At 75.4% G+C, this 55857-nt stretch carries 51 protein-coding genes and 1 pseudogene; 38 read left to right on the forward strand and 14 right to left on the reverse strand.

Annotated features, from left to right (window positions below; all coding sequences use genetic code 11):
• Positions 1 to 312: pseudogene (locus ACPYN7_RS15550) on the reverse strand (DNA polymerase III subunit gamma/tau); the annotation flags it as partial.
• A 475-nt stretch (positions 313 to 787) separates the two neighbouring features.
• Here ACPYN7_RS15550 and ACPYN7_RS15555 point away from each other — a divergent pair.
• Together ACPYN7_RS15555 and ACPYN7_RS15560 are read left to right on the forward strand one after the other, a co-directional pair.
• Positions 788 to 1534 (forward strand): ABC transporter ATP-binding protein, encoded by a 747-nt coding sequence (locus tag ACPYN7_RS15555; protein ID WP_058874641.1) that lies wholly within the window; start codon positions 788 to 790, stop codon positions 1532 to 1534.
• On the forward strand, positions 1531 to 2811 hold the full coding sequence (locus ACPYN7_RS15560) for an ABC transporter permease (RefSeq protein WP_058874640.1): 1281 nt from the start codon (positions 1531 to 1533) through the stop codon (positions 2809 to 2811). Before ACPYN7_RS15555 ends, ACPYN7_RS15560 begins: the two co-directional genes overlap by 4 nt.
• A gap of 24 nt (positions 2812 to 2835) precedes the next feature.
• Here ACPYN7_RS15560 and ACPYN7_RS15565 read toward each other — a convergent pair whose 3' ends face one another.
• Both ACPYN7_RS15565 and ACPYN7_RS15570 read right to left on the reverse strand, forming a co-directional pair.
• On the reverse strand, positions 2836 to 3141 hold the full coding sequence (locus tag ACPYN7_RS15565) for a DUF4193 domain-containing protein (RefSeq protein ID WP_058874639.1): 306 nt from the start codon (positions 3139 to 3141) through the stop codon (positions 2836 to 2838).
• Between the two features lie 131 nt (positions 3142 to 3272).
• A complete protein-coding gene (locus ACPYN7_RS15570) occupies positions 3273 to 3764 on the reverse strand; it encodes a DUF3515 family protein (protein ID WP_424348246.1) in 492 nt (163 codons plus the stop codon).
• Between the two features lie 64 nt (positions 3765 to 3828).
• Between ACPYN7_RS15570 and thiL the strand changes: the two genes are divergently transcribed.
• The 5 genes from thiL to ACPYN7_RS15595 all read left to right on the forward strand — a co-directional run bounded on the left by thiL (position 3829) and on the right by ACPYN7_RS15595 (position 10289).
• Positions 3829 to 4935 carry a thiamine-phosphate kinase gene (thiL, locus tag ACPYN7_RS15575; protein WP_424348247.1) on the forward strand — a complete coding sequence of 369 codons (1107 nt, stop codon included), beginning with the start codon at positions 3829 to 3831 and terminating at the stop codon, positions 4933 to 4935.
• A complete protein-coding gene (locus tag ACPYN7_RS15580) occupies positions 4925 to 5884 on the forward strand; it encodes a DAK2 domain-containing protein (protein ID WP_424348248.1) in 960 nt (319 codons plus the stop codon). The genes thiL and ACPYN7_RS15580 overlap by 11 nt, the downstream gene beginning before the upstream one ends.
• 12 nt (positions 5885 to 5896) lie before the next feature.
• Positions 5897 to 8194 (forward strand): ATP-dependent DNA helicase RecG, encoded by a 2298-nt coding sequence (locus tag ACPYN7_RS15585; protein ID WP_424348249.1) that lies wholly within the window; start codon positions 5897 to 5899, stop codon positions 8192 to 8194.
• A gap of 79 nt (positions 8195 to 8273) precedes the next feature.
• Complete coding sequence (gene rsmD, locus ACPYN7_RS15590) at positions 8274 to 8873, forward strand: 16S rRNA (guanine(966)-N(2))-methyltransferase RsmD (RefSeq protein ID WP_424348250.1); 600 nt, start codon at positions 8274 to 8276, stop codon at positions 8871 to 8873.
• 90 nt (positions 8874 to 8963) lie between these two features.
• Positions 8964 to 10289, forward strand: coding sequence for a UDP-glucose dehydrogenase family protein (locus ACPYN7_RS15595; protein WP_058874633.1), 1326 nt, complete (start codon positions 8964 to 8966; stop codon positions 10287 to 10289).
• A 28-nt stretch (positions 10290 to 10317) separates the two neighbouring features.
• Here the strand turns inward: ACPYN7_RS15595 and ACPYN7_RS15600 are convergent, their stop codons facing one another.
• Together ACPYN7_RS15600 and ACPYN7_RS15605 are read right to left on the reverse strand one after the other, a co-directional pair.
• Complete coding sequence (locus ACPYN7_RS15600; protein ID WP_424348251.1) at positions 10318 to 11544, reverse strand: aminotransferase class I/II-fold pyridoxal phosphate-dependent enzyme; 1227 nt, start codon at positions 11542 to 11544, stop codon at positions 10318 to 10320.
• A 10-nt stretch (positions 11545 to 11554) separates the two neighbouring features.
• Positions 11555 to 12907, reverse strand: a complete 1353-nt coding sequence (locus ACPYN7_RS15605) for a wax ester/triacylglycerol synthase domain-containing protein (RefSeq protein ID WP_424348252.1) — start codon at positions 12905 to 12907, stop codon at positions 11555 to 11557.
• Between the two features lie 83 nt (positions 12908 to 12990).
• Between ACPYN7_RS15605 and coaD the strand changes: the two genes are divergently transcribed.
• From coaD to mutM, 5 genes are all read left to right on the forward strand, one after another.
• On the forward strand, positions 12991 to 13458 hold the full coding sequence (gene coaD, locus ACPYN7_RS15610) for a pantetheine-phosphate adenylyltransferase (protein ID WP_058874630.1): 468 nt from the start codon (positions 12991 to 12993) through the stop codon (positions 13456 to 13458).
• A gap of 170 nt (positions 13459 to 13628) precedes the next feature.
• Positions 13629 to 14141, forward strand: a complete 513-nt coding sequence (locus ACPYN7_RS15615) for a YceD family protein (protein ID WP_331457121.1) — start codon at positions 13629 to 13631, stop codon at positions 14139 to 14141.
• Between the two features lie 2 nt (positions 14142 to 14143).
• On the forward strand, positions 14144 to 14347 hold the full coding sequence (gene rpmF, locus ACPYN7_RS15620; RefSeq protein ID WP_058874629.1) for a 50S ribosomal protein L32: 204 nt from the start codon (positions 14144 to 14146) through the stop codon (positions 14345 to 14347).
• A gap of 5 nt (positions 14348 to 14352) precedes the next feature.
• On the forward strand, positions 14353 to 15051 hold the full coding sequence (rnc, locus tag ACPYN7_RS15625; protein ID WP_058874628.1) for a ribonuclease III: 699 nt from the start codon (positions 14353 to 14355) through the stop codon (positions 15049 to 15051).
• A gap of 20 nt (positions 15052 to 15071) precedes the next feature.
• Complete coding sequence (gene mutM / locus ACPYN7_RS15630; protein WP_424348253.1) at positions 15072 to 16013, forward strand: bifunctional DNA-formamidopyrimidine glycosylase/DNA-(apurinic or apyrimidinic site) lyase; 942 nt, start codon at positions 15072 to 15074, stop codon at positions 16011 to 16013.
• A 22-nt stretch (positions 16014 to 16035) separates the two neighbouring features.
• On the opposite strand, the gene ACPYN7_RS15635 is transcribed toward mutM, so the two are convergent.
• The 3 genes from ACPYN7_RS15635 to ACPYN7_RS15645 all read right to left on the reverse strand — a co-directional run bounded on the left by ACPYN7_RS15635 (position 16036) and on the right by ACPYN7_RS15645 (position 21063).
• Complete coding sequence (locus ACPYN7_RS15635; protein ID WP_424348254.1) at positions 16036 to 17217, reverse strand: NAD-dependent epimerase/dehydratase family protein; 1182 nt, start codon at positions 17215 to 17217, stop codon at positions 16036 to 16038.
• On the reverse strand, positions 17214 to 19901 hold the full coding sequence (locus tag ACPYN7_RS15640) for an alpha/beta fold hydrolase (RefSeq protein WP_424348269.1): 2688 nt from the start codon (positions 19899 to 19901) through the stop codon (positions 17214 to 17216). The genes ACPYN7_RS15635 and ACPYN7_RS15640 overlap by 4 nt, the downstream gene beginning before the upstream one ends.
• Before the next feature lie 136 nt (positions 19902 to 20037).
• Complete coding sequence (locus ACPYN7_RS15645) at positions 20038 to 21063, reverse strand: 3-oxoacyl-ACP synthase III (protein WP_058874625.1); 1026 nt, start codon at positions 21061 to 21063, stop codon at positions 20038 to 20040.
• A 329-nt stretch (positions 21064 to 21392) separates the two neighbouring features.
• On the opposite strand from ACPYN7_RS15645, the gene smc reads away from it, so the two are divergent.
• On the forward strand, positions 21393 to 25088 hold the full coding sequence (gene smc, locus ACPYN7_RS15650; RefSeq protein ID WP_424348255.1) for a chromosome segregation protein SMC: 3696 nt from the start codon (positions 21393 to 21395) through the stop codon (positions 25086 to 25088).
• Positions 25089 to 25121: 33 nt separating this feature from the next.
• Here smc and ACPYN7_RS15655 read toward each other — a convergent pair whose 3' ends face one another.
• Positions 25122 to 26357, reverse strand: coding sequence for an MFS transporter (locus ACPYN7_RS15655; protein WP_058874623.1), 1236 nt, complete (start codon positions 26355 to 26357; stop codon positions 25122 to 25124).
• A gap of 82 nt (positions 26358 to 26439) precedes the next feature.
• Between ACPYN7_RS15655 and ftsY the strand changes: the two genes are divergently transcribed.
• The 25 genes from ftsY (at position 26440) to ACPYN7_RS15780 (ending at position 50381) form a co-directional block, all read left to right on the forward strand.
• Complete coding sequence (gene ftsY, locus ACPYN7_RS15660; protein ID WP_058874622.1) at positions 26440 to 27585, forward strand: signal recognition particle-docking protein FtsY; 1146 nt, start codon at positions 26440 to 26442, stop codon at positions 27583 to 27585.
• A gap of 209 nt (positions 27586 to 27794) precedes the next feature.
• Entirely contained in the window at positions 27795 to 29108 is a 1314-nt protein-coding gene (locus ACPYN7_RS15665) for an ammonium transporter (protein ID WP_231738406.1), read from the forward strand.
• Positions 29109 to 29159: 51 nt separating this feature from the next.
• Complete coding sequence (locus tag ACPYN7_RS15670) at positions 29160 to 29498, forward strand: P-II family nitrogen regulator (RefSeq protein ID WP_058874620.1); 339 nt, start codon at positions 29160 to 29162, stop codon at positions 29496 to 29498.
• A 198-nt stretch (positions 29499 to 29696) separates the two neighbouring features.
• Complete coding sequence (ffh, locus tag ACPYN7_RS15675; protein WP_058874619.1) at positions 29697 to 31280, forward strand: signal recognition particle protein; 1584 nt, start codon at positions 29697 to 29699, stop codon at positions 31278 to 31280.
• A 7-nt stretch (positions 31281 to 31287) separates the two neighbouring features.
• The gene (locus ACPYN7_RS15680; RefSeq protein ID WP_058874618.1) at positions 31288 to 31773 is read left to right on the forward strand and encodes an NUDIX domain-containing protein; all 486 of its coding nucleotides are present in this window, start codon (positions 31288 to 31290) and stop codon (positions 31771 to 31773) included.
• Positions 31774 to 31843: 70 nt separating this feature from the next.
• On the forward strand, positions 31844 to 33151 hold the full coding sequence (locus ACPYN7_RS15685; RefSeq protein ID WP_058874617.1) for a hypothetical protein: 1308 nt from the start codon (positions 31844 to 31846) through the stop codon (positions 33149 to 33151).
• A gap of 67 nt (positions 33152 to 33218) precedes the next feature.
• Positions 33219 to 34730, forward strand: a complete 1512-nt coding sequence (locus ACPYN7_RS15690; protein WP_424348256.1) for a sensor histidine kinase — start codon at positions 33219 to 33221, stop codon at positions 34728 to 34730.
• Positions 34727 to 35407 (forward strand): response regulator, encoded by a 681-nt coding sequence (locus tag ACPYN7_RS15695; RefSeq protein ID WP_058874615.1) that lies wholly within the window; start codon positions 34727 to 34729, stop codon positions 35405 to 35407. The genes ACPYN7_RS15690 and ACPYN7_RS15695 overlap by 4 nt, the downstream gene beginning before the upstream one ends.
• Positions 35408 to 35571: 164 nt before the next feature.
• Positions 35572 to 36513: an ABC transporter ATP-binding protein gene (locus tag ACPYN7_RS15700; protein ID WP_424348257.1), complete on the forward strand. Its 942-nt coding sequence runs from the start codon at positions 35572 to 35574 to the stop codon at positions 36511 to 36513.
• Positions 36510 to 37691, forward strand: coding sequence for an ABC transporter permease (locus ACPYN7_RS15705; protein ID WP_424348258.1), 1182 nt, complete (start codon positions 36510 to 36512; stop codon positions 37689 to 37691). Before ACPYN7_RS15700 ends, ACPYN7_RS15705 begins: the two co-directional genes overlap by 4 nt.
• 180 nt (positions 37692 to 37871) lie before the next feature.
• Positions 37872 to 38306, forward strand: coding sequence for a 30S ribosomal protein S16 (gene rpsP, locus ACPYN7_RS15710; protein ID WP_058874613.1), 435 nt, complete (start codon positions 37872 to 37874; stop codon positions 38304 to 38306).
• 2 nt (positions 38307 to 38308) lie between these two features.
• Positions 38309 to 38551 carry an RNA-binding protein gene (locus ACPYN7_RS15715; protein WP_017833757.1) on the forward strand — a complete coding sequence of 81 codons (243 nt, stop codon included), beginning with the start codon at positions 38309 to 38311 and terminating at the stop codon, positions 38549 to 38551.
• 151 nt (positions 38552 to 38702) lie between these two features.
• Positions 38703 to 39326, forward strand: coding sequence for a ribosome maturation factor RimM (rimM, locus tag ACPYN7_RS15720; RefSeq protein WP_424348259.1), 624 nt, complete (start codon positions 38703 to 38705; stop codon positions 39324 to 39326).
• A complete protein-coding gene (trmD, locus tag ACPYN7_RS15725) occupies positions 39326 to 40174 on the forward strand; it encodes a tRNA (guanosine(37)-N1)-methyltransferase TrmD (protein WP_058874611.1) in 849 nt (282 codons plus the stop codon). Before rimM ends, trmD begins: the two co-directional genes overlap by 1 nt.
• A 199-nt stretch (positions 40175 to 40373) precedes the next feature.
• Positions 40374 to 40778, forward strand: coding sequence for a 50S ribosomal protein L19 (gene rplS / locus ACPYN7_RS15730; RefSeq protein ID WP_058874610.1), 405 nt, complete (start codon positions 40374 to 40376; stop codon positions 40776 to 40778).
• A gap of 14 nt (positions 40779 to 40792) precedes the next feature.
• Complete coding sequence (lepB, locus tag ACPYN7_RS15735) at positions 40793 to 41473, forward strand: signal peptidase I (RefSeq protein WP_424348260.1); 681 nt, start codon at positions 40793 to 40795, stop codon at positions 41471 to 41473.
• Between the two features lie 62 nt (positions 41474 to 41535).
• Positions 41536 to 42441 (forward strand): signal peptidase I, encoded by a 906-nt coding sequence (gene lepB / locus ACPYN7_RS15740; RefSeq protein WP_424348261.1) that lies wholly within the window; start codon positions 41536 to 41538, stop codon positions 42439 to 42441.
• Positions 42431 to 43306, forward strand: a complete 876-nt coding sequence (locus tag ACPYN7_RS15745; protein WP_424348262.1) for a ribonuclease HII — start codon at positions 42431 to 42433, stop codon at positions 43304 to 43306. The genes lepB (ACPYN7_RS15740) and ACPYN7_RS15745 overlap by 11 nt, the downstream gene beginning before the upstream one ends.
• Positions 43303 to 43641 (forward strand): DUF2469 domain-containing protein, encoded by a 339-nt coding sequence (locus ACPYN7_RS15750; protein WP_424348263.1) that lies wholly within the window; start codon positions 43303 to 43305, stop codon positions 43639 to 43641. Before ACPYN7_RS15745 ends, ACPYN7_RS15750 begins: the two co-directional genes overlap by 4 nt.
• 209 nt (positions 43642 to 43850) lie before the next feature.
• Positions 43851 to 44219 (forward strand): YraN family protein, encoded by a 369-nt coding sequence (locus ACPYN7_RS15755; RefSeq protein WP_082697132.1) that lies wholly within the window; start codon positions 43851 to 43853, stop codon positions 44217 to 44219.
• Between the two features lie 89 nt (positions 44220 to 44308).
• Entirely contained in the window at positions 44309 to 45595 is a 1287-nt protein-coding gene (locus tag ACPYN7_RS15760) for a hypothetical protein (protein WP_424348264.1), read from the forward strand.
• Between the two features lie 165 nt (positions 45596 to 45760).
• Positions 45761 to 47341 carry a YifB family Mg chelatase-like AAA ATPase gene (locus ACPYN7_RS15765; protein WP_424348265.1) on the forward strand — a complete coding sequence of 527 codons (1581 nt, stop codon included), beginning with the start codon at positions 45761 to 45763 and terminating at the stop codon, positions 47339 to 47341.
• A 42-nt stretch (positions 47342 to 47383) separates the two neighbouring features.
• Entirely contained in the window at positions 47384 to 48595 is a 1212-nt protein-coding gene (dprA, locus tag ACPYN7_RS15770; protein ID WP_424348266.1) for a DNA-processing protein DprA, read from the forward strand.
• Positions 48596 to 48604: 9 nt separating this feature from the next.
• Positions 48605 to 49555, forward strand: a complete 951-nt coding sequence (locus ACPYN7_RS15775; RefSeq protein WP_424348267.1) for a tyrosine recombinase XerC — start codon at positions 48605 to 48607, stop codon at positions 49553 to 49555.
• Positions 49556 to 49877: 322 nt separating this feature from the next.
• The gene (locus ACPYN7_RS15780; protein ID WP_058874602.1) at positions 49878 to 50381 is read left to right on the forward strand and encodes a DUF3145 domain-containing protein; all 504 of its coding nucleotides are present in this window, start codon (positions 49878 to 49880) and stop codon (positions 50379 to 50381) included.
• Between the two features lie 115 nt (positions 50382 to 50496).
• On the opposite strand, the gene ACPYN7_RS15785 is transcribed toward ACPYN7_RS15780, so the two are convergent.
• From ACPYN7_RS15785 to ACPYN7_RS15805, 5 genes are all read right to left on the reverse strand, one after another.
• On the reverse strand, positions 50497 to 51756 hold the full coding sequence (locus tag ACPYN7_RS15785; protein WP_368825829.1) for a beta-ketoacyl synthase: 1260 nt from the start codon (positions 51754 to 51756) through the stop codon (positions 50497 to 50499).
• Between the two features lie 110 nt (positions 51757 to 51866).
• Positions 51867 to 52112, reverse strand: a complete 246-nt coding sequence (locus ACPYN7_RS15790; RefSeq protein WP_017833742.1) for an acyl carrier protein — start codon at positions 52110 to 52112, stop codon at positions 51867 to 51869.
• Between the two features lie 209 nt (positions 52113 to 52321).
• Positions 52322 to 53389, reverse strand: a complete 1068-nt coding sequence (locus ACPYN7_RS15795) for a beta-ketoacyl-ACP synthase III (protein WP_058874151.1) — start codon at positions 53387 to 53389, stop codon at positions 52322 to 52324.
• Positions 53390 to 53500: 111 nt separating this feature from the next.
• Positions 53501 to 54415 (reverse strand): ACP S-malonyltransferase, encoded by a 915-nt coding sequence (locus tag ACPYN7_RS15800; protein WP_424348268.1) that lies wholly within the window; start codon positions 54413 to 54415, stop codon positions 53501 to 53503.
• A 78-nt stretch (positions 54416 to 54493) separates the two neighbouring features.
• Entirely contained in the window at positions 54494 to 55768 is a 1275-nt protein-coding gene (locus ACPYN7_RS15805; RefSeq protein WP_058874153.1) for a PucR family transcriptional regulator, read from the reverse strand.
• Positions 55769 to 55857: the final 89 nt, after the last annotated feature.

A 55857-nucleotide genomic window follows, 5' to 3' on the forward strand; every position in this document is an offset into this window, starting at 1 on the left:
CGGTGCGGCCGGCGCCGCGGGCTCGGCGGCGGCCGGTGCCGGGGCCTCCGCCGCTGCGGGCGGGCCCGCCTCGGCGACGGCCGGGACGTCCGCGACCGCGGGGGCCGGGACGTCGACCGGTGCGACAGGCGCCGCGGGCGGCAGCTCCACCACGGCCGCGGCGACCTCGGAGGATGTGGCCGCGCCCGGCGGGGCACCGCCGGGCGGGGCGTCGCCCGGTGCGGCGACGGCTGCGGGTGCGCCCAGGAACAGGCCCCCCGCCAGCACGGTCGCCGAGGCACCGGCGACAGCCAGTCTTCTCGTCGTAGTCATGTCGATGTGTCTCCTGTATCCCGTCGTCGGCCCGGGCCCACCCCAGGACCGCCAGCGCACGGCACGATCCCAGCGGCCTCGTTCCCGCGCCCCCGCGCGGACGGCCCCCGTCACGTCGTGCCGCTCGTCGTTCGGCCCGGACGGACCGTTCGCCCGTCCCGCGGAGCCGGAACCCCTGCCGAAGAACTGCTGTGCTGTTAACTATCGTCCAGATCTCCGCATTAGCAAGGGCGAACGGATTCGTGACGGGAGGAGTCCGGGCCGCCGCACGGGAGCGCCGGCCCCGGGCGACCCGCCGCGCCCGGGGCACCGGGGCGTCCTCGCCGGCGGCCCGGAGCCGCACCGGCACCGGACTGCACTAGTGGGGACACGGCTCGGCTCGCCCCCGCCATTAACCTGTGCACATGATGGGGGGCGGGACGTGGTCCCACGGCGGCCGTCCGGGGGGACGGACGCTCCGACAGGGGGGGATCCGATGACGTCCGCGGTGCTCGAGGCCGAGAGCCTGGTCAAGATCTACGGCCGGGGGGACACCCGGTTCGCCGCGCTGCGCGGCGTGGACCTGCGGATCCGGCACGGGGAGTCCGTGGCCGTCGTCGGGAAGTCCGGCTCGGGCAAGTCGACCCTGATGCATCTGCTCGCGCTGCTCGACGCCCCGACCCACGGCACGGTGTCCTTCGACGGCAGGCCGGCGGCGTCGATGACGGCCCGCGAGCTCAACGCGACGCGCAACGCCGCGTTCGGCTTCGTGTTCCAGCAGTTCTACCTCACGGCGGACCAGACGGTCCTGGAGAACGTGGTGCTGCCGCTGCGGATCGCGGGGGTCCGCCCGGGCCTGCGCCGGCGCCGCGCCCTGGAGGTTCTGGAGCGCCTGGACGTGGCGGAGAAGGCCGCCTGCCGCGCCGCCGACCTGTCCGGCGGGCAGAAGCAGCGCGTGGCGCTCGCCCGCGCCCTGGTCAACGAGCCCTCCGTGATCTTCGCCGACGAGCCCACCGGCAACCTCGACTCGGCCACCGGCGCGGTGGTCCAGGACCTCCTGTTCGACCTCCACCGGGAGCAGGGCATCACCCTCGTCGTCGTCACCCACGACGACGACCTCGCGCGGCGCTGCGGCCGTCAGGTGCACCTGCACGACGGTCTCGTCGTGGCCGCCGCCCCGGCAGCCCCGGCCGCCGCGGCGGGCGCCGAGGTCGTCCTCGGAGCGGCGGGGGGCGCCCGGTGAGGTGGCCCGACCTGCTCGGCTCCGCGGTCTCCAACACCCGCCGCGCGCGGATCCGCACGGCCCTGACCGTGCTCGCCGTCTTCATCGGCGCGTTCGCCCTGACCCTCACCTCGGGCATGGGCACCGGGGTGAACCGGTACATCGACGACACCGTGGCCGCGTTCGGCGACGCCGACGCCCTCTACGTGCAGAAGTCGCAGCCGCTGATCGAGCTGTCCTCGACCTCCGGCCCCCGCGAGTACGACCCGGACACCACGCGGATCCGGACGGGGTTCGGCGTCTCCTTCGAGGGACTGACCGCCGAGGACATCGCGGTCATCGAGGGCATCGACGGGGTGCGCTCCGTGAAGCCGATGTACTCCGTGGCGCCCACCTACCTGGAGGCCGCCGACGGGAGCCGGTTCCAGCTCTCCCCGGGGATCCCGGTCGACGCCGTGGGCCTGCAGATGGTGGCCGGCGGGGCCCCCGCCACGGGCCGGGACGAGATCGCGGTCCCGGACAGCTGGGTCGCCGACCTGGGCTTCGCCTCCGCCCGGGACGCCGTGGGCGGGCGCGTCGACGTGGTCATGACGAACATGGCGGAGCAGGACAAGGCGTTCCCGGCCACGATCTCGGGCGTCACCCAGGCCAGCCTCGTCGGGACGTCCCTGAACCCCATCCCGTCGGACTCCTTCAACGAACGGCTCTACGACTACCAGGTCAGCGGCGTCCCGGAGGAGGTGCCGGAGAGCTTCGCGATGGCCACGGTCACGGTCGAGGACATGTCGCGGGCCCCCGGGATCCAGGCGCGGCTGGAGGACCACGACATGCTCGGGCTCACCGTGGAGGACCAGCTCGGGATGTTCCGCGCCGTGATCAACGCCATCGTCTGGATCCTCAACGCCTGCGCCGTCATCGCGCTCGTGGCCGCCGGCCTCGGCATCGTGAACACCCTGCTGATGTCGGTGCAGGAGCGGACCCGCGAGATCGGGCTCATGAAGGCCATGGGGATGAGCGGGGGCCGGGTCTTCGGCCTGTTCTCCCTCGAGGCCGTCGTCATCGGTTTCCTCGGGGCGGTGGTCGGCGCGGTCACGGGGGTCGCCGGCGGCTCCGCGCTGAGCCGCGCGCTGGCCGACGGGTTCCTGTCCGGGCTGCCCGGACTGGCCCTGTTCGCGTTCGAGCCGTGGCGGGTGGCGCTGATCGTGCTCTCCGTCATGGGGATCGCGTTCCTGGCCGGGACGATCCCCGCGGTCCGGGCCGCCCGGAAGGACCCCATCGCCTCCCTGCGCCACGAGTGACCGGTCCGGGCCCGGCCGGGCCCGTCAGCCCTCGCACTCGATGCAGTACCGGGCGCCGTCCTTCTCGCGGGCGAGCTGGCTGCGGTGGCGGACGAGGAAGCAGGACATGCAGGTGAACTCGTCGTCCTGCTCGGGCACCACCTGGATGAGCAGCTCCTCCTGGGACAGGTCCGCCCCCGGCAGGTCGATGCCCTCGGCCGTGTCCGCGTCGTCGACGTCGATCGCCGGGCTCTGCGCGGTGGCGCTGCGCTGCGCCTGGATCACCTCGAGGGACTCGTTGGCGGGCTCGTCCTCGGGCTTGACGCGGGGCTCGTCGTAATCGGTGGCCACGGGTGTGCCTCCTTCTGGGCGTGGTGCGGTCGGGTGCATGTCCACGCCACAACCCGGCGGGGCATGGGCCTATTCCCGGCGGTCCGGCACGCCCGGGGGACGCGGCGGCCGCGGTCGCCGCGTCCGGCCGGTCACAGGCCCTCCACGGTGTCCTGCAGGTCCAGGCACCGGCGCTCCGCGGGGATCTGCTCCACCGCGGAGCCCAGCTCCACGAGCAGGGTGGAGGACGCCACGGCGGTGCTGTCGAAGACGACCTCGACCGCCGGGTCCCGGCCGTAGGTCGTGGCGGTCCACGTGCTCCCGTCCTCGTCCTGGCGGATCAGCCAGTCGACCTCGTTGACGGCGGAGCAGGGGTCCGTGGTGGGCCCGGGCGGGGTCACGCCGCAGCGCACCACCGCGGCCGTGGGCTCGCCGTAGGCCGTGGTGGCCTGGCTCGTGGTCTCGCGCCGGTCGTGCTCGCCGACGGTCTCCGGCATGGCGAGCATCGCCGGGGCGCACCCCGGGTCGGCGGCGTTCTCGGCGGGGTCCACGGTCACGGCGGGGGAGCACCCCGACAGGACCGCTGCCAGGGCGCCCGCCCCCAGCACGGCGCGGGCGGATCGGGACAGGGGGAGCGAGGGCATGCCCCCAGCGTAATCCTCGGGGAGCCCCGTTCCCGCGTCCGGGGCCGTCGTTAGGATGAGCGCCATGACCCGACCCCCAGCGGAGCAGCCCCCCGTGCCCCACGCGCCGCCCGGCACCGGGCCGACCGTCGGGGAGCTCTCCGAGGCGGAGCTGCTCGAGCGCGTCCTCCCCCTGCTCCTGCGTCCCGCCGCCCCGCGGCCCGGAGCGGACCGCGTGCTGGTCGGCCCCGGCGACGACTGCGCCGTGGTCGCCGCCCCGGACGGGCGGTACGTGATCACCACGGACACCCAGGTGCAGGACCAGGACTTCCGTCTCGCCTGGGCCGGCGGCGCGGTCACCACCGGCTACGACACCGGGATGAAGTGCGCCGCGCAGAACCTCGCCGACGTCGCCGCGATGGGCGCCGTCCCGTCGGCCGTCGTCGTCTCGCTCACCCTCCCCCCGGAGACGCCCCTGTCCTGGCCCCTGGACTTCGCCCGCGGCCTCGTGGCCGGGCTGGAGACCATGGGCGCGGACCGCTGCGCGGTGGTCGGCGGGGACCTCGGCGCGGGCCGGGAGCTGTCGGTCACGGCCACGGTGACGGGCGACCTCGAGGGCCGGGAGCCGGTGCTCCGGTCCGGGGCGGGGCGGGGCGGCACGGTGGCGCTCGCCGGGACCACCGGGCGCGCCGCCGCGGGCGTGGCCCTGCTCGAGGACCGCCGCTACCGGCCCGGGCGGGACGAGGCCCTGGACGCGCTCGCCGCGGCGCAGCTGAGGCCGTGCGCCCCCGTGCCCGCCGGCCCCGCCGCCGCCCGCGCCGGGGCCACCGCGATGATCGACCTCTCCGACGGCCTGCTCCGCGACGCCGGCAGGGTCGCGGCCGCCAGCGGCGTCGTCGTCGACCTCGACGCCGCGGCCGTGGACGGACTGGCCGGGCCCCTGCGACCGGCCGCCCGGCTGCTCGGGACGGACCCCCGCGACTGGGTGCTGACCGGCGGCGAGGACCACGGGCTGCTCGCGGTCTTCCCGCCGGACGTGCCGCTGCCGGGAATGTTCCGTGCGATAGGCTCGTGTGCGCCCGCGCCCCCCGCGCACGACGACACCCTCCCCCGGGTGCTGCTCGACGGACGAGCGCCGCACCTCGCCCTCGGGCACCCGGTCGGCGAAGGATGGGATCACTTTGAACCATAGGATCGGATCGAACGCGGCCGTCATGCGGCGGTGGCTCGACCTGGCCCACCGTGATCTCGTGCGCCACAGCCCCGTCCTGAACGCCCTCAACGTCTTCCCGGTCGCGGACGCCGACACCGGGACCAACCTCGCGACCACGGTGCGCGCGGCGGCCGAGGCCGCCGCCGTGCTCGAGACCGGCGACGTCGGGGAGCTGCTCTCCCTCGCCGGCCAGGCCGCCCTCGAGGAGGCCCGCGGCAACTCGGGCACCCTGTTCTCCGTGTTCCTCACGGCCGTGGGGCACTCCCTGGAGGGCAGCACGAGGATGACCGCGGAGTCCGTGCGGCTCGCCCTGCACGCCGGCCACGTGCGCGCCTGGAGCGTGCTGACGGACCCCGTGGAGGGGACCATGCTCTCGGTCCTGGAGGCGGCCGCCGCCGTCCCCGTGCCGCAGGAGGTGGAGGACGGGTCCAACCAGCAGCTCAAGGAGCTCCTGGCCGGTGTGAGCACCGCCGCCCGCGCCGCGGTGCTCGTGACCCCGGACCAGCTCCCGGTCCTGCGGGAGACCGGCACGGTCGACGCCGGCGCGCTGGGCATGCTCGTCGTCTTCGACGCCCTCGCCCGCACCGTGGGCGGGGACGACGCCGGTGACGAGAACGCGCTCGACGCCCTGATCGACGCCGCCGCGGCCCGGGCCGCCGGCGCCGGGGGCACGGGGCACGCCGTGCACGGCGGCGTGGAGGTGATGTGCACCGTGGAGCTGACCCCGCTGGACGCCGCGGAGCTGCGCCACGAGCTCAGCGAGGTGGGCACCAGCGTGATCATGAGCGCGGTGACCGAGACGGGGGACGGCTACCGGTGGCGCGTGCACGTCCACGTGCCGCGGCCGGAGGACGCCCTCACGGTGATCGGCGCCCGCGGCCAGGCCGTGAACCTCACGGTGACCTCCCTGTCGGAGGCGGACGGATGAGGCGTCCCTGAGATGACCCGACCCCACGGCGGCGGGGCGTTCCCCGACCCGGTCCCCGAGCTCGACCAGCCGCTGGCCCGGCTGCTGGGGAAGACCACGGCCGACCAGCTGGCCCGCCAGCTCTCGGTGTCCACGATCGGGCAGCTGCTCGACCACTTCCCCCGCCGGTACATGCCGCGGGGCGAGCTCACGCCGTTCTCGGAGCTGCGCATCGACCAGCAGGTGACCATCGTGGCCGAGGTGGTGCACGCCTCCACCCGCCGGATGCGCTCCCGGCGCGGGTCCATCACGGACGTGGTGATCACGGACCGCGCCTCCACCGACCCGCAGCGGCTGTTCGCGGACGGGGACCCCGGCCCGGGGCGGACGATGCGGCTCAGCTTCTTCAACGCCTGGACCGCGGCCCGGGACCTGCCCCCGGGCACGCACGCCCTGTTCTCCGGACGGGTCGGGCTGTACAACGGCGCCGTGACCATGACCAACCCGCACTACGCGATCCTCGACCCGGACGCCCCGGAGGCGGGGGAGACCGCCGAGGAGCGCGCGGGCCGGCCCATCCCCATCTACCCGGCCACGGCGAAGCTGACCACGGACAAGATCGCCCGCGCCGTGCACTCGCTGCTGCCGATCGTGGACTTCGGGGCCGTCCCGGAGCCGCTGCCGGACGGGATCCTGGAGCGGGAGGGCCTCATGGGGCTCGAGGAGGCGTACTGGCAGGTCCACCGCCCCCGGGACACCCGCGCCCACGGGGAGGCCCGCCGCCGGTTCCGCTACCAGGAGGCGTTCCTGCTCCAGTGCGCCCTGGCCCGCCGCCGCGCCGAGCTCGCCGCGCACCCCACCACCGCCCGCCCGGGCGTCCCCGGAGGCATCCTCGCCCGGTTCGACGCCGGGCTGCCGTTCGAGCTGACCACCGGTCAGCGCGCCGTGGGGGAGGAGCTCGCGGCGGAGCTCGCCGGCACCCGTCCCATGAACCGGCTGCTCCAGGGCGACGTCGGCTCCGGCAAGACCCTCGTGGCCCTGCGGGCGATGCTGCAGGTCGTCGACTCCGGCGCGCAGGCCGCGCTGCTGGCCCCCACCGAGGTGCTCGCCGCCCAGCACCACGGGTCCGTGGTCCGCTCCCTCGGCCCGCTCGCGCAGGCGGGCCTGCTCGGCGGGGACCCGGACGGCACGCAGGTCGTGCTGCTCACCGGGTCCATGGGCGCCGCGGCGCGCAAGCGGGCCCTGCTGCGGATCGCGTCGGGGGAGGCCGGGATCGTCATCGGCACCCACGCCCTGCTCTCGGAGGTCGTGCAGTTCGCCGACCTCGGGCTGGTCGTGGTGGACGAGCAGCACCGCTTCGGGGTCGAGCAGCGCGACCGGCTGCGGGACAAGGCCGGGCGGCCCCCGCACCTGCTGGTGATGACCGCGACCCCCATCCCCCGCACCGTGGCGATGACCGTCTTCGGGGACCTGGACGTCTCCGTCCTCGACCAGCTCCCGGCCGGCCGGCAGCCGATCGCCACCCACACCGTGGGGCTCGTGGAGCACCCGGGCTGGGAGCGGCGGCTGTGGCGCCGGGCCCGGGAGGAGATCGACGCGGGCCGTCAGGTGTACGTGGTCGCGCCCAAGATCGGCGACGACGAGGAGCCGCCGCCGCACGCCTCCCTCGCGGAGTCGGCGCTCGCGGCGGCCTCGGCGGACGAGGAGTCCGAGGCGGCGCTGGCGTCCGTCACCTGGCTGGCGGAGCTCGTGGCCGCCGAGCCCGTGCTGGCCGGCGTGCGCGCCGAGGTGCTGCACGGCCGGCTCGACCCGGACCGGAAGTCCCGCCTCATGGAGGAGTTCGCGGCGGGGGACGTACCGCTGCTCGTGTGCACCACCGTGGTCGAGGTCGGCGTGGACGTGCCCAACGCCACGCTGATGATCATCGTGGACGCCGACCGGTTCGGCATCTCCCAGCTGCACCAGCTGCGCGGCCGGATCGGGCGCGGCGGGCACGCCGGGACGTGCCTGCTCGTCACCCGGCGCCCCGCCGAGCACCCGTCGCGGGAGCGGATCGAGGTGGTGGCCGCGTCCACGGACGGCTTCGAGCTCGCGCGCGCGGACCTCGAGCTGCGCCGGGAGGGCGACATCCTGGGCGCCGCCCAGTCCGGGGGCCGCTCGACCCTGCGCCTGCTGCGGGCCCTGGACGACGCCGAGCTCATCGAGCGGGCCCGCCGGGACGCCGTGACCGTCCTGGGCGAGGACCCCCAGCTGCTCGAGCACCCCGAGCTGGCCGAGGCCATCGAGCGCTACCTCGACCCGGACGCCGAGGCGTTCCTGGACCGGGGCTGAGCGCCGTGCCGCAGCACCACGGACCGCAGCGCCACGGACGGCAGCACCAGGGATCGCGCAGGACAGGAGGGGAGCACGCGTGAGCAGGATCATCGCCGGGGCCGCCGGAGGGCTGCGCCTGCGCTCCGTGCCGGGCCGGGACACCCGGCCCACGACCGACCGGGTCAAGGAGTCGCTCTTCGCCCGGCTCGAGGCCTGGGGCATGCTCCGGGACGCCCGGGTCCTGGACCTGTTCGCCGGCTCGGGGGCCCTCGGCTGCGAGGCCGCGAGCCGCGGCGCGGCCGCCGTGACGCTCGTGGAGCGGCACGCGGGGGCGGCGCGGGTCTGCCGCGCCAACGCCGGGACGGTCCACGGGGCCCTCGGGCGCGACGACGTCGTCACGGTCCGGCACGGGGCGGTCGGCGCCTACCTGGCGGATCCCGCCGAGGGGCCGTGGGACCTGGTCCTGGCCGATCCGCCCTACCCCCTCCCGGAGGCCGAGCTCACCGCGGCCCTCGCCCCGCTGGCGGGCCGACTGCGGGAGGGCGGGGTGGTCGTGGTCGAGCGCTCCTCCCGGTCCCCGGAGCCCGGCTGGCCGCAGGGCCTGCGCCGCTTCGAGCAGAAGCGGCACGGGGAGACCACCGTGTGGTTCGCCGAGACGGACGTCACATCGCCGTCCCCGACCGGCGCGTCGCACTGAGCACCTGCGCCGCTGGGCGCACCCGCTTTGACAAGATTCGACAGGCAGCAACGAGCACGGGCCCCGGCCCGGGAGTAACGGAGGACGTCCATGAGGATCACGGTTCTGGGAACGGGATACCTGGGGGCCACGCACGCCGCGTCGATGGCGGAGATGGGCTTCGAGGTGCTGGGGGTGGACGTCGACCCGGAGAAGGTCGACGCCCTGTCCCGCGGCGAGCTGCCCTTCCACGAGCCGGGCCTGGGCGAGCTGCTGCGCGAGCACGTGGGCACGGGACGGCTGCGCTTCACCACGAGCTACGAGGAGGCCGGCGCCTTCGGCGACGTCCACTTCGTCGGCGTGGGCACCCCGCAGCGGGCGGGCAGCTTCGCGGCGGACATGCGCTACGTCGACGCCGCGGTCGGCTCGATCGCCGCGGCCGCCACGAAGGACTGCGTCATCGCGGGCAAGTCCACGGTCCCGGTCGGCTCCGCCCGCCGCCTGGCCGACCTGGCGAAGGCCTCCGCCCGCGACGGGGTGGACGTGTCCCTGGTGTGGAACCCCGAGTTCCTGCGCGAGGGCTACGCCGTGGAGGACACCCTGACCCCGGACCGGATGGTGCTCGGCGCCGAGGACCCGGCCGCGGAAGCCGTGATGCGCCGGGTCTACGCCCGGCAGCTGGAGGCCGGCGTCCCCCTGATCGTCACCGATTTCGAGACCGCCGAGCTCGTGAAGGTCGCGGCCAACGCCTTCCTGGCCACCAAGATCTCCTTCATCAACGCCCTGTCCGAGCTCACCGAGGTGGTCGGCGGGGACATCCGCACCCTCGCCGACGCGATCGGGCTCGACGAGCGCATCGGGCGGAAGTTCCTCAACGCCGGGGTCGGCTTCGGCGGCGGCTGCCTGCCGAAGGACATCCGGGCGCTGCGGGCCCGTGCCGCGGAGCTCGGGGTGGAGCAGTCGGTGCGCTTCCTCGCCGAGGTGGACGACATCAACGTCCGCCGCCGCGGCCACACGGTGGAGACGGTCACCCAGATGCTGGGCGGCTCCGTGGTGGGCCGGCAGGTCGCCGTGCTCGGGGCGGCCTTCAAGCCGGACTCCGACGACGTGCGCGACTCCCCGGCCCTGGACATCGCGGCCCGGCTGCACTCGATCGGCGCCGAGGTCGCCGTCTACGACCCCGAGGCCAACGCCAACGCCGCCAAGCGCTATCCCCGCCTGGACTACGTGGACTCCCTCGAGGCCGCCGTCACCGGCGCCGAGGTCGTGGTGCTGCTCACCGAGTGGGCCGAGTTCAAGGCGATGACCCCGGAGCAGCTCGACCCGCTGGTCGCCGTCCCGCAGATCCTCGACGGGCGCAACGTGCTCGACCCCGACCGCTGGACCGCGGCCGGCTTCTGCTACCGCTCCCTCGGCCGCCGGGCGGCCGCCGTCTGAGCCCGCCCCGGCGCGCCGGGGCGGGCGCTCAGCCCGCCAGGCGCCGCCCGGCCTGCTCCAGGACGTCCAGGCGCTTGCCGAACGAGAAGCGCATCCACGAGGCGTACAGCCCCCGGTGCTCCGCGGAGGCGAGGGCCGGCACGGGCACGCCCACCACGCCGGCCCGCTCGGCCAGCACCGGGGCCAGGTGCTCGGCGTCCTCGACCCCGTGCCGCTCGCACAGCCCGCGCACGTCCGCCACGACGAAGAACGTGCCCTGCGGCTCGAACGGCTCCGCGCCCGCCGCGGCCAGGCCCCGCACGAGCACGTCCCGGCGGCGCCGGAAGTCCTCGGTGAGCCGGGCGTAGAAGTCGTCGGGCCCGCGCAGGGCGGTGGCCGCCCCGATCTGCAGCGGCGTGGCGGCGCTGTGCGTGAGGTAGGCCTTCGTGGCGCGCACGGGGCCCACGAGGTGCGCGGGCCCGCTGACCCAGCCCACGCGCCACCCCGTGGCCGAGAAGGACTTCCCCACGGAGGAGACGGTGAGGGTCCGCCCGAAGGCCTCCGGCAGCGCGGCGAGCGGGCGGTGCCCGCCCGCGTAGCGCAGGTGCTCGTAGACCTCGTCGGTCACCACCACGCAGTCGTGCTCGGCGGCGAGGCCGGCCAGGCGGGACAGGACGTCGTCGTCGAACACGGTCCCGGTGGGGTTGTGCGGGTCGTTGAGGATCACCATGCGGGTGCGGGGCCCGAAGGCCGCGGCGAGGCGGTCGAGGTCCGGGGCGAAGCGCGGCGGCTCGAGGGGGACCGTGACCAGCCGTGCGCCCGCGAACTCCACGACGGCGCCGTAGAGGTCGTAGTGCGGCTCGAACACCACGACCTCGTCCCCGGGCCGCAGGAACGCGAGCAGGCTCGCCGCCAGGCCCTCGGACGCGCCCACGGTGACGACGACGCCGGAGCCCGGGTCCAGCTCGATCCCGTAGAACCGGCGCTGGTGCTCGGCGACGGCCTCCTGCAGCAGCGGCAGCCCCGCCACCGGGGAGTACTGGTTGCCGCCGCCGTGCAGCGCGCCGGCGGCGGCCTCGAGCATCTCCTGCGGCCCGTCGACGTCCGGGAAGCCCTGCCCCAGGTTGATGGCGCCCGTCCGTGCGGCCAGCCGCGACATCTCCTCGAAGACGGTTCCGGAGAGCTCCCCGGTGCCGGTGAGCAGACCGCCTCCCCGGGCCATGCGCTCCCAGGGGGGACCGGTCGGGGACGGGGCGGCGGCGTCGGTGGCATCCATGGCCGCCAGTCTAGGGTCCCGTGCCGGCTCCCGGGGGCGGGCCGGCGCCGAGCCGCACGAGGGTCTCCGCCAGCCCCTCGACGAACACCGGGAGGTCGGGCACCACGTCGGCGTCGGCCACCACGTCGACGCCCAGGGCGCCCGCGTAGGAGACCACCCCCACCGCGAGGGCCAGGTTGCCCTGCACGGCGCCGAGCTGGAAGAGCTCGCGCACCGGCGCCCCCGCGAAGCGCAGCGGCGCCGAGGGGCCGCGCACGTTGCTGAGCAGGAGGTTGACGAGCCGCTGCCGGTCCATGACGCGGACCGTCCAGCGCTGGGCGAGCCGGCCGCCGGGCCGGTACGGCGGGCGGGACCGCTGTGCCGCGGTAGTCGCCGCGATCCGCCGCAGCCGCGCGGCGGGGTCGGGCTCGTCCACGGGCACGGCCACCACGCGCACGCCCGTCCGGTTGCCGCCCGTAGGGTCCCCCGGAGCGCGCACGGAGGCGACCACCGAGACCTTCAGCTCCGGCACGCCGGCCAGCTCCCCGCGTGCGGCCAGCAGCCGCCGGGCGCCGCCCGCCACGGCGGTGAGCACCACGTCGTTGACCGTCCCGCCGTGCCGGTGGGCCAGCTCCCGGGCCGCCTCGAGGTCCGCGCGCACGAGCGCGGCGCCGCGCCGCGGTCCCACGGGGCGGTTGATGGACAGCGCCGGGGCGCGCCCCTCCGCGAGCGCGCCGCGCAGCTGGGCGGCCCGCCCGCGCAGACGGGCCGCGGCGCGGGCCGGGACCTGTGCCGCACCACCGGCCGGCCGCGCGCCGGTCGGCGCGCCCGGCACGACCGGTCGGCCCGGTGCGCCCGTCCCGCCGCCGGGGACGGCCGCCGGGTCGAACAGGGGCGCGAGCAGGCTCAGCGCCGCCAGACCGTCGGCGAGCACGTGGTGCCACCGGATCAGCAGGCCGAGCCGGCCGTCGGCGAGCCCGGGGAGCAGCCACAGCTCCCACAGGGGCCGGTCCCCGGGGAGGGGGAGCGCATCGATTCCTGTGCACACCCGGAGCAGGGCCTCCTCGTCCCCCGGGGGCGGCACCGGGCGGCTGCGCACGTGCCGGGAGACGTCGAAGACGGGGTCGTCGAGCCACATGGGCCGCCTGCCGCTGGGCCGTGCGAGCACCTGGCGGAGCCGCCGGACGTCCCGGGTGCGCCGTTCGACGTGCTCCCGGACGGTGTCGAGGCGCACCTTCCCGCCGGGACCGAGGAGCGGGGCGGGCTCCAGGAGGGCCAGGGCCGCGGCGTGCATGGGCACCCCGTGCCGCTCCACCCGCAGGTTGGCCTCGTCCAGGGCGCTGATCCGCTGCCCGGGCCGCACCCGGCGGCGCTGGTGGCTCATGGCGGTGCTCCGCTCTCGCAGGACGGGTCCTCCGCCCTCCACGGTACGCCGCCGGGGCGCGGCGCGCGCCTAGGATGGCACCCATGCACCGAGTGATCTGCCCCGGCTCCTTCGACCCCCTCCACAACGGCCACGTGGAGGTCGTCGCGCGCGCCGCGGCCCTCTTCGACGAGGTCGTCGTCGCGGTCTCCACCAACCCGCACAAGCGCTACCGCTTCGACGCGGAGCGGCGGCTGGCCCTGGCGCAGGAGAGCTTCGAGGGCGTCGCCGGCGTCGTCGTCGAGCCCATGGGCGCCGGCCTGCTCGCGGAGTACGCGGCGCAGCGCGGGGCGGTGGCCCTGGTCAAGGGGCTGCGCTCGGGGGAGGACTACGAGTACGAGGTGCCGATGGCCACCATGAACCGCCACCTCACGGGGGTGGAGACGGTCTTCCTGCCCGGCGACCCCCGCTTCCTGCACCTGTCCTCGACGCTCGTGAAGGAGGTCCAGGGCCTCGGCGGGGACGTCTCCGGGTTCGTGCCGGCGCCCGTGCTGCGGGCCCTGCAGGGCTGAGCGGGACGGCCTCGTCCCGGCGCGCCGGGAGCCGCCCCGTTTGAGAACGCGCGGCACGGCACGCTAACATGGTCTGTCGGTCAGAATTTCACCAGGAGTCAGTCATCAGTCGCGAGAACAGTTCGCCCCTCACCATCGGTGTCCGGGACCTCGAGCACCGCCCGGGGACGATGCGACGCCTGGAGGAAGTTGTGCCCGCGCCGGAGAACTTCGGCAACGCACTCATCGGCGCCCCGGAGGGCTCGGACATCGACCTTGACCTCCGGCTGGAATCCGTCCACGACGGGATCCTGGTGTCCGGCACCGCCGTCGTGGCCATCCACGGCGAGTGCAGCCGGTGCCTCGACCCGATCGACTACGATCTGGACGTCGACGTGCAGGAGCTCTACGTCTTCGACGCCGCCACCGACGGTGGGGAGGAGTCCGAGGACGACCAGATGTATGAAGTTCAGGACGAGAGCATCGACCTCGAACCCATGCTTCGGGACGCAGTGATCACACAGCTGCCGTTCCAACCGGTGTGCCGGGAGGACTGCCAGGGGTTGTGCGCCCAGTGCGGCGCGCGCCTGGAGGACGACCCGGGTCACCACCACGAGGTGCTCGATCCTCGCTGGAGCGCCCTGTCGGGGCTGCTCGAGCAGGACACCTCGACCCAGACGACCGAACCGAGAGAAGAGAGATAGCCGTGGCTGTTCCCAAGCGGAAAATGTCCCGTGCGAATACCCGTGCACGCCGTTCCCAGTGGAAGGCGACCGCGCCGAAGCTGGTCAAGACCGTCGAGAACGGCAAGGTCAGCTACAGCCTGCCGCACCAGGCCAAGGTCGTGACCGACTCCGCCGGGACCGCGCTGTTCCTGGAGTACAAGGGCCGCAAGGTGGCCGACGCCTGACCACGGTGAACTCCACCGCGACATCTCAGGACCTGCTGGAGCGTCTCGGCGTCGACATCGACGCCGGGACGCTCCGTCTTGCCCTGACCCACCGCTCCTACGCGTACGAGCACGAGGGGCAGGGCCACAACGAGCGGCTCGAGTTCCTCGGCGACTCCGTGCTGGGCCTCGCGGTCACCGACGAGATCTTCCACCGCTATCCCGACGACTCCGAGGGCAACCTCGCGAAGATCCGCTCGGCGGTGGTGAGCACCCGCACGCTGGCCGAACTCGCCCGGTCCCTGGACGTGGGGCCCCACATCCGCCTGGGCAAGGGAGAGGTGCGGACCAACGGGCACGAGAAGGCCTCGATCCTCGCCGACACCATGGAGGCGCTGATCGGCGCCGTCTACGTGAGCTCCGGGCTCGCGGCGGCCCGGGCGTTCGTGCTGCGGCTCGTGGTGCCCCTGCTGGAGGACGGCTTCGTGATGAGCGAGGGCCGGGACTGGAAGACCGAGATCCAGGAGCTCGCGGCGGCCCGCGGCCTGGGTCCCGTCCGCTACGCCGTGGAGGGCACGGGCCCCGACCACGACCGCCGCTACGAGGCCCACGTGCTCGTCGGCGGCCAGGACCACGGCACGGGGACCGGCACCACCAAGAAGGAGGCCGAGCGCTCCGCCGCGGCGCAGGCCTGCGCGACCCTGGTCGCCCGCCGGGGTGGCTGAGCGCGTGCCCCGGAGCCCCCGTGCCTGAGCTGCCCGAGGTCGAGGTCGTCCGACGCGGTGTGGAGCGCTGGGTGGTCGGCCGCCGGATCGAGTCCGTGCAGGTCCTGGACGCCCGCTCGGTGCGCCGCCACGAGGCCGGCCCCGTCTCCTTCGGGCACGAGCTGGACGGCGCGGTCGTCGCCGACGCCGTGCGCCGCGGCAAGTTCCTGTGGCTGCCCCTGACCAGCGCGCACGGCGCGCCGCCGCAGGAGGCCCTGCTGGTCCACCTCGGGATGAGCGGGCAGCTGCTGGTCAAGGACGCCGGGCTGCCCGACGAGAAGCACCTGAAGGTGCGGCTGGGCCTGTCCGAGCGCCCCGGCACCCCGGCGGAGCTGCGCTTCGTGGACCAGCGGATCTTCGGCGGCATGCTCCTCGACCGGCTCGTGCCCACCGGCGACGGCGCCCCGGGCGGGCGCTCGGCCACGGGCGCGCCCCTGGTGCCCGCCCGGGCCGCCCACATCGGCCGGGACCCGCTGGACCCCGCCTTCGACGCGGAGCGCTTCCACGACCGGCTCCGCCGGCGCCGGACCGGGCTCAAGCGCGCGCTGCTGGACCAGTCCCTCGTCTCCGGGATCGGCAACATCTACGCGGACGAGGCGCTGTGGCAGGCCCGCCTGCACTGGGCCCGGCCCACGGACACGCTCCGGCGGCCCGAGACGCTGCGCGTGCTCGGGGCCGTGCGCAAGGTCATGGACCGCGCCCTGGCGGCGGGCGGGACGAGCTTCGACTCCCTCTACGTCAACGTCAACGGTGAGTCCGGGTACTTCGCCCGCTCCCTCAACGCCTACGGCCGGGCCTCCCTGCCCTGCCCGCGCTGCGCGGACGAGGGACGGAGCGCCCTGATCGTGCGGGAGCAGTTCATGAACCGCTCCTCCTACCGGTGCCCGGTCTGCCAGCGCACGCCCCGCAACGCCCGGTTCTGACCGGGCGCCGCGCCGCGCGGGCTCAGGAGTCCCCGGCGGCCGTGGACCCGGTGGCGGGCATCGGGGCGTCGTGGGCGCCCAGCGGATGGGTGCGGTAGTACGCGCGCAGCCGCTCCATGCCCTCCTCGACCGTCACGGACGGCGTCCAGTCGAGGACCTCGCGGGTGCTCTGCTGCTCGAACCAGTGGGCGGTGGACATCTGCTCGGCCAGGAAGGCCGTCATCGGCGGCTCGTCGGCCCCCGGGCGCAGCGCCCACACCTTCTCGATGACCCGGCCGGCCAGCCGGGCCACGGCGCCCGGGACCCGGCGCGCCGGCGGCTCCACCCCGGCCGCCCGGCAGAAGCCCGCCACGAGCTCGCCCACGGTGCGGGGCTGGCCGTTCGTGACGACCAGCGCCTGCCCGTGCGCCCACTCGATCCGCTCCAGCGCCCGCACGATCGCCTCGGCCGCGTTGTCGATGTAGGTGGTGTCGATCAGCGCCGCGCCGTGGTCGAGCAGCGGCAGCCGCCCCCGCGCCGCGCGGTCGACGATCCGCTCGACGAGCTGGGTGTCGCCGGGGCCCCACACGATGTGCGGGCGCACGGCCGTGACGCGCAGCCCGCGTCCGTCCGCCTCGAGGGCGAGCAGCTCGGCCGCGGCCTTGGACCGGGCGTAGTCGCCGCGGGCGTGCACCGGGTCGGCCGGCCGGGCGGACTCGCCCACGATGGAGCTGCCGGTGTGGGCGACCGACGGGGAGGACACGAACACCACGTTGTCCACGCCCGCCGACCGCGCGGACTCCAGGACCACGCGGGTGCCGGTCACGTTGGTCAGCACGAACTCGTCCCAGTCCCCGGCGAAGGAGACCTTCGCGGCGAGGTGGACGACGTCGTCGACGCCCTCCACGGCCCGCGCGACGGCGTCCGGGTCCGCGACGGAGCCCAGGACCTCCTCGACGTTCGGCTGGTCGGCCAGCGGCGCGTGCCCGCGCTGGAGCAGCCGGACCGTCCACCCGCGGGCCGCGAGCAGCCGCGCCACGTGCTCCCCGAGCATCCCCGAGGCGCCGGTGACGAGCACGGTCCGTCCCTCCCCGGTCAGCTCCTGCCGCCCGCGCTCCACCTCGTGGCTGCCGGTGCCGGCCGGTGGGGCGCCCTCCGCCACGGAGGCGTCGTAGGCGGGGACCTTGTCGTCGTGCGGGCCGTCCTGGCGGTGCTTGCCGTTCACGGGTTCCTGATCCTTCCTCCGGCCAGGGCGGAGTCCGCCCAGCGGGCCAGCAGGGCTCGGTCGATCTTGGAGTTGTGCCGGATGTCGGTGGGGTGCTCCGGGAGCACGAGCACGGCCGCGAGGTCCAGGCCCGTGGCCTCGCGCACCGCGGCGCGCACGGCGCCGGAGAGCAGCGGGTCCGCAGGGCCCGGGCGGGAGGCCGGGGGGACGGTCTCCACGACGGCCACGGGCACCTGGGTGCCCGCCGGCCCGACCCCGACCACGGCGGTGCGGCCGACCCCGGGCACGGTCTGCGCCGCGTGCTCCGCGGCGACCGGCGTGAGCACGCCGCCGGCGGCGACGATCACGTGGGCGAGGCGGCCCTCGACCCACAGCCGGCCGGCGGCGTCGAAGTGCCCGACGTCCCCGGTGCGGTGCCAGCCGGGCAGCTGGGTGCTCAGGTGCTCCGTGTACCACAGCCGGTCGTAGCGGTCCTTGACGTGCGGGGCGCGGGCGACGATCTCGCCGGTGATCCCGGGCTCCGTGGTGATCTCGTCCGCGGGGACGCCGTCCGGGCGCAGGGCGGTGACGCCGAGCTCGCCGCCGTGCACGGCGGTGCCCACGCACACGCCGTTGCCGGCGCCGGCCACGGCGGTGCCCCGGCTGTCCCGGTCCGCCTGCCGGATGGTCCCGAGGGTCACGTCCGTGAGGGGCAGCCCCTCGGTCATGCCGTAGGGGGTGTGCAGCGTCGCCGCGGGCACGAGCTCCTGCAGCTGCGCCAGCAGCGGCTCCGGCAGGGGCGCCCCGGCCGAGAGCACGAGCTCCACGAGCTCCAGGGCCCGCCGCTGCCCCTCGTCCAGCTCGTGCCGGGTGGCCAGGACGTTGGCGATCGCGGCGGGGGAGAGGAACACCGCCGTGGCCTGGATGGCCGAGGCGGCGTCGGCCAGGGCGCGGGCCGTGAGGGTCTTCGGCGCGGTCACGTCCATGTCCGGGGTCACCGAGGTGGTCCCCATCGCGGGCCCGAGCAGCGCGAACGGGGCGAAGCCCGCCACGAGCCCCGTGCCGGCGGCGAGCCCGTAGGTGCCCCGGACGGCGTCCCGCATGGCGGAGAGCTGGCGGTGGGTGTAGACGACGCCCTTGGCCGGGCCCGTGGAGCCCGAGGTGAACAGCACCGCGGCGTCCGTGTCCGGGTCCGGGGCGGGCAGCTCCGGCCGCGGGGCGGAGGCCAGCAGCCCGGGGACGTCGTGCGCCACGCCGAGGGCCCGGCGGGACACGGGGTCGAGGGCCTCGAGGGAGATCCGGGTGCCCGGCCAGCCGAGGGCCCGGCCGGCGACGAGCGCCCTGCGGATGCCCACGAGCCAGGCCGGCGCGGCCCCCCGCAGCGCCCGGGTGAGGCCCTTGGGGCCGAGGCCGGAGTCCGCCACGACGACGACGGCCCCGATGCGCAGGCACGCGTAGAGCAGCGCGGTGAGGTCCGAGCCCGGCGGCACCATGAGGCTCACGCGGTCCCCGGGGCGCACACCGATGCCGGTCAGCCCGGCGGCGAGGCGGTCCACGCGATCGGCGAGCTCCGCCCAGCTCAGGCTCGCCCGCACCGGCGGGACGCGGGCCCCCGCGTGCGGGTCGCCCGGGGTGGGCGCCATGTCCACGACGGCGAGGCCGAGGTCGGCCCGCCGCGCGTCGAGCTCCGCCGGGAAGGGGACGTGCTCGGCACGCGCGGTGGCGCGGCGCCGCAGGTGCAGCTCGCGGCGGCCGGGGCCGGGGCCGAAGCGGTCGGCGAGCCAGGCCATGATCGGGGTCGCGACGTCCCGGTCCTCCGGCAGCAGGTGCAGGGCGCCCTCGAAGCGGTGGACGTCGGCGTGCGGCATGCGGCGCACGAGGTCGTGCAGGTAGCGCTCCTGGAACACGGGGTCCCCGGTGCCCCAGAGCAGCAGGGCCGGGACGTCGCGCTCGGCCACGCCGGCGGCGATCTGCTCGTAGCGGGCGTGGGAGGGGTGGTCCGCGGCGGCGGGGATGTCGGCCACGAAGTTGCGGATCGCCTCGCGCCGGGCCCGCGTGGCGTACGGGGCCCGGTAGGCCGCCCGGACCTCGCGGGACAGGGCGGGCTCCGCGAGTGCGAGGGCCACGTCGAGGAAGCTCGTGGTCCGCTCCGTGAGCAGCCCGTGCGCGGCCGGGGCCAGCGCCAGCCGCAGGGAGGCGGGGATCTGCTCGGCGTTGTCGTGGTGCACGGCGGTGTTGGTGAGGATCGTGGCGCGGTGGACGTCCGGGTGCTCCAGGGCCCAGCCGGAGGAGACGAGCCCGCCCCAGTCGTGGGCGAGGGTCACCACGGGACCGGGGCCCGCGTCCAGGCCGAGCTCGGCCGTGAGGTCGCCCAGGTCGCGGACCCGGTCGTCGAGGCGGCGGAAGAGCCCGGTGCGCTCGGAGAAGCCCATGTCGAGCTGGTCCACGGCCACGACGCGCCAGGGGTTCGCGGGGTCGGTCCCGGCGGCCAGCACGTCGCGCCACAGGTAGGACCAGGTGGGGTTGCCGTGCACAGCCAGGACCGTGCCCCGCGGGGTGAGTCCCGCGGCCTCGAGGGAGGCCGCGTTGTCGAGGACGTGCCAGCGGCGGCGCCGGCCGGGGACGGGCTCCACGGGGGCGCTCGAGGCGACCGTGACCGTGCGGGACCACGCCGGGTCCACCCCGGGCAGGGGCACCTCCGTCATGGGCAGCCGCGCCGCGTCCGGCTCTCCGGTCTGCGGGGTCGTGGACGGTCGTCTGCGTGCCATGGTCGTGGGGCTCCTCGAAGGGTCTCTCGTGCGGGGGCGTCTCGGGCGGGGCGCCGGCGTCAGTGCCGGGGGGTCACCAGTCGATCTCCATGTAGGTCGCGTTGAGCCCGGAGCCCACGCCGAGCAGCAGCACCCGCTCGTCCGGCCGGAGCCGCTCGGCCTCCAGCGCGAGGGTCATGGGCAGCGCGGCGGCCGCGACGTTGCCCCAGAACGGGAACGTCAGCGGGAACTTCGCCGGGTCGATCCCGACGTCCTGGAACAGCTTGTTGGTGTGGGACATGGACACCTGGTGGCCGATGTAGCGGTCCATGTCCGCCCAGTCCCAGCCGTCCTCGTGCGCGTCCCGCCAGGCGTCCGCGAGCAGTCCCACGCCGTGCTTGAGCAGCCCCGTGGCGTCGGTGTACATGCCGTCGAAGCCGCCGATGCACAGCCCGTGGTGCTCGGTCGCGGAGCGGGTCACGGAGCCCGCGATGCGGTGGCCCTCCGGGTGCCGGTCGGCGGGGCCGACCACGGCGGCCGCCGCGCCGCAGCCCAGGGTCAGGGTCGCGAACTCGCGCACCACGTCCGCCCGGGTCACGTCCGGGCCCTGCAGCCGCTCGTACGTCTCGCGGTGCCAGGGGGTCGGGTCCTCGCCGGCGACGACGACGGCGTAGTCGATCGCGCCCGAGTCGATCATCGTGGCGGCGATCGTGAGCCCGTTGACGAAGCCGAGGCAGGCGTTGGTGACGTCGAAGTTCAGGGCGGAGGGGGCCAGGCCGAGCCGGTGGTGCACGGACACCGAGACCGCCGGCTCGTAGCCGTCGCGGGTCACCGAGGCGTTGATGAGCAGCCCCACCTGGTCCGGGCGCACGCCGGCCCGCTCCAGGGCCGCCTCGCCCGCCTCCACGGCGCCGTCGGTGAAGTGCCGCCCATCGGCCCAGACGCGCCGCTCGTTGACGCCCGCGAGCCGCTCCAGCAGGCCCTTCGGCATCTTCAGCCGCGCGAAGGTGTCCGCCAGGACCTCGTCGGCGTGGGACGAGGGCACGGCCACGTCGGCCTCGACCTTGGTGATGGCCAGGAGGGCGGCGTTGCGGTGACGGATCGAGGAATTACCGGTCAAGGTCTCTGGCTTTCGTTAGGGTCTCGCCGACGCCCCGGCCCGCCCGGGGAGGGGCGCGGTCGCAGGGAGGGCAGGTCGTGCTGGTCGCGGCCAGTCTACCGGCCGGTTCCGCGGCCGCGGCCCGGGCCCGGCCGTTTCTCTGTAGGCTGATCATCCGCCGCGGCCGCCGTCCGCGCGGGCCGGCCCCCGGGCTCCGCGCGCCGGCGCCGGTCGCGTCCGCCGTCCCCTCCGCCGTCCCGGACGCCGCCCGCGGCGCCGCGGCGCCGTCCGGGCGCCCGAGTACAGTGGTGGCGACCCCCGACGCGCCCACCCCAGGAGACCGGACACCCGTGCACCTGAAGACCCTGACCGTGCGGGGGTTCAAGTCCTTCGCCTCGGCCACCACCTTCGAGTTCGAGCCCGGGGTCACCGCCGTCGTCGGCCCCAACGGCTCGGGCAAGTCCAACGTGGTCGACGCCCTGGCGTGGGTGATGGGGGAGCAGGGCGCCAAGTCCCTGCGCGGCGGGAAGATGGAGGACGTCATCTTCGCCGGCACCGCCGGCCGGGCCCCGCTCGGGCGCGCGCACGTGTCGCTGACCATCGACAACGCCGACGGCGCGCTGCCCATCGAGTACGCCGAGGTCACGATCTCGCGCACGCTGTTCCGCTCCGGGGGCTCCGAGTACGCGATCAACGGCCGGCCGTGCCGGCTGCTCGACATCCAGGAGCTGCTCTCCGACTCGGGGCTCGGCCGCGAGATGCACGTCATCGTGGGCCAGGGCCAGCTCGACCGCATCCTGCAGGCCACCCCGGAGGAGCGCCGGGGCTTCGTCGAGGAGGCCTCGGGCATCCTCAAGCACCGCCGCCGCAAGGAGCGGACGCTGCGCAAGCTCGAGGCGATGCAGGCGAACCTCGACCGGCTCGAGGACCTCACCGGCGAGATCCGCCGCCAGCTCACCCCGCTGGGCCGCCAGGCCAGGACGGCCCGCCGCGCCCAGCGGATCCAGCACGACGTCCGCGACGCCCGGGCCCGGCTGCTGGCCGACGACCTCGTGCAGGCCCGCACGAGCCTCGCCGTCGACGAGGACGCCGAGCGCCGGCTGCGCGCCGAGCGCGCCGACGCCGAGCAGGCCCTCGACGCCGGCCGCACCCGCCAGGCCGACGTCGAGGCCCGCGCCGCCCAGACGACGCCCGCCCTCAACGCCGCCCGGGACACCTGGTACCAGCTCACCGCCGTGCAGGAGCGCTACCGCTCCCTGGCCTCGCTCGCCGCCGAACGGCGCCGGCTGCTGGGCTCCGCCGCCGAGCCGGCGGAGCCCGGACGGGACCCGGACCGGCTCGACGCCCAGGCGGCCCGCACCCGGGAGGAGCAGCGCCTGCTCCTCGAGCAGGTCGAGGACGCCGTCGACGCCCTCGCCGAGGCCATCCAGGGTCGCGAGGACGCGGAGGCCGCCGCGCGGGACCAGGACGCCGTGGTGACGGGCCTGCTCCGGGCCGCCGCCGACCGGCGGGAGGGCGCGGCCCGGCTCACCGGCGCGGTCGCGGCGGCCCGCTCCCGGGTGGAGGCCGCCGAGAACGAGCTCTCCCGCCTGCACGCCACCCACGCGGACGCCGGACGGCGCCGGGTCCGGGCCGCCGCCGAGGCCGACAGCCTGGCGCTCGCGGCCCAGGACGCGGCCGGCGCCGCCGACAGGGCCCGCGCCCGGCACGAGGAGGACGCCGCGGCCGCCGCCGGGGCCCGCGCCGCGGCGCGGGAGGCCGAGGCCGCCGCCCAGGAGCTGCTGCGCGCCCACGACGCCCAGCGCGCCCGCGCCGAGACCCTGCGCGCCGCCCTGCGCCAGCCCGACGGCTCCGCGGCCGTCCGGGAGCGGCACGCCGACGCCGTGCTCGGCGCCGTCGTGGACCTCGTCGACGTCGAGCCCGGCTGGGAGCGGGCGGTCACCGCCGCCATGGGACCCTTCGCCGAGGCCCTCGCCGTGCGCTCGCACGGCGCGGCCGTCTCCGTCTTCGAGTCCCTGCGCGCCGACGGCGTGGGCCGGGTGCACCTGCTGGTGGCCGGGGCCGCCCCCGAGCGCTCCGGCCCGGCCCCGGCGGTCCCGGACCGCCCGGGGGTCCGGCCCGCCGCGGCCGTGCTGCGCGCCGGCACCCCGGCGGGCGCCGGCGACGACACCGGCGACGACGCCCGGCGCGGCGCGGCCGCCGTCCGGGCCCTGCTCGCCGCGACCGTGCTCACCGAGGACGCCGCCACGGCGGCCCGGGTCGTGGCCGACGCGCCCGGGCTCACGGCCGTCACCCGGGGCGGGGACGTGTTCACCGGCACCAGCGCCTGGGGCGGGGCCGCGGAGGCGGCCGGCGCGCTCGAGACCCGCGCCGCGGCCGAGGCCGCCGAGGCGGAGCGGGCCGAGCTCGCCACGGCCCTCGAGGAGGCCCGGGCCACGTCCCGGACGGCGGCCGAGGCCCGGGACACCGCCCGCCGGGCCGCCGAGGAGACCGCGGGGCTCCTGCGCACCGCCGAGCGCACGGCGGACCGGGCGGCGTCCGAGCTCTCCCGGGTCCGGGCCGTGCTGGACTCCGCCGAGGCGGAGACCCGCCGCTTCGACGAGCAGGTCGCCGCCGCGCAGGAGCACCTGGCCCGCGAGCAGGATCGGCTGCGGGAGGCCGCCGAGCGGCTCGAGGCCGCGGAGGAGCACGGCCCGGAGGACACCGAGACCGCCCACCTCGAGGCCGTCGCCCGCCGCGACGAGCTGCACCGGGCCGCCACCGCGGCCCGCACCGCGGAGACGGAGGCCCGGCTGGCCCTGCGCTCCCTGGAGGAGCAGGCCCGCGCCCTCGGCAACCGGGCCGCGTCCCAGGAGCGGGCCGCCGCGTCCGAGCGCCGGGCACGGGAAGAGGCGGAGCGCCGGGCGCGCCGCCGCCGGCTGCAGGCCCGCAACGCCGAGGCGGTGCTCGCCGGGGCCGAGCAGCTGCTCGAGCTCGTGGCGGCGTCCGTGACGGCCGCCGCCGCGGAGCGGGACCGGGCCGAGGCGGTCCGGGCCGGGCTGGACGCGGAGCTCACGGACCTGCGCGCCGCGAACGACCGGCTCGCCGCGCGGCTCGCCGAGCTCACCGACTCCGTGCACCGGGACGAGCTGGCCCGCACCCAGCAGCGCGCCCGGGTCCAGGCGCTCGAGGACCGCTCCCTCGAGGAGCTGGGGCTCACCCCGGACACGCTCGTGGAGCACTACGGGCCGCACCTGCCGGTCCCCGGGCCCGAGGCGGCGCAGGAGCCGGCAGCGGCGCAGGACTCCGGCCCCGCGGGCTCCGCGCCCCCGGCGGCCGACGGCGGCCAGGAGGCGCTGTTCGGCGCCGGGCACGACACCGGGTCCGGGGCCGTGGAGGGTGCTCCCTACGTGCGCGCCGAGCAGGAGCGGCGGCTGCGCCGGGCCGAGAAGGAGCTCGCCTCCCTGGGGCGGGTGAACCCGCTGGCGCTGGAGGAGTTCGCGGCCCTCGAGGAGCGCCACCGCTTCCTGGCCGAGCAGCTCGAGGACCTCAAGCGGTCCCGGCAGGACCTGCGCAGCATCATCCGGGACGTCGACGAGCACGTGGAGCGCGTCTTCACGGAGGCCTACGCCGACACCGCACGGCAGTTCGAGGGCGTCTTCGCCACCCTGTTCCCCGGCGGGGAGGGCCGGCTGCGCCTGACCGACCCCACGGACATGCTCAGCACCGGCATCGACGTCGAGGCCCGCCCGGCCGGGAAGAAGATCAAGCGGCTGTCCCTGCTCTCCGGCGGGGAGCGCTCGCTCACGGCGATCGCGCTGCTCGTGGCGATCTTCAAGGCCCGGCCCTCGCCCTTCTACGTCATGGACGAGGTCGAGGCGGCCCTCGACGACCGCAACCTCGGGCGCCTGCTGAGCATCTTCCGCCAGCTCCAGGAGACCTCGCAGCTGATCATCATCACCCACCAGAAGCGGACCATGGAGATCGCCGACGCCCTCTACGGGGTGGCGATGCGCGGGGACGGCGTGACCACCGTCATCGGTCAGCGGCTCGCCGAGCTGCGCTGAGCCCACTGCGGCACGGCCCCGTGCCGGCGCCCGCTACTGCTCGGCGCCCCGCGCGGACGTCGTGCCGGACCGCTCCATCGTGTCGCGCACCGGCAGCCACGCCCCGGCAGCCAGCAGCATGATCGCCCCGGAGACGCCGAATGCCCAGCCGAAACCGGCGGCGTCGGCCAGCGCCCCGGCCACCACGGGCCCCAGGATCTGCCCGGCGTCGGCGCTCATCTGGAACCGGGCCAGCACCGGCCCGCCGGCCCGGTCCGGTCCGATGACGTCCGCCACGGTCGCCTGCTGGCCCGGGTTCAGGGTTCCGGAGCCCATACCGGCCACGAGCGAGAGCACCACGAACCACGGGACGTCCTGCACCAGGCCCAGCGCCATGGTCGCGGTCCCGTTGAGCACCAGGCCGCTGAGCACGAGCGGCCGGCGCCCGAACCGGTCCGTGAGCCGGCCCGTGACCGGCAGGGCCATCGCGTTGCCCGCCGCGTACACGGCCAGGGCCAGCCCGGCCACGGCCGGGCCGGCCCCGAGCACGGCGACCGCGAACAGGGGCACGAGGGCCACCCGGATCCCGTGGGCGGTCCACCCGTTGGCGAAGCTGGAGACCAGGGCGGAGCGGTAGGCCCCCACCCGGCGGGCCTCCGCCACGGTCATGACCGGCTGGTTCCGGCGGTCCTTGCCGCCGCCGAGGACCTCGTCCCGGAGCCGGAAGTGCACGACGGCCACGGCGACCAGCAGGGCCACCGCGTAGATGAGGAACGGCACCTGCATGCCGAAGCCGGCGAGCAGACCGCCGACCACCGGGCCGAGCACCCCGCCCACCAGGAACGCGGAGGCGTAGTAGCCCGAGACCCGCCCGCGCATCCGCGGCGGGGCCAGCCGCACGATCAGGCCCATCGCCGAGATCGTGAACATCACGGAGCCGATCCCGCCGAGGCCCCGGAACAGCAGCAGCTGCCAGTAGGTCTGGGCGAACGCCGTGGCCGCCGAGGACAGCGCGACGATGAGCACGCCGGTCACATAGGTGGGGCGCTCGCCGATCCGGTTCAGGATCCGCCCGCCGGCCGGGGCGAAGAGGAGGCGGGCCACGGCGAAGACGCTCACCACGGCCGACGCGGCCGCCACGCCGACCCCGAAGGTCGTGGCGAACTGGGGGAGCACCGGGGCCACGATGCCGTAGCCGATCGCGATGACGAAGGCGGCGGCGATGAGCACCGTGATCTGCTGGGGGACGCGGTCGCGGCCGGGGGCGGCGGCTGGGGGCTGAACAGGCACCCGTCGAGTCTAGGACCCCGGGCGGCGCCCCCGGCCCCGCGGCCACCGGCCCGCGACCGGGCGGTGTGAGAAGCTGGGAGGCGTGGATTCGATACCCGTTCTCGCCTACGTCCTCATCGCCGTCGTGGTCCTCGGGCTGCTCGGTCTGGTCCTGCTGCGGGGCCCCAAGGCGCCCCGCGGCGGCTACCCCTCCACCCGGGACCCCGACGACCTCGAGGGCGGTCCGGTCGCCGCCCCGGGGGACCTGGAGCCCGGCACCGCCCCGGTCCCGCCGGAGACCACCCGGCCGGCCCTCGACCGCCCCGAGTCGGCGGCGTCCCGGATGGCGCGGCTGCGCGGGCGGCTGGCCAAGTCCAACAACGTCTTCGGCAAGGGCCTGCTGGCCCTGCTCTCGCGCGACCGCATCGACCAGGACGTCTGGGACGAGATCGAGGAGACGCTGCTGCTGGCCGACCTCGGCACGGACGCGTCCCTGGACCTCGTCGAGGCCCTCCAGCGCCGGGTCAAGGTCGAGGGCACCCACGACCCCGCCCACGTGAAGGCCATGCTCCGGGAGGAGCTCGTCGCCCTGGTCGACCCGTCCATGGACCGGTCCCTGGCCGTGCACCGCAAGGGGCCGATCCCCGCCGTCGTCCTCGTGGTGGGCGTCAACGGCGTCGGCAAGACCACCACCGTGGGCAAGCTCGCCCGCGTGCTCGTCGCCGAGGACAAGGACGTCGTCCTCGGCGCCGCGGACACCTTCCGCGCCGCGGCCGCCGACCAGCTCTCCACCTGGGGCGCCCGGGTGGGCGTGCCCACCGTGCGCTCGCAGGTCGAGGGCGCCGACCCCGCCTCCGTGGCCTACGACGCCGTGACCACCGGCATCGAGCACGAGGTGGACGTCGTGATGATCGACACCGCCGGCCGGCTGCAGAACAAGGCGGGCCTGATGGACCAGCTCGGGAAGATCAAGCGGGTCGTGGAGAAGGCCGCGACCGTCGACGAGGTGCTGCTCGTCATCGACGCCACCACCGGGCAGAACGGGATGACCCAGGCGCGGGTCTTCGCCGAGGTCGTCGACGTCACCGGCATCGTCCTCACCAAGCTGGACGGCACCGCCAAGGGCGGCATCGTGGTGGCGATCCAGAAGAGCCTCGGGGTGCCCGTCAAGCTCATCGGCCTCGGCGAGGGGCCGGACGACCTGGCGCCCTTCGAGCCGGAGAGCTTCGTGGACGCCCTGCTCGACTGATCCGTCCCCCTTTCCCCCCACACGCCCGCCGCAGTTCACGTACGCGTAACCATTGCGGCGGGCGTGAAACATGTCCGCAACGCCGCGCGGCGGCGGACGAAACATCTCTCTCGGAGACTCGACAGGGAACGGTGAGCACCGGACGGCCCCACGGGGCACGGGCCAGTGGCACCGGTGACCTGACAACTTTTCAGAGAGAGGTGCACATCGTGGATATCACCGCTGGACACGTGTGGACGATCGTCGCGGCAGCCATGGTCTTCTTCATGACCCCGGGACTGGCCCTGTTCTACGGAGGGATGACCCGCGCCAAGGGCGTCCTGAACATGATGATGATGAGCTTCATCTCCATCGCGTTCGTCTCCGTGGTGTGGGTGCTGTGGGGCTACTCCATGAGCGGCGGGGACCCGCTGCTGGGCGGGCTCACGGGCAGCCCCGTGCCGTCCTTCGCCCTGGGCGACGTGCTGGGCAGCGAGGACCTCCTCGGCGCCGCCTACGGCGGGACCTTCGCCATCATCACCGTCGCCCTGATCTCCGGGGCGATCGCCGACCGGGCCCGCTTCGGCGCCTGGGCCGTGTTCGTGCCCGTCTGGGCCACGCTCGTCTACGCCCCCCTGGCCTACATGGTGTGGGGCGGCGGGCTGCTCACCGAGGACGGGGCCGTGGGCTCCGTCCTCGGTGAGGCCATCGACTTCGCCGGCGGCCTCGTGGTGCACATCAACGCCGGCGTGGCCGCGCTCGTCCTCATCCTGATCGTCGGCGCCCGCCAGGGCTTCGGCAAGGACCCGAGCCAGCGCCCCCACAACCTGCCGCTCGTGATGCTCGGCGCCGCGATCCTGTGGTTCGGCTGGTTCGGCTTCAACGCCGGCGCCGCCGGCACCGCGGAGCAGGCCGGGCTCATCTGGATCAACACCCTCGTGGCCCCCTCCGCCGCGATGCTGGGCTGGCTGCTCACCGAGCGGATCCGCGACAAGCACGCCACGTCCCTTGGCGCCGCCTCCGGCGCCGTGGCCGGGCTCGTGGCCATCACCCCGGCCTGCGCCAACGTCTCCCCGGTCTGGGCGATCGGGATCGGCTTCGTGGCCGGCATCTGCTCGGCGCTCGCCGTGGGGCTCAAGTACCGGCTGCGCATGGACGACTCCCTGGACGTGATCGGCGTGCACCTGGTCTCCGGCGTGGTCGGCACCGTGGCTCTGGGCTTCGTGGCCCTGCCCTCCGAGGGCACGGCGGGCCTGTTCTACGGCGGCGGCTTCGGCCTGCTGCTCACCCAGGTCGTGGCGGTGCTCGTCTCGGTGCTGTACTGCGCGGTGCTGACCTTCGTCATCGCCTTCGTGATCGACCGGACCATCGGCTTCCGGATCCCCGTGCGGGACGAGATCGACGGCATCGACATCACCCAGCACGCCGAGTCCGGCTACGCGCTGGCCGGCGACGCCACGGGCTCCTTCACCCCGGGCCGGCACACCGCCGGCGGGGACGCCACGTCCTTCGAGCCCGGCCGCTCCGAGCCCGTGCACAGCTGAGCCGTGCGGCGGCCGCCGGCACATCCCCTCCTCACGAAAGGCACTCCTCCCATGAAACTCGTCACCGCGATCGTGCGCCCGGAGAAGTTCAAGGACATCAAGTCCGCGCTCGAGTCCTACGGCGTCCAGGGCATGACCGTCCAGAACGTGCACGGCTACGGGCAGCAGCGCGGGCACACCGAGGTCTACCGGGGCGCGGAGTACACGGTGGACCTGCTCGAGAAGGTCCGGGTGGAGATCCTCGTGGACGACCACCAGGCCACCGACATCGTGGACGTCATCGTCTCCTCCGCCAACACCGGCCGCGCCGGTGACGGCAAGGTCTGGGTCACGGACGTGCACCAGGCCGTGCGCGTGCGCACCGGCGAGCGCGACGAGACGGCGCTCTGAGCCCACCGGGCCCGACGGCCGGTCCCCTCCACCGGGAGGGGACCGGCCGTCGTCGTCGCCGCGGCGAGGGCGGAGGGCCCCGCACCGCCCGGAGTTGCTAACCTTGGACACTGACCCGCCACACCGGGCCGGGCCTCGGCCCGCGGCGCAGACCGCGGCGCACCGGCCGCCTCCCTCGACGAAAGCAGCTTTCGACCCGTGTTCAATTCACTGTCCGACCGGTTGACCGCCACCTTCAAGAACCTCAAAGGCAAGGGCCGCCTGACCGAGGCGGACGTCGACGCCACCGTGCGGGAGATCCGCCGCGCCCTGCTCGACGCCGACGTCGCCGTGCCGGTCGTGCGCGAGTTCACCGCCGCGGTCAAGGAGCGGGCCCTGGGGCTCGAGGTCTCCGAGGCGCTGAACCCCGGCCAGCAGGTCGTGAAGATCGTCAACGAGGAGCTGCAGAACATCCTCGGCGGGCAGACCCGCCGGATCCGGATGGCCAAGACCGGCCCCACGATCATCATGCTCGCCGGCCTCCAGGGCGCCGGCAAGACGACCCTGGCCGGCAAGCTCGGCAAGTGGCTCAAGGGCCAGGGGCACCGGCCCCTGCTCGTGGCCTCCGACCTCCAGCGGCCCAACGCGGTCACCCAGCTGCAGGTCGTGGGCGAGCGCGCCGGGGTGCCGGTCTACGCCCCGCACCCGGGCACCACCTCGGAGTTCGACGACCCGACGGGCGATCCCGTGCAGGTCGCCCGCGACGGCGTGGCCCAGGCCCGCGCGCGCCTGCACGACGTGGTCATCGTGGACACCGCCGGCCGGCTCGGCATCGACGAGGCCCTCATGGAGCAGGCCCGCGACATCCGCGACGCCGTGCGCCCCGACGAGGTGCTCTTCGTCATCGACGCGATGATCGGCCAGGACGCCGTGAACACGGCCCAGGCCTTCAACGAGGGCGTCGACTTCACGGGCGTGGTCCTGTCCAAGCTCGACGGCGACGCCCGCGGCGGCGCCGCGCTGTCGGTGGCCTCCGTGACCGGCAAGCCCATCATGTTCGCCTCCACCGGCGAGAACGTCGACGACTTCGAGCAGTTCCACCCGGACCGCATGGCGTCCCGCATCCTCGACATGGGCGACGTCCTCACGCTGATCGAGCAGGCCGAGAAGCAGTGGGACCGCGACGAGGCCGAGAAGATGGCCCGGAAGTTCACCGACCAGGAGGACTTCACCTTCGAGGACTTCCTCGCCCAGATGCAGCAGCTGCGCAAGATGGGGTCGATGAAGAAGATGCTCATGATGATGCCGGGCGCCGCCGGCATGCGCGAGCAGCTGGAGAACTTCGACGAGCGCGAGATCGACCGCGTGGAGGCCATCGTCCGGTCCATGACCCCGCACGAGCGGGTGGCGCCGAAGATCATCAACGGCTCCCGCCGCGCCCGCATCGCCAAGGGTTCCGGCGTCACCGTCTCCGAGGTGAACCAGCTCATGGAGCGCTTCGCCCAGGCGCAGAAGATGATGAAGCGCCTGGCCCAGGGCAAGAGCGTGCCCGGCATGCCCGGCGGCATCCCCGGGATGCCCGGGGCGGGCGGCGGCCCGAAGAAGGGCAAGGGCAAGGGCTCCGCGAAGAAGGGCGGGTCCCGCTCCGGCAACCCCGCCAAGCGGGCGCAGGAGAACGCGGCCCTTGAGCAGCAGCGGAAGCAGAAGGCGCCGGCCGGGTCGGCGTTCGGCGCCGCCCAGGGGCAGCCGGAGCCCGCGGACCTGAACCTGCCCAAGGGCTTCGAGAAGTTCCTGGGGCAGTGATCGCGCCGTGAGCTCCTACCTGTCCGAGAGCGAGCTGAAGCAGTTCGTGGACTCCCTGCCGACCCGCCGCCTCGCCGCGGAGGCCCTCATCCGCGACCCCGCGGGCCGGGTGCTGATCGTCGAGCCCAACTACAAGTCGGACTGGACCGTGCCCGGCGGCACCGTCGAGGCGGGGGAGGACCCCCGGACCGGGTGCTTCCGCGAGGTCGTCGAGGAGGTCGGCCTGCACCTGCCCGAGGGCCGGCTGCTCGTCGTCCACCACGGCGTGGCCATGGGGCTGTGGGGGGACTCGGTCTCCTTCGTCTACGACGGCGGCGTCATCGGCGCCGACACGCCCATCACGGTCCAGGAGGAGGAGCTGCTCAGCCACCGCTGGACCGCCCCCGCGGAGCTGGACCGGTACCTGCGGCCCGGGCTGGCCCGCCGGCTGCGGGCGGGGCTGGCGGCCCTCGAGGACGGGACCACGGCCGAGCTCGTCGACGGGCCCGCCTGAGCGGATCCGCGCCGCCGGGGACGCTCCCCGGACCCGTGGGGCGTCCCCGGCGACGGCGTAGCATGGGGCCATGACCTCACTCCCCGCCGACGACATCGCATCCCCCGCCTCCACGTGGGACCTGGTGCCCGCCACGGTGCTGTGCGCGACGGAGGCCACCGCGTCCGACGGCTCCGGGCTGCGGCCCACCTGCGAGGGGATGCGCAGGATCATCGCCCACCACCGCCTCATCAGCGCCTACGCCGAGGGCCCCCGCGCCACGCAGCTGATGTTCCTCGCCGACGCCGAGGGCCGGCTGGCGCAGGCCGCCGAGGACGGCTCCGTGGCCACCGGGTGCACCCTCGACGAGCTCTCCTCGACGCTCGCGCGGATGACCGGCCAGCAGCTCCGGCCCGAGCACCCCGGGCTGCGCCGGGTGCTGCTCGTGCGCCTGGACGCGCCCGAGCTGCCCGTGCTGGCGGCCCTGTCCGGCACCGGGTTCACCGCGGTGTCCCGGCACGGCTGGTCCGTGGTGGTCTTCGACGCGGAGGTCGACTTCTGGGCCGTGCGCACCGGTCTCGCGGAGACCGCCGTGGCGCTGTCCTCGGACGGGGCCACCCGCTCCTTCGAGGTCCTGCTCGCCGGGGAGGACCCCGCGTCCGTCACCGAGCTGGAGGCCGCCGACGCCGTGTGCGCCCTCGAGTGGGGCCCCGAGTGGCTCCCCGCCGGCGGGGTGTCGGTCGAGGCCGAGGAGACGCCGGCCGCCCGCTTCGAGCGCGATCTCGTCCGGCTGTGCTCCGGCGGCACCTCGGACCTGCAGATCGAGTCCGTGGCCTCGGTCTTCGACCTCGACCCGGCCGAGACCAACCGGCTGCGCAACTACGTGCTGGGGGAGTCCACCGACCTGGTCCTGGAGTCCGTCCTGCAGCTGCTGGGCCTGCCCGTGCTGGCCGCCAAGGTCGTGGAGGGCCGCCGGGAGCTCGCGGGGACCGAGGGCGCCGAGCACTACGAGCCCACGGGCGTGGGCCCGGCCCTGCTGCGGGGCATGACCATCGAACCCACCGGGGACGGGCTCCTCGCGCGGTACCAGCGGGCCCTCGTCCGCCGGCCGGAGCTCCTGCTGGCCGTCGCGGGCACCGAGACCGCCCTCGGGGTGGGGCTCGCCGGGGCGGCCCGGCGCGGCGGGGCCGGGGCGCGCGTGCTCGGCACCCTCTCGGCGGCGCTGCTCGCGGACGCCGCCGCGGAGAGCGCCTACTACGCCGCCCTGCGCGGCGCGCGCCGCCGCCGGAGCGAGGAGCAGCCCCCGGCCGCCGGGACGGCGGAGCGGCTCCCGGAGGCGCCCCCCGCCCCGGGCTCGCGGGCACGGCTGCGCCGCTTCTTCGGCCTGCACCGCGGCTGAGCCCCCGGCGCGGGATCCCCCGCGGGGCGGAGTTCCGCGCCCGCCGCCGCGGGCTACCGTGGGTGGCGTGCACACCCCACCCGCCACGGACCCGGACGACGGACCGGAGACCACTCCGGCCGCCGGCCGGCGCGCCCCGCTCGCGTCCCGCGTCACGGCCTGGCTGAACGACCCCGAGGACCCGTTCTGGTCCCGTCCCGCGCCCACGGCGGCCCAGCGGCGCAACGACGTGCTGGCCGCCCTGGGCTTCCTGCTCGTCGCCCTGCTGGCCTCCGTGCTGGTGCACAGCTACGCGGGGCTCGCGGACGGGGACGAGCCCTGGCGGTTCTACCTCAGCACCGTGCTCATCGTGGTGCCCCTCGCCCTGCGCCGGCGCTTCCCGCTGCCGGTCGTGGTCGCGTCCTCCGCGCTGTTCCTGGGCCTGACCTACGCCAGTCCCACGGCCGCCCTGACGCTGCCCTTCCAGGGCGCCTACTTCGCGGCCCTCTACGCCGCCGTCGCCTGGTCGCGCGACCGCCAGGCCCTGTGGGTCGCGATGTCCGTGGTCGTGGGGACCATGGGCCTGTGGCTGCTCGGGGCCTTCACCGTCACCAACGCCTACGCGGACTTCCTCACCGGCCTGGGCGACGTCGACGGGCCGCTGCCCCAGCTGCCGTCCTACGCGGTGTTCACGCTGCTCGTGAACGCCGTGTACTTCGGCGGGGCGGTGCTCGCAGGGCGCGCGTCCTGGCGGGCCGCGCTGCAGCAGCACCGCCTCGCCGCGCAGGCGCAGCGGATCCGGCAGCAGTCCCAGGAGATCGCCCGCCGCGCCGTCGTCGACGAGCGGCTGCGCATCGCCCGGGAGCTGCACGACGTCGTCGCCCACCACGTGTCCGTGATCGGCATCCAGGCCGGTGCCGCGCGCAAGGTCCTGAGCCGTGACCCGGCCGCCGCCACCACCGCGCTGCGCACCATCGAGGCGTCCAGCCGGACCGCGGTGGGGGAGCTGCGCCAGCTGCTCGGGGTGCTGCGCGCCGAGGGCGAGGACGGCCCCCCGGGCCCCGGCCGGGGCACGTCCGCCGCGGCGCGGCGGCCCGACCCCGGCCTGGCCGACATCCCCGACCTCGCCCGGCTGCACGCCGACAACGGGCTCGCGGTGGACGTCCGGCTGGTCGAGGACGTCCCCGGTGACCTGGACAGGATCCCGCCGGCCCTCGGCCTGTCGGCCTTCCGGTGCGCCCAGGAGTCCCTGTCCAACGTGATCCGCCACTCGACGGCCACCACGGCGTCCGTCACCCTGCGCACCGGCCGCGGCCCGCAGGGGCCGTGGTTCGAGCTCGAGGTGCTCGACGACGGCTCGGCCCGCCCCGGCACCGCCGGCACCGGCTTCGGCCTCCAGGGGCTCCGCGAGCGCGTCCGCCTGCACGGCGGGGAGGCGGAGATCGGGCCGCGGACGGGCCGGCCCGGCTGGCGGGTGCGCACCCGCTGCCCCCTGCCTCCCGGCGGCACCGGCACGGGAGCCGCCGAGCCCGCCGTCCGCGCCCCCGTCCGTGCCGCTGTCCCGGACACCGGCGGGAGTCTGCGAGGATCGGGGGCATGATCCGCGTCCTGCTCGCCGACGACCACGCCCTCGTGCGCTCCGGCTTCGCCATGGTCCTGTCCGTGGAGGACGACATCGAGGTCGTCGCCCAGGCCTCCGACGGCGCGGAGGCCGTCGCCGCCGCCCGCGACGAGGCCGTGGACGTCGCCCTGCTCGACGTGCAGATGCCCGTCATGGACGGGATCGAGGCCACCCGCCGGATCGTCGGAACGGGGTGCGCCAAGGTCGTGATCGTCACCACGTTCGACCGCGAGGACTACCTCTTCGACGCGCTCGCCGCGGGGGCCAGCGGGTTCCTGCTCAAGAACGCGGACCCGGACGACCTGGTGGAGGCCGTGCGCGCCGTCGCGGGAGGCCACGCGCTGCTCGCCCCCGAGGCCACGCTGCGCGTGATCCGGGCCCTGACCACGGACGCGCCGGCCCCGGCACCCGTCCCGGAGGCCGCTCCCGCACCGCCCGGCCCCGGGCAGCGGCGGATCCTCGACTCCCTCACCGAGCGGGAGCACGAGGTGCTGCTGCTCGTCTCGGACGGGCTCTCCAACGCCGAGATCGCCCAGCGGCTGTTCCTCGGGTCCGCCACCGTCAAGACCCACGTGTCCAACATCCTCGCCAAGACCGGCTCCCGGGACCGGGTCCAGGCCGTCGTCTTCGCCCACCGGGCGGGCCTGGTCGGCTGAGCCGGCTCCGCCCCGCGGCGGAGGTCACCGGGCGGAGCCCGGCCCCCGGGACGCACGCCCTCCGCCCGGGTGGGGATACCCCGGGACCCCTGCGTTCGTAGGCTGGGGGACGAGCCGCCCGCCACCCGCCGGGCGGACGCGCCGGCCGAGAGGACCCCGGGCCCATGAGCACCAGCACCGCACCCACGGAGACCACCACCCGCTTCCGGGGCCGCCCCGGGGGACACGTCCTGGAGGCGCGGGGGCTGAGCCGGTCCTTCGGGGGCCGGGCCGTGGTCCAGGACGTCTCCTTCCGGGTGGAGCCCGGCCGGATGACCGGATTCGTCGGCGCGAACGGCGCGGGCAAGACCACGACCCTGCGGATGCTGATGGGCGTGCTGCGGGTCTCCTCGGGGGAGGTCCTGTGGAACGGCCGGCCGGCCACCGCGGCGGACCGGGCCGGCTTCGGCTACATGCCCGAGGAGCGGGGGCTCTACCCCAAGCAGCCCGTCCTCGACCAGCTCGGCTACCTCGGCCGGCTCCACGGGATGGACCGCGGCGACGCCCTCGCGGAGGCCGGGCGGCTGCTGGAGCGCTTCGGCCTGACTGCGCGCGGGAAGGACAGGCTGGAGTCCCTCTCGCTCGGCAACCAGCAGCGGGTGCAGGTCGCCGCCGCGCTCCTGCACGGGCCTGCCGCCCTGGTGCTGGACGAGCCGTTCTCCGGCCTGGACCCCGTGGCCGTGGACTCCATGGTCGAGCTGCTGCGCGAGCACACGGCCCAGGGGGTGCCCGTGCTCTTCTCGAGCCACCAGCTCGACCTCGTCGACCGGCTCTGCGACTCCCTGGTCGTGCTCTCCGGCGGCCGGGTCCTGGCCGCCGGCCCGGCCGACGAGCTGCGCCGCACCGGCCCGCGCCGGCACCGGCTGCGCTGCGAGCAGGACGCCGGCTGGGTGCGGGACCTGCGGGGCGTGCGCGTGGTCGACGTCGACGGCCCGGCCGCGGTGCTCGAGCTCGAGGACGCGGCCGCCCGCCGCCGCGTGCTCGAGGCCGCCGTGCCCCGCGGACTCCTGGAGTTCGCCGAGATCGTCCCCTCCCTGGCCGACGTCTACCGCGAGGTCACCCGATGAGCCCCCGCCCGCCCGCGGCCCGCCCGTGGTGGATCGTCACGGCCCGCGAGATCTCCGTGAAGCTGCACGACCGGTCCTTCCTGCTCTCCACGGTGGTCACGGTGCTCCTCGTGGCCGGCTCGATCGCCGGCTCCGCCCTGCTCGGCGGCCGCGCCGCCGACCACGTGCTGGCCACCGCGGCCCCCGAGGCCGGGCCCGTCGCGGCACGGGCCGCGCAGGCGCTGGCCGACAGCGGGGACGACACCCTCACGGTGCACTCCGCGCACTCCCGCGACGCGGCCCGCCGGGCGGTGGCCGACGAGTCCGCCGACGCCGCGCTGCTGCGGGGCCTCGACGGGTGGACGGTGGTCGGCAAGGACGACGTCGACCCCGGGCTCGCCCGGGCGCTCGAGCAGGCGGTGGCCGAGGAGACCCTCGCGGCCAACGCCCGGGCGGCCGGGACGACCGCCGAGGAGCTGACCGCGGGCGCCGAGGTGCGCACCGAGCTGCTCTCCGGCGGGCAGGACCGCGGCCCCGTGCGGCTCGTCATGGGCTTCGTCTTCGCCTTCCTGTTCTACCTGGCCGCGATCCTGTTCGGCATGGCCATCGCCAACTCGGTGCTCGAGGAGAAGCAGAACCGGGTCGTCGAGATCCTGGCCACCGCCGTCCCGGTGCGGCAGCTGCTCTACGGCAAGGTGCTCGGCAGCTGCCTGCTCGCCTTCGGGCAGATCGGGCTCTACGCCGCGGTCGGCCTCGTCGGGGTCAACGTCACGGGGGCCGCCGCGGACGTCGGCTGGGTCCTCGCCGCCTCCGGGTGGTTCGTGGCCTTCTTCGTGGCGGGCTTCGCCGCGCAGGCCTGCGTCTGGGCCGTCCTCGGCTCGCTGGCCTCCCGCTCCGAGGACCTCCAGACGAGCAGCGGGCCGATCCTGACCGTGCTCGTCGGGGCCCTCCTCGTCGGCCTCTACGCCGAGGGGGCGTGGCTCACGGCCGCGTCCTTCGTGCCCGTCGTCTCCTCGGTGGCCATGCCCGTCCGGATGCTGGCCGGCGGCGTGGCCTGGTGGCAGCCCGTGCTGTCCCTCGCGCTCGCCCTCGCCGCGGCCTGGGTGCTGCTGCGCCTGGGGGAGCGGATCTACCGGCGTGCCGTGTTCCAGGGCGGGCGCTCCCTCACGTGGCGGGAGGCCTCGCGGCTCGAGCAGTGAGCGGGTGCGCGCCGTGGTGCCCCGGACTTGACGGCGTCTGGCATACTGGACGGGTACTCGATGCGTGCGGTCCCTCTCGCCGCACGTTTCTCGTGTCCACAGAACCCCTGTGACCGGCCCGCCCCACGGGAGCGAGACCAGGGCGTTCACCTCATCCAAGAACCAGGAGAGTCCACACCAGTGGCTGTTAAGATCCGTCTCAAGCGCATGGGCAAGATGCGCGACCCCCGTTACCGCGTCGTCGTCGTCGACTCCCGCAAGAAGCGCGACGGCCGCGTCATCGAGGAGATCGGCAAGTACCACCCGACCGAGCACCCCTCCTACATCGAGGTCGTCTCGGACCGGGCCCAGTACTGGCTCGGCGTCGGCGCCCAGCCGTCCGAGGCCGTCGCCGCCATCCTGAAGGTGACCGGCGACCTGCAGCGGTTCAAGGGCGAGGAGGGCGCCGAGGGCACCCTCCGGCAGCCCGAGCCCAAGAGCGAGTTCGTGGCCCCGGACAAGGGCTCCGTGATCGTCCCCGAGGCCATCACCCCCAAGGGCGAGAAGGCCGCGCCGGCCGCCCCGGGTGCCGAGTCCGACGACGCCCCCGCGGCTGACGCCGAGAAGGCCGAGTAGTCATGCTCGCCGACGCGTTGGAGCACCTGGTCCGCGGCATCGTGGACAGCCCCGATGACGTCGACGTCCGTGTCAAGAGCGGGCGCCGGTCGGAGACCCTCGAGGTCCGGGTGCACCCGGACGACCTCGGGCGGGTCATCGGCCGCCAGGGCCGCACGGCCAAGGCGCTGCGCACCGTCGTGGGCGCGCTCGCCGAGGACGGCCCGGTCCGGATCGACGTCGTCGACACCGACCGCACCCGCTGAGGCGCGCACCGGGCGCCCCGGCGACCGGTCCCGCCGACCGCACGGTCCCCGCATCCGCACCGGATGCGGGGACCGTCGGCTTTGCGGCCCCCGCCGGCCGCCACCGCACCCCGTTCCCGCGGCCACCCGGCCGCCGACCCCCAGGAGCACCATGAAGGTCCAGGTCGCCCGCGTCGGCAAGCCCCACGGCATCCGGGGGGAGGTCACCGTGCAGCTGTTCACCGACGCCCCGGAGGAGCGCTTCGCCCCCGGCGCCCGGCTGCTGCTCGAGCCGTCCGTCCCCCTCGCCCCCGCGGGCGTGGTCACCGTGCGCGGGGCGCGCTGGAACAAGGCCGTGCTCGTCGTGGCCCTCGAGGAGGTCCCCGACCGCAACGGGGCCGAGACCCTGCGCGGCGCCCGGCTCTTCGCCGAGGCGCCCGAGGAGGACCCCGGGTCCGACGAGTGGTACGAGCACGAACTGGTCGACCTCGAGGTGCGCACCGGGCCGGAGGACGGCTCGGGGCCGCGGATCGGCGTGGTCACCGGGCTGCGCACCCTGCCGGTCCAGGACCTGCTGGAGATCGAGCTCGACGAGGACCGGCGCGAGGCCGTGCTCCCCTTCGTCGAGGAGATCGTGCCGGTCGTCGACCCCGAGGGCGGCTTCGTCGTGGTGACCCCGCCGCCGGGGCTGCTCGAGCTCGGCCGCGAAGGGGGACCGGCCGCCGGCGGCGAGCACGACGGCGACGGGTCCGGGGGCGGGGACTCCGGCTCCGGGGCGCCGGAGGACGGGCGCTGATGCGCATCGACGTCGTCAGCATTTTCCCCGAGTACCTCTCGGCCCTCGACCTCTCGCTCATCGGCAAGGCGCGGCAGCAGGGCCTCCTCGAGCTGACCGTGACGGACCTGCGCGAGCACACGACCGACCGGCACCGCACCGTGGACGACACCCCCTACGGCGGCGGGGCCGGGATGGTCATGAAGCCGGAGCCGTGGGCCGCGGCGCTCGGCGCCGTCCTCGAGCGCAGCCCGGCCCCGGCCGCCGGCCACGAGGTCGGCGGCGAGGCCGGCGGCGAGCGTCCGGTGCTGGTCGTCCCGTCCCCGGCCGGCGCGGTCTTCACCCAGGCCACCGCCCGCGAGCTGGCCCTGCGCGAGCACCTCGTGTTCGCCTGCGGGCGCTACGAGGGCATCGACGAGCGCGTCGTCGACTGGTCCCGCGAGCACTTCGACGTCCGTCCCACGAGCCTCGGCGACTACGTCCTCAACGGCGGCGAGGTCGCCGTGCTGGCCATGGTCGAGGCCATCGGGCGGCTCGTGCCCGGCGTGGTCGGCAACCCCGAGTCCCTCGTGGAGGAGTCCCACGCCGACGGCCTGCTCGAGTACCCGGTCTACACCAAGCCCGCCCTGTGGCGGGACCGGCCGGTCCCCGAGGTCCTGCTCTCGGGCCACCACGGCCGGATCGCGCGCTGGCGGCGGGACCGCCAGCTGCAGCGGACCGCCGCCCGCCGCCCCGACCTCCTCGCCTCCCTCGACCCCGCCGGCCTGGACCGCGCGGACCGCGCCGTCCTCGCCGAGGCCGGCTGGACCGTCTCGGGTGCTCGCCTGGTGCGCGCCGGGGACGACGCCCCCGGGAAACCTGTGGCATAATGTTCAGCTGTGTGTCTGCTGGGCACGCCCCTGCCGCAGGGGGATGAGCGACCAACAGCCGGACACCCGGGAACCCCGCACGGGGGCCCCGTCACCACGTCTTGCGGATCCCGCACCCGGACCGGGCACCTGCCCGCCGCCACCACGGATCCGTGCCGACCCACGTGAGCGACCTGCGGCGTTCACCAGGAGAGCCACCATGAACCTTCTCGACCAGCTCGACGCCAAGTCCATGCGCAGCGACGTCCCCGACTTCCGGCCGGGCGACACCCTCAACGTGCACGTCAACATCGTCGAGGGCAACCGCTCCCGTGTGCAGGTCTTCAAGGGCTTCGTCCTCGGTCGCCAGGGCGCCGGCGTGCACGAGACCTTCACCGTCCGCAAGGTCTCCTTCGGCGTGGGCGTGGAGCGCACCTTCCCGGTGCACTCCCCGGTCATCGACAAGATCGAGGTCGTCACCCGCGGCGACGTCCGGCGCGCGAAGCTCTACTACATGCGCGACCGCCACGGCAAGGCCGCCCGCATCCGCGAGAAGCGCGACAACACCACGGCCAAGTCCTCGAAGTCGGGCAAGGCCGTCAAGTCCGGCAGGTCCGGCAAGTAGGACGCCGCGCGTCCGTGCCCACCGGAACCCGCGCACGGGAACCCCGCACCGCCGGGTCCCACGCCGTGCGGCGAGAACGCCAGCCCCGAGCTCGGGGCTGGCGTTCCGTCGTCCTCGCCCTCCTGGCGGCCGTGCTGGTCACCGGGCTGCTGCGCGCCGTGGTCGTGGACGTCTACTGGATCGGCTCGGACTCGATGCAGCCCACCGTCGAACCGGGGGACCGGGTGCTCGTCGGCAAGCTCGTCGACACGACGGAGCTCGAACGGGGCGACCTCGTGGTCTTCGACGGGCGGGGCAGCTTCGCCCCGCTGCGCAGCGACGACCCGTGGCCCGTGCAGGCCCTGCAGACCCTCGGGCGGTGGAGCGGGCTCACCGGCTCGGACAGCGTGTACCTCAAGCGGGTCGTCGGCGCCCCCGGGGACACCGTGGCCTGCTGCGGTCCCGGCGGCCGTCTCGAGGTCGACGGCGAGGAGATCACCGAGGACTACGTCCTGGACGGCGACCGCCCCAGCGAGGTCGAGTTCTCCGTGGTGGTCCCCGAGGGCCGTCTCTGGCTGATGGGCGACCACCGTTCGGTCTCCGTGGACTCGCGCCATCTGCTCGGCGCGCCCGGTGGCGGACTGGTCCGAGCGGATAAGGTCATCGGAGAACCCCTTGCTGTTCTGTGGCCCTGGGACCGGGCCGGGCAGCTCTGACGCGATCCGCACGGATCCGGATCCGGACGCCCACCGGCGTCCGCCCAGGAAGGACGAAGCCAGTGGCCGACAGGACCCAGCCCGCCGGCGACGGCGTGCCCCAGGAGAACCCCGGCGACGCCGCCGTTCCCGTCCCGGCGGCGTCCACGGCCGGCGCGGAGCGCTCCGCGGCGCCCGCAGTCGGCCCCGGGGACGGCCCCGAGGACGCACCGGAGCCCGTGTCCCGGCGCGGCGGCCGCCGCGCGGCGGGCAGGCGCGCCCGCAAGCAGCGCCCCGACACGTTGTGGGGCTCGGTGCGGGAGATCCTCCTCGTGCTGGTCTGGGCCGTGCTGATCGCCTTCGTCGTGAAGACCCTGCTGGTGCGGGGCTTCTACATCCCCTCCGGCTCGATGGAGAACACGCTCCAGCTCAACGACCGCATCTTCGTCAACGTGGTCGAGCCCACGTTCGGGCCCCTTGAGCGCGGCGACATCGTCGTGTTCGAGGACGCGAAGGGCTGGCTGCCCCCCCAGCCCGACAGCGGCGGCGGGCCCACCGACGCCGTCTACGACGCCCTGGCCTTCGTGGGCGTGCTGCCCGACCGCACGGACCAGCACCTGATCAAGCGGGTCATCGGGGTCGGGGGAGACACCGTCGCCTGCTGCGACGCCTCGGGCCGGGTCACGGTCAACGGAGAGCCCCTCGAGGAGCGGGACGCCTACCTCTACCCCGGGTCCGCGCCCTCGGAGCTCGAGTTCGAGGTCAAGGTCCCCGAGAACCACTACTTCGTCCTGGGCGACCACCGGGACGCGTCCGCCGACGCCCGCGTCCACCTGGCGGAGATCGCGGAGAACGGCGCCTTCATCAGCCACGACGACGTCGTGGGCACCGCGTTCGTCATCGCCTGGCCGCTCGACCGGTTCCAGCTGCTGCAGAACCCGGGTGAGGTCTTCGCGGACGTCCCCGACCGGTCCGCCGGTGGCTCCTGAGCCCCGGCGGGTCCAGCGCACGCCGCCGCCGCGGGGCCGTGCTCCCGGGCTCGCCGTCGAACGGTCCCTGGCGGGGCCGGACGGGCGCCTCGTGGGCGGGATGGACGAGGTGGGCCGCGGGGCCCTCGCCGGACCGGTCACCGCCGGAGTGGTCGTCCTGCGCCCGGGCACCGAGCGCGGCGTGCCCGGGCTGCGGGACAGCAAGCTGCTCAGCCCCGCCCGGCGCGAGGCGCTCGTGCCGCGCATCCTCGAGTGGTGCGCGGCCGGCGGGGTCGGCCACGCCTCGCCGCAGGAGATCGACGGGCTCGGCCTGACGGCCGCGCTGCGCCTCGCCGGGCGCCGGGCGATCGCGGCGGCCGCGCAGCGGGGCGCGCTGCCCGACGTCGTGCTCCTGGACGGCGGCCACGACTGGCTCTCCGGACCCGGTGCGGGCACGCTGTTCGACGGCTTGGACGGCTTGGACGGCTTGGACGGCTTGGAGGGCTTGGACGGCTTGGACGGCTTCGACATCGACGCCGGCCCCGGTTCCCGCCCCGACCCCGGCCCCGGTTCCGCCCCCGGCCCCGCAGTGGAGGGGGCCCGGGCACCCGAGTGGGCGGGGACGGTCGTGACCCGCGTCAAGGCGGACCTGGCGTGTGCGTCCGTCGCCGCGGCGAGCGTGCTGGCGAAGGTGGAGCGGGACCGGATCATGGGCGAGCTCTCGAGCGGATGGCCGCAGTACGGTTGGGAGAGCAACAAGGGCTACGGCGCCGATCGGCACCGCCGGGCCCTCGCGGAGCACGGGGCCACGCCCCACCACCGGCTGAGCTGGCGCCTGACGCCGGCCGCGGCCGGCCCGAGCAGGACCGGAGAGGGGACGACATGAGCGCCGAAGAGCTCGAGAACTTCGAGACGGACCTCGAGCTGCAGCTGTACCGCGAGTACCGGGACGTCGCCGGGCTCTTCCAGTTCGTGGTGGAGACGGACCGGCGCTTCTACCTGGCCAACTCCGTCCGGATCGAGCCGGTCGAGACGAAGAACGGGCTCTACTTCGACGTCGAGCTCAAGGACGCGTGGGTGTGGGACGTCTACCGCTCCGCACGGTTCGTCAAGCACGTGCACGTGATGAGCTTCAAGGACGTCAACGTCGAGGAGCTCGCGCACACGGATCCGTTCCCGGTGCCCGGCGCCCCCGGACCTGCGGACCCCCCGGCCTCCTGACCCGTCCGGAGCCCGGCACCGCCGGACCCGCGGACCCCCCCGTCGCCTCCTGACCCGTCCGGTGCCCGGCACCGCCGGACCCGCGGACCCGGTCGCCTCCCGATCCGCCCTGCACACGGCGCCGCGACTGCCGCGGTCGGCCGCCGGCGCGGCGCACCATGGAAGCCCGGCCCGGCTCCCGCCGGGGCCCGTCGAGAAGGAGGCGGCCCGTGTCCGAGGAGCTGGGAGCGCGCGGCGAGCGGCTGGCGGCGGCGCACCTCGAGGCACGGGGCTACCGCGTGCTGGCGCGCAACTGGCGCGCCCTCCCGTCCCGGGACGGCCTGCGCGGCGAGGCCGACCTCGTCGCGGAGCACGACGGACGGGTGGTCGTCGTCGAGGTGAAGACCCGGTCGAGCCTGCGTTACGGGCATCCGCTGGAGTCCATTACGCGGCAGAAGATCGTGCGCCTGCACCGCCTGGCGGCCGCCTGGGCCCGGGCTCACGGCCGCGACCCCCGGGTGATCAGGGTCGATGCTGTTGCAATTACTTTCGCACACGACGGGGTGCCGGAGATCGAGGTCCTGCGGCAGATCCAATGAGACGCGACGCGCCGCGGCCCGCGTGACATGCCTCGTGGGACGTGCCAATGTTGGACCGTCGATGACCGGGAGAACGACGGAGGTGTGCTGTGGTCGCTGCGGGACCGCTCGCCGCTCCACGACGCGCCGCGGCCCTCGCGGCAGCTGTCGCGCTGACCGCCACGGGGTGCGGTGTGCTGAAGGCCTCCGAGCCCGAGGCGATCGCGCAGCCGGGCACCGTCACCACCGCGCCGAGCGGTCTCAGCCCGGGTCCCTACGCCCTCACCACCGAGGAGGGCGCCGTCATCACCTTCGATCTGCCCACGGTGCCGGCCCCGGACGACGAGGTCGAGCAGCTGCGGCAGGACCTGCGCGTGGAGCCGGTGACGTACGTGGAGCTGCACATCGACAACACCGAGGGCACGCGCACCGTGCAGATCGACGACCTCAAGGTGATCAGCCACGAGGGCGGCCAGTTCCCGTTCGAGCCGGCCGCCGAGGTGCTGTCCGACTGGGACCCGAACCGCTCCGGGGAGGGCGGCTTCTGGACGGCCGACGGCTCGCTCCTGGAGCCCGAGGAAGGTGCCCGGCTCGATGTCCGCACGCACGAGCTGATCGCCCAGTACACCGGTGCCGTCCCCGCCGGCAGCACCGGCCGGGAGCTCATGATCGGCGACTTCGAGAGCCTGCCGCGCAGCTTCGACGACGTCGAGCTGTCCCCGTACCCGAACGACCGGGCCCTGGATCCCGCCCCCGTGGGGCACGGTCCGGCACAGCGCCAGTTCCGGGCCGGCGTGCCGAGCCCCGCACCCCGGGAACGGCTCGAGGCGGAACCGGCCCCGGCAGCCCCGGCGGCCCCGGCGGCCCCGGAACCCGCCCGGCCGGCCGCTCAGCAGCCGGCGGCACCCGCCACGGCGGAGCCCGCACCGGCACCCGCCGCCGAGCCCGGCTACGTACCGGACTGCACGGACCCGTCCCAGCCGTCCGGGCCCGCCCAGCAGGCGGCCTGGACCACGGCCTGCGCCCCCGTGGCCGAGCCGACGGCGGGCCCGGCACCGCCGCCCGCACAGCAGCCCACGGCCGAGCCGACGCCCACGCCGTCCCCCGTCCCCACGACCGCCCAGCCGCCGGTGGACACGATCCCGCCCGCCGGGAACAACGACACCGGCGGGGTCGCGACCCCGGAACCGGACGGGGACGGTGCCACCGCCGGCGCGACGGCCTCGCCCTCGCCGAGCCCCACCGGACGCCGGAACTGGCCGCCGAGCCCGTCCCCGACGCCCACCCCGGCACCCACGGCCGCGACCGTGGCCCCGACGACCGCTCCGTCGACCACCGCTCCGTCGACCACCGCCACGGCGCAACCCTCCCTCCCCAGCGGGACCGAGCAGGTCTGATCCGGCGCTGCTGTCCACTGCCGGGCGTGCAGGGCTGACGCTCGGCGCCCTGGCTGCCCAGCATGGGGACCAGGAGGTTCCCATGCACCGTCGCCGTGACGTCCCGCCCACCGCCCCAGGCCGCCGCCCACCGGGCCCGTCCGCACGCACCGCGGGGGTGCGCTGATGGGTTTCGCGCGCACGTGGGCCGTGGCCCTGGTCGGGCTCGACGGGTCGATGGTGGAGGTCGAGGCGGACATCGGCCAGACCCTCCCGGCGTTCTCCATCGTGGGTCTGCCCGACGCGGCGCTCAACGAGGCCAGGGAGCGGCTGCGGGCAGCGGCGCGCAACAGCGGAATGCCGCTGAGCCCCCGCAAGCTCACGGTCAACCTGACCCCGGCGACCCTGCCCAAGCGCGGGTCCCTCTTCGACCTGGCCATCGTGATGAGCGCCCTGCAGGCCGCCGGGGGCGTGCCCCCGACCGGGCGGACCGTCTTCCTCGCGGAGCTGGGGCTCGACGGGGCGCTGCGGCCCGTGCGCGGCATCCTGCCGGCCGTCATGGCGGCGGTGCGCGCGGGGCACGAGCGGATCGTCGTGCCGGCGGCGAACGCCGCGGAGGCGGGACTGGTCCCCGGCGCCAGGGTGCAGGGGTTCGGCTGCCTCGCCGAGGTGCTCGCCGCCGCGGGAGCCGATCCTGCGGGGCTGCGCCGGCCGGCACCGTCCGGCTCCGGTCGGGGCGCGCCGGGCGCTGCGGGGGCCGACGGGGCCGGGGCGGATCGTGCCGGGACGGACCCCGTCCCGCACGCCGCGCCCGACCTCGCCGACGTCGCCGGACAGGCCGACGGCCGGCTGGCCCTGGAGATCGCCGCCGCGGGAGGGCACCACCTGCTCATGGTCGGCCCGCCCGGATCCGGCAAGACGATGCTCGCCGAGCGGCTCCCCGGGCTGCTCCCGGACCTCGAGGACGACGCCGCGATGGAGGTCACGGCCGTCCACTCGCTCGACGGGGCCGCCGGGCGGTGCACCGCCCTGATCCGCCGGCCGCCGTTCGAGGCCCCGCACCACACGGCCTCGGCGGCCGCCCTGTTCGGGGGCGGGGCCGGCATCCCGCGGCCGGGCGCGGCCTCCCGGGCGCACCGCGGCGTCCTGTTCCTCGACGAGGCCCCCGAGTTCGACCGCGGGGTGATCGACGCCCTGCGCCAGCCCCTCGAGAACGGCCGGGTCACGATCGACCGGTCCGCGGCCTCGGCCGTCTACCCGGCCCGCTTCCAGCTGGTGCTCGCCGCGAACCCCTGTCCGTGCGGTCGGTCCGGGGGACACGGCGCCGACTGCACGTGCACCCCGCGGGTCCGCCGCGGCTACTTCGGCAAGCTGAGCGGTCCGCTGCTGGACCGGGTGGACCTGCAGATCTCCGTCCCCAAGGTGTCCTACGGCGAGCTCGCCGCCGGGGCCGGGCAGGGGGAGACCACCGCGGAGGTCGCCGTGCGCGTCACCCGCGCGCGGGCCGCGCAGGCGGAGCGCCTCCGCGGCCTGGGCCTGCGCACCAACGCCGAGCTCGGGGGCAGTCTCCTGCACGGTGCCCTGCGGCCGCCGCGCGCGGTCACCGCGCCGCTGGAGCGTGCGATGGACCGCGGCTCGCTGACCGCCCGCGGTCACCAGCGGGTGCTCCGGGTCGCCTGGACGCTGGCCGACCTCGAGGGCCGCGGCGCGCCCGTCCTGGACGACGTCGACACCGCGCTGTACTTCCGCTCCCTCGTGCCGGCCTGAGCGCCGCCGCGTCCGCCCCGCCCGCGACAGGAGGATCCCGCCGTGCACCCCACCCCGCCCGCTCCGCGCCCCGACCAGGACCCGCTGCTGCGGGCCCGGGCCGGCCTGTCCCGGCTCGTGGAGCCCACGGACCCCACCGCGATGCTGCTCCTGGCGGCCCTCGGACCCGTCGCCGCGCTCGAGATCGCCACCGGAGCACGCCCCATCGGGGCCGCGGAGCACCCGGTGTTCGTCCGGGCCGCGGCGGAGGCCGGCTACGGTCCCCGCCAGGTCGACCTCCGGCGCGCCCTGGCCCGCTGGGGCCCCCGGGCGGCGGAGCTCGACCCGGCCGAGGACCTGGCGGCGGCCACGCGGGCCGGGGCGTGGTTCGCGGTCCCCGAGGATCCCGACTGGCCCGCGGCGCTCGGCGATCTGGGCCTGTTCCAACCGGTGGGCCTGTGGGGCCGCGGCGACCGGCGGCTCCTCGGGTTCCCCGCCGCCCGCGCCGTCGCCGTCGTCGGCTCCCGCGACTGCTCGACCTACGGCCGGCACGTGGCCCTGGACCTCGCCGGCGCCCTGGCCGCCCGCGGCTGGACGGTCGTCTCCGGCGGCGCCCACGGCATCGACGAGGCCGCGCACTGCGCCGCGCTGGCCACCGGCACCGCGCACCCCGCCACGGTCTCGGTCATGGCGTGCGGGATCGACCGCCTCTACCCGCCGGGCAACCGGGAGCTGCTCCGCCGGGTCGAGGCCGCCGGCCTGCTCCTGGCCGAGGTCGCCCCCGGCTGCACCCCCAGCCGGTACCGCTTCCTCCAGCGCAACCGGATCATCGCGGCCCTCTCGGCCGGCACGGTGGTGGTCGAGGCACGGTGGCGCTCGGGCGCCCAGAACACCGCGCACCACGCCGACGGGCTGAGCCGGCCCGTGGGCGCGGTGCCCGGCAGCGTCCACGCCGACACCTCCGCAGGCTGTCACCGGCTGCTGCGGGAGGGCACCGCCGTCCTGGTGACGGATATCGACGAGGTGCTCGAGCTGGTCCAGCCCATCGGCACGGCAGCGGTCCCGGAGCGCCCCGGCCCCGTCTCCGTCGTCGACGGGCTCCCGGACCGCGACCGCGTGCTCCTCGACGCCCTGCCCCTGAGGTCGCCCAGCCGCCCGGACCACCTGTCCCGCGTCGCCGGGCTGTCCGTCCGCGAGGTGCTGGGCGGACTGCGCCGGCTCGAGGAGCGCGGCCTGGCGGAAGGGTCGGGGCAGGGCTGGCGCCGCCGTGGCTAGACTCGCCCCATGACGTCCGACGCCGCCCCGCTGCCCACAGCCGTGGGCCGCGCCCTGGAGCGGTACGCGGACCACCTGGTGCACGAGCTGGCCCGCAGCCCCAGCACCGTGCACGCCTACACGGGCGACCTCCGAGCACTCTTCGGCTGGCTGCACGCCCGGTACGGGGTGGCGACGCCGGCCGCCGTGGACCTGGACATGCTCCGCGCGTGGTTGGCCGCCCGGCACGCCGAGGGGGCGGGCCGGGCGTCCATGGCCCGCTGGACCGCGTCCGTCCGCGGGTTCTTCGGCTGGGCCGCCGCCACGGGCCTCGTGGGCACCGATCCCAGCCTGCGCCTCGTGGCCCCCCGGCGCCGGCGCCACCTCCCGGACGTCGTGCCCGCCGACGGGCTGCGGGAGCTGCTCGACGACCTCGGGGCGCGCTCCACCGCGCCCGGGACGGGCGGGCCGGAGGCCGCGCTCGCCGCCCGGGACCGCGCCCTCCTCGAGCTGCTCTACGCCACCGGGGCCCGGGTGGGGGAGCTCACCGGCGTCGACGTCGACGACGTCGACCGTTCCCGGCGCGTGCTCAGGGTGCTCGGCAAGGGCGACAAGGAGCGCACCGTGCCCTTCGGCGGACCCGCCGACGAAGCGCTGGGGCTCTGGCTGGCCCGGCGGCCGGTCCTCGCGGCCCCGGGCAGCGGGCCGGCGCTGTTCCTCGGCTCCCGGGGCGGGCGCATCGACGCCCGGCAGGTCCGGCGGGTCGTGGAGCGCGAGCTCGGCACCGTCGCCGACACCGCCGCGCGGGGTCCCCACGCCCTGCGGCATTCGGCGGCCACGCACCTCGTGGACGGCGGCGCGGACCTGCGCACGGTGCAGGAGCTGCTGGGCCACGCCTCCGTCGCGACCACCCAGATCTACACGCACGTGTCCGTGGACCGCCTCGGCTCCGTCTACCGCCAGGCCCATCCCCGGGCCTGACGTGCGCTCGGGCGCGGATCCCGGGGACAGCACGGGACCCCCGGGTTGACGCCCGTGGAATGTTTGCAGTTGAATGAGTGGCGTATTGTACTCGACGTCCCGGACACGGCAACGGACACGGCAACGGGCACGGCACCGGCCGGGACGACGGGTGCGGCACCGGTGCGACCGGACGCCGTGCGGGCCTCGAATCCCCGCGGCGGCACGGGAGACCGGACAACAGCATCGTCCGGGTGCGGCACGCCCGCCGCGACCCGGTGGGTGGGACCGCTTCCGTGCAGGGCGTTGGGGAAGACGTACCTACACGACGGAGGAACAGGTCATGTCTTCACCCACCACGCGCGGAGTGCTCTACGTGCACTCGGCTCCGCGAGCCCTGTGCCCGCACATCCAGTGGGCGCTGGAGTCGGTCGCGCGTCAGCGCACCGAGCTCGAGTGGACCCAGCAGAACGCCGAGCCCGGCTCCGTGCGCGCCGAGCTGGAGTGGTCGGGGCCCGCCGGGACCGGCGCCCTGCTCGCCTCGGCGCTGCGCACGATGGGCCGCCTCCGGTTCGAGGTCACCGAGAACCCGTGCCGCGGCCACGACGGCGCCCGCTGGTCCTTCACCCCGGAGCTCGGGATCTTCCACGCGACCACCGACGCCGCCGGCAACATCATGGTCTCCGAGGACCGGATCCGCTACGCCTACGAGACGGCGGCCGGCAATCCGCTGCTCGTCGTCAACGAGCTGTCCCTGGCCCTGGGCGAGGCCTGGGACGAGGAGCTCGAGCCGTTCCGGCACGCCGCGGAGGGTGCCCCGGTGCGCTGGCTGCACCGCGTCGGCTGAGCCGCCCCGGTCCCGCCCCGCCTCCGGGGGAGGGGGCCGCCACGCGCGAAGGGCCGTCCCGCGAGCAGCGGGACGGCCCTTCGCACGTGTTCCGGAGGTTCCGCGGGGCGGGCGCTCAGACGGTGCGGAACGCGGCGACCGCGTTGTGGCCGCCGAAGCCGAAGGAGTTGGACACGGCCACGAAGTCGCCGGAGGGAAGGCCGCGGGCGTCGGTGACGACGTCGAGGTCGATCTCCGGGTCCTGGTTCTCAAGGTTGATGGTGCACGGCGCGGTGCGGTGGTGCACGGCGAGCACGGTGAGCACGGCCTCCACGGCGCCCGAACCGCCCAGGATGTGGCCGGTCATCGACTTGGTCGCCGAGACGCACATGTCGTCCACCGCCGAGCCGAACGCGCGGCGCAGCGCACCGGCCTCGGGGGCGTCGCCCTTCGGCGTCGAGGTCGCGTGGGCGTTGACGTGCCGGACGTCGGCCGGTCCGAACTCCCCGGTCTCCATGGCCTCCTCGAGGGCACGGGCCGCGCCGCGGCCCTCCTCGTCGGGCGCGGTGATGTGGTAGGCGTCCGAGGTGAGCCCGGCGCCGGCGAGCTCGGCGTAGACCCGTGCGCCGCGGGCGCGGGCGTGCTCCTCCGACTCGAGGACCACGGCGCCGGCGCCCTCGCCCATCACGAAGCCGTCACGGGCGGTGTCGTAGGGGCGGGACGCGCGCTCGGGCTCGTCGTTGCGCTTGGACAGCGCCTGCATCGAGGAGAACGCCGCGATGGTGACGGGGTGGATGGCGGACTCGGCGCCGCCGACCACCACGAGGTCCGCCTTGCCGGAGCGGATGAGGTTCATGCCCTGGTAGAAGGCCTCCGTGCCGGAGGCGCACGCCGAGACGGGCGTGATGGACGCGGCGCGGGCCTTGAGGTCCATGCCGACGGCCGCCGCGTTGCCGTTGGGCATGAGCATCGGGACCGTGAGGGGCATGACGCGCCGGGCGCCGCGCTTCTGGAGGGTGTCGTAGGCGTCCAGCAGGGTCCAGACCCCGCCGATGCCGGTGCCGAAGGCCACGGCGAAGCGGTCCGGATCGACCTCGGCGGAGCTCTCGGCGTTGTGGCCGGAGAAGCCGGCGTCGGCCCACGCCTCCCGGGCGGCGATGACGGACAGCTGCCCGGAGGGGTCCAGGCGCTTGGCCTCGACCCGGGGGAGCACCTCGCTGGCGGGCGTCGAGACGGGCGCGGCGATCCGCACGCCCAGATCGTAGGTGTCCACCCAGTCGTGCTCGATGGCTCTGACACCGGAGACGCCCGTGGTGGCGCTGCGCCACAGCTCGGGGACGGTGCCACCGATCGGGGTGGTGGCACCGAGACCGGTGACGACTACTTTGCGGGTCATGACTGCACTTCCTCGTGTCCTGGGGTGAAGCGGGGGCGGCCCGCCCGGTCGCGGGTCGGTGCGGCGCGGCGGATCCTGCGGTCCGCCGCGCCGCGCACCGACCGGCCGGATCAGGCCTGGGCGTTGTCGATGAAGTTGACGGCGTCCTCGACGGTCTTCAGGTTCTTGACCTCTTCGTCGGGGATCGTGACGTCGAACTTCTCCTCGGCGTTGACCACGATGGTCATCATGGAGATGGAGTCGATGTCGAGGTCCTCGGTGAAGGACTTGTCCAGCTGGACGGCCTCGGTCTCGAGACCGGTCTCCTCGTTGACGATCTCGGCCAGGCCGGTCAGGATCTCTTCTTTGCTCGCCATGGTGGCTTCCTTTCTCTGCGGCTGCCGGAGCAGCCGGTGGTGACGGGCGCCCCCGGGCAGGTGCCGGGTGCATCTGTGCCGGTCAGGCCGTGAGGGCCCGGCCGGGGGACTACGGGTGTGCGGTTCAACCCTACGACGACTCGCAGGGCCCCGCGGCGGCACCGACACGTGGATCGGCCCCGGGAGGACGGCCCGCGTGCCGGCGGGGCTCAGGGGAGGACGACGACCTGGGCGCCGTAGACGAGGCCGGCGCCGAAGCCGATCTGCAGGGCCAGCTTCCCGGACAGCTCCGGGTGCTCGGCGAGCAGCCGGTGCGTCGCGAGCGGCACGGACGCGGCGGACGTGTTGCCGGCGTCGGCGATGTCGCGGGCGATGACCACGGACTCGGGGAGTTTGAGCGTCTTGGCCATCTGGTCGATGATCCGCATGTTCGCCTGGTGGGGGATGAAGGCGCTCAGGTCCTCGGGCTTCACCCCGGCCACGTCCATGGCCTCCTGCGCACGCTTGGCGACCTCCCACGAGGCCCAGCGGAAGACCGTCTGGCCGTCCTGGCGCAGGGTCGGCCAGAGGGTGGCGTCCTCGCCCATCTCGCCGGTCTCCGGGTCGACGAGGTCGGGCGACGGGGTGCGCTCCCGGCCCTGCTCCACCGCCCGGACGTCCGTGAGCGGGTGCGTCATCCGGATGGCGTCCCACTTGGAGCCGTCGGAACCCCACACCGAGGGACCGATCCCGGGGGTCTCGGACGGGCCGATCACCACGGCACCGGCGCCGTCGCCGAGCAGGAACGAGATGGAGCGCTCGCTGTTGTCGATGACGTCGGAGAGCTTCTCCACGCCGATGACCAGGACGTACTCGGCGGCTCCCGAGCGCACGAGGGCGTCGGCCTGGGCGATGCCGTAGCAGTAGCCCGCGCAGGCGGCCGAGATGTCGAAGGCCGGCGCCGGGGTGGCGCCCAGGCGGTCGGCGAGGGCCGCCGCGGCGGAGGGGGTGAGATAGGGGAAGGAGATCGTGGAGACGATCACGGCCCCGAGCTGCGAGGCCTCGATGCCGGCGGCCGCCAGCGCCTCCCGGGCGGCGTGCTCGGACATGTCGAGCACGCTCACGTCCTCGGCGGCCCGGTGCCGGGTCCTGATGCCGGTGCGCTGCTGGATCCACTCGTCCGAGGACTCGATCCACTGGCAGACGTCGTCGTTGGTCACGACCACGTCCGGTCGGTAGACGCCCAGGCCGAGGATCCGGGAGTGCGCGTTGGTCTGTTGCTGCTTCAGGGTCACCACAGGGGTCGTTGCTCCTTCGTGCGGCCGGGCGCGGCGGACGGGCCGGCTGGGCGGGGCGGAACGGCTGCTCCGGCCTCGGGACGGGCGGCGCACTCGGTGCGCGCGCGGACGTCAGTCAAGAATACTCCTGGCCTGCTCCAGCTCCGCCGCGGAGTTCACGGCGAGGGCCGGGACGCCCTTCAGGCCGCGCTTGGCCAGGCCCACGAGGGTGCCCGCCGGGGGCAGCTCGACCAGCTGCTCGACGCCGCGCTCCTGGAGCGTGCGGGTGCACAGGTCCCAGCGCACCGGCCGGCAGACCTGGGCCACGAGCGCCTCGAGGTTCGCGGCGCCGCCGGCCACGGGCTCGCCGTCGGCGTTGGAGAGCAGGGGGTGCACGGGGTCGGCCGGCGCGAGCCGGGGGACGAGCTCGCGCAGGGGCTCCAGGGCGGGGGCCATGTGCTCGGTGTGGAAGGCACCGGCCACCTTGAGCGGGATCACCCGGGCGCGGGCCGGAGGGTGCTCCGCGAGGGCGGCCAGCTGCTCGAGGGTGCCGGCGGCGACGGTCTGTCCGCCCCCGTTGGCGTTGGCGGCCGTCAGGCCCGCGGCCTCGATGGCGGCGAGGACCTCGTCCTCCTTGCCGCCGAGCACCGCGCTCATGCCGGTGGGCACGGCCGCGGCTGCCTCGGCCATCGCGTTGGCCCGGGTGCGGACGAAGGCCATGGCGTCGGCCTCGGTGAGGGCGCCGGCCAGGGCGGAGGCGGTGATCTCACCGACCGAGTGCCCCGCGAAGAGGAGGTCGTCCCGGCCAGGACCGATCCGGTCGCCGAGCAGCCGGCCCGCCACGAGACCTGCGGCCACGATGAGGGGCTGGGCCACCGCGGTGTCCTTGATGGTGTCCTCGTCGGCCTCGGTGCCGAAGTGCACGAGGTCGAGCCCGGCGGCCTCGCCCAGCTCCTCGAGGTGGGCGCGCACGCCGTCGAGGGCGAGCCATTCGGTGAGGAAGCCGGGTTTCTGGGAGCCCTGTCCGGGGCAGACGATCGCGATCACCGCTCCAGCTTCGCAAGGATGCGCCCCCGCGCGGGGGCCCGGAGGGCACGAAGCCCGGCGGCGGTGTTTGTAGGGAAGCTACAAGACGGGTCCCACGGCGGGGGCGGACGTGTCGATGGGCGCGCACGAGTCCGCGAGCCGGCCCGCCACGAGGGCGCAGTGCAGCACGAACGCGTCGCGGGGGACGAGGGGGTCCCAGCCGGTGAGGTCGCTGATCCGGCGCAGCCGGTAGCGCACCGTGTTGGCGTGCACGAACAGCTCCCGGGCGGTGGCCTCCAGGGAGTGGCCCACCGAGACGTAGGCGGAGAGCGTCTCGACGAGCCCGGTCGCGGACCGGGTCAGCGGGCGGTACACGGACTCGACCATCGCCGTGCGCGCGTTCTCGTCCCCGGCCATGGCCCGCTCCGGCCACAGGTCCTCGGAGTGCACGGGACGGGGCGCCGCGGGCCAGGCCGGCGCCACGGACAGCGCGGCGTGGGCGAGCCGGGCGGACCGGCCGGCGGCGAAGACCGTGGGGGCCTCCGGGCCGTAGGCGACCGGTCCGGGCCCGAAGGCCGCCGTCAGCTTCTCGAGGGCGAGGTCCCGGTCGGACAGCCCCCCGAGGATGAGCACGAGGCGGTCGCCCTGGATGGAGACCAGGGAGTCCTGCGCGTAGCGCCCGGCCAGCCGCCGCAGCCGGGCCACGGTGGACGGACCGGCGGCCTCGGGCGCGGAGCCCGTGAGCACGGTGACCGGCCCGGACGAGACCCAGCCCAGGGCCGCCACGCGGGAGCGCAGGGAGTCGGAGTGCTCGCCCCGGAGGATCCCGTCGACCACGAGGGACTCCAGCCGGGCGTCCCACGAGCCGCGGTTCTCGGCGGCGCGGGCGTAGACGTCGGCGGCGGCGAAGGCGATCTCCCGCGAGTAGCGCAGCACGGCTTCCCGCAGCGCGGCCTCGTCGTGGTGCTTGGCGAGCTCCGGGACCTTCTCCTCCACGACGTCCACCACGATCCGCAGCAGCTGCAGGGCGTGCTGGAGGGAGATGGAGCGGGTCAGGTCCGTGGGCGCGCCCCGGAAGACCTGGGTGAGCACCCACAGGGGCTCCTCCGGGTCCTCGTACCAGCGCACGAACGAGGAGATGCCGCGCTGGGCCACGAGACCCAGCTCGGAGCGCTCGTCGGCGCGCAGCTCCTCGAACCAGCCGAGGTCCGTCTCGAGGCGGCGGGTCGCGACCGTGGAGATGGCGCCCAGGTTCGCCTTGAGGTTCTCGAGCGTGCGGGGGTGGGGCGGGGCGACGGGACGGGACCGGTCCGTGGCGCGCCTGCGCGAGGGGCGCAGCCAGCGCGTCGTGGAGTTCCCGTCCTGTCCAGCCATGCCTCCGAGCTTAGACCTGGTCTCATAACTCTTCTACCTGACGCAGTCGGCGGAAGTTGATGAGCGTGACGGCGAGCAAGAGCAGCGGG

The sequence above is a fragment of the Kocuria sp. CH-021 genome (assembly GCF_049716185.1).
GTDB classification, from domain to species: domain Bacteria; phylum Actinomycetota; class Actinomycetes; order Actinomycetales; family Micrococcaceae; genus Kocuria; species Kocuria cellulosilytica.

Excerpts from the sequence above, each read along its gene's own strand:
- ACPYN7_RS15555 (WP_058874641.1), top strand. The coding sequence starts at position 788 with ATGACGTCCGCGGTGCTCGAGGCCGAGAGCCTGGTCAAGATCTACGGC.
- ACPYN7_RS15570 (WP_424348246.1), bottom strand. The coding sequence starts at position 3,764 with ATGCCCTCGCTCCCCCTGTCCCGATCCGCCCGCGCCGTGCTGGGGGCG.
- thiL (WP_424348247.1), top strand. The coding sequence starts at position 3,829 with ATGACCCGACCCCCAGCGGAGCAGCCCCCCGTGCCCCACGCGCCGCCC.
- ACPYN7_RS15585 (WP_424348249.1), top strand. The coding sequence starts at position 5,897 with ATGACCCGACCCCACGGCGGCGGGGCGTTCCCCGACCCGGTCCCCGAG.
- ACPYN7_RS15595 (WP_058874633.1), top strand. The coding sequence starts at position 8,964 with ATGAGGATCACGGTTCTGGGAACGGGATACCTGGGGGCCACGCACGCC.
- ACPYN7_RS15600 (WP_424348251.1), bottom strand. The coding sequence starts at position 11,544 with ATGGATGCCACCGACGCCGCCGCCCCGTCCCCGACCGGTCCCCCCTGG.
- ACPYN7_RS15605 (WP_424348252.1), bottom strand. The coding sequence starts at position 12,907 with ATGAGCCACCAGCGCCGCCGGGTGCGGCCCGGGCAGCGGATCAGCGCC.
- coaD (WP_058874630.1), top strand. The coding sequence starts at position 12,991 with ATGCACCGAGTGATCTGCCCCGGCTCCTTCGACCCCCTCCACAACGGC.
- ACPYN7_RS15615 (WP_331457121.1), top strand. The coding sequence starts at position 13,629 with ATGCGACGCCTGGAGGAAGTTGTGCCCGCGCCGGAGAACTTCGGCAAC.
- ACPYN7_RS15640 (WP_424348269.1), bottom strand. The coding sequence starts at position 19,901 with ATGACGGAGGTGCCCCTGCCCGGGGTGGACCCGGCGTGGTCCCGCACG.
- ACPYN7_RS15670 (WP_058874620.1), top strand. The coding sequence starts at position 29,160 with ATGAAACTCGTCACCGCGATCGTGCGCCCGGAGAAGTTCAAGGACATC.
- ACPYN7_RS15685 (WP_058874617.1), top strand. The coding sequence starts at position 31,844 with ATGACCTCACTCCCCGCCGACGACATCGCATCCCCCGCCTCCACGTGG.
- ACPYN7_RS15695 (WP_058874615.1), top strand. The coding sequence starts at position 34,727 with ATGATCCGCGTCCTGCTCGCCGACGACCACGCCCTCGTGCGCTCCGGC.
- ACPYN7_RS15700 (WP_424348257.1), top strand. The coding sequence starts at position 35,572 with ATGAGCACCAGCACCGCACCCACGGAGACCACCACCCGCTTCCGGGGC.
- ACPYN7_RS15705 (WP_424348258.1), top strand. The coding sequence starts at position 36,510 with ATGAGCCCCCGCCCGCCCGCGGCCCGCCCGTGGTGGATCGTCACGGCC.
- ACPYN7_RS15715 (WP_017833757.1), top strand. The coding sequence starts at position 38,309 with ATGCTCGCCGACGCGTTGGAGCACCTGGTCCGCGGCATCGTGGACAGC.
- rimM (WP_424348259.1), top strand. The coding sequence starts at position 38,703 with ATGAAGGTCCAGGTCGCCCGCGTCGGCAAGCCCCACGGCATCCGGGGG.
- trmD (WP_058874611.1), top strand. The coding sequence starts at position 39,326 with ATGCGCATCGACGTCGTCAGCATTTTCCCCGAGTACCTCTCGGCCCTC.
- rplS (WP_058874610.1), top strand. The coding sequence starts at position 40,374 with ATGAACCTTCTCGACCAGCTCGACGCCAAGTCCATGCGCAGCGACGTC.
- ACPYN7_RS15750 (WP_424348263.1), top strand. The coding sequence starts at position 43,303 with ATGAGCGCCGAAGAGCTCGAGAACTTCGAGACGGACCTCGAGCTGCAG.
- ACPYN7_RS15765 (WP_424348265.1), top strand. The coding sequence starts at position 45,761 with ATGGGTTTCGCGCGCACGTGGGCCGTGGCCCTGGTCGGGCTCGACGGG.
- ACPYN7_RS15775 (WP_424348267.1), top strand. The coding sequence starts at position 48,605 with ATGACGTCCGACGCCGCCCCGCTGCCCACAGCCGTGGGCCGCGCCCTG.
- ACPYN7_RS15780 (WP_058874602.1), top strand. The coding sequence starts at position 49,878 with ATGTCTTCACCCACCACGCGCGGAGTGCTCTACGTGCACTCGGCTCCG.
- ACPYN7_RS15785 (WP_368825829.1), bottom strand. The coding sequence starts at position 51,756 with ATGACCCGCAAAGTAGTCGTCACCGGTCTCGGTGCCACCACCCCGATC.
- ACPYN7_RS15790 (WP_017833742.1), bottom strand. The coding sequence starts at position 52,112 with ATGGCGAGCAAAGAAGAGATCCTGACCGGCCTGGCCGAGATCGTCAAC.
- ACPYN7_RS15805 (WP_058874153.1), bottom strand. The coding sequence starts at position 55,768 with ATGGCTGGACAGGACGGGAACTCCACGACGCGCTGGCTGCGCCCCTCG.